Here is a 57,671-nt window from a genome sequence, read left to right on the forward strand (position 1 = left end):
GTGATGAGATATTGATAGTGACATAACTGGCATAAGGATAAACTTTATTAAGGCATATCAGGTAATCTTCTAGCGCTCTTGCCTCTTCGGTATCTTTGTTTTTACCTATATTTATTCCAATCGGCCCTTTGAATTGCGCTTGCTTAACTTGCTCAACAAGATGGTCGACGCCTTTATTATTAAAGCCCATGCGATTAATGATGGCGTGTTTTTCAGGAATTCTAAATAACCGAGGCTTTGGATTTCCTGGTTGAGGGCGCGGCGTTACCGTACCTATTTCAACAAAACCGAATCCCATGTTAGCAAACGCGTCAATGCAGTCTCCGTTTTTATCGAGACCTGCCGCAAGGCCAACTGGATTATCAAAGGTCATGCCGGCAACGGTTACGGGTTTTTGGATGGTGGGCGTGCTGTACATCCATTTCAGCGGAGTATGTTGGGTCTTGTTTAACCAGTTAATGGTGAAATCGTGACTTTTTTCAGGTTCACACTGAAGTAAGAGTTTTTGCACTAGAGATTGCATGGTCGTTGTAAACGCTCGCTGATTGCTAATATATAAAAAAGCCCTGATGAACAGGGCTTAAATAATTAAGGTGCGTATATTCTAATGGTTAGACTTCACGCTTAAAAGCATCAATTCACGTAAAGCGACAGAAAATTTCGCAAATTCGTGCGTTGTACTAGTCTTAAACTCAGACATCATGTGATACCAGCGCTTAAGTAAAAGCTGATTGCTTTCAATCCACTCGTCTAGAATTTGATCGGCATCATTCACATCGTCACGGGACGCTAATAAGTTTGCCGCAATTGAGCGCTGTTGCCAATCAAGCTCCTCACGATATGAAGCGCGAGCCAGCGCTTGCCAATGGTTACTCACAGCTTGATTGTTAATCTGATCTAAGAACCAGTGTAGCTCGAGTCTTGATCCTAGCTGGTAGTAGAGCTTAGCCACAACGTCTGTTTTGTGTTTGTCAGATTCTACAATTTGCGCTAGGTCGAAACTAGAGAACATGTTAGAGAAACTTGCAACTTGATAGGCGATATCCTGAGGTACGCCTTTGTCTATGTACTTCTGAGTGGCTGCTTCGAGCTGTGCATACTCACTTTCTACAAGGTAGTTTTGCAGATTCTTCGCCAAATCATCAAATGTGCCACGATAGCTCGCAATGGCTTCTTCAATAGTCTGTGCCTTGTTGCCGTGACGAATGTACCAACGAGATGCACGGCGCATGATTCTGCGTGCTTCCTCTAGCATTTTCAGCTGAAGCGTAGCCGGTATTACGTTGTCAAGCTCTTCAATTTTAGCCCAAAGCGTCTTCATGTTGAAGATACCGTGAACAATGGCATAAGCGTCAGCTATTTCACTCACACTAGCGCCAGTTTCTTCCTGCATTCTAAACACGAAGTTAAGCCCCATATCGTTAACCATGTTGTTGGTTAACTTAGTTGCGATAATTTCGCTTCTTAGCGGATGCTGCTGCATGTGTGTTGCAAACTTTTCGCGCAGTACTTGCGGGAACGCTTCTACCAATAACTTTCCGTGATACGGGTTGTCAGTAATTTCTGGAATATTTAGCGCGTCTTTAAGCACCATTTTGCCGTAGGCTATTAGAACGCTTAATTCAGGACGGGTTAAACCTTGGTCAGTAGCCACCCGATCTGAAATTTCGTCATCACTTGGAATGAACTCTAGCTCGCGATTAAGTTTGCCCTCTCGCTCAAGACCGTGAATGAAGCGAAGTTGTTCTTTTAACAGTTTCACACCAGACAGTTCTGTGATTGAAATGGACTGGGTTTGACGATAACAGTCTTTTAATACAATGCGACTTACATCGTCGGTCATGTCGTAAAGAAGCTTGTTGCGCTGCTTAAGGGTTAGTTCACCGTCGTTCACTAAGCTGTTAAGTAGAATCTTAATGTTCACTTCGTTATCTGAACAGTCAACACCACCTACGTTGTCAATGAAGTCAGTGTTAACACGGCCGCCGTGAGAGGCATATTCGATACGACCTAACTGAGTTAAACCTAAGTTACCACCCTCGCCCACAATTTTCGCTTGAACGTCGCGGCCATTAACACGCAAGTCGTCGTTAGCACGATCGCCAACGTCTGCGTGAGACTCTTTCTTACTCTTGATATAGGTACCGATACCGCCATTCCAAAGAAGGTCGACAGGCATTTTCAAAATGTTATGAATAAGCTCGTTTGGCGTCATGGTTAACTGACGCGTGCCTAACCACTTTTTCATTTCTGGCGTCAGCTTGATAGATTTAGACGCACGACTGAATATACCGCCGCCTTTTGAAATCAGCTTACTGTTGTAGTCTTCCCAGCTAAGGCTTGGGTTTTCAAACAAGCGCTTGCGCTCTTTATAGCTTTCAGCAGCATCTGGATTTGGGTCGAAGAAAATATGTAAATGGTTAAACGCTGCGATTAATCGCGTGTGCTCTGAAAGCAGCATGCCGTTACCAAATACGTCACCGGCCATATCACCTACACCAACGCACGAGAAATCAGTAGTCTGACAGTCAACGCCAATTTCTCTAAAGTGGCGTTTTACCGACTCCCATCCACCGCGAGCAGTAATCCCCATCTTCTTGTGGTCGTATCCAATACTGCCGCCAGAAGCAAATGCATCACCTAGCCAAAAGCCAAAATCTTCCGCAATACCATTAGCGATATCAGAGAACGTGGCGGTACCTTTATCTGCCGCAACAACTAAGTAAGGGTCGTCATCATCTAGGCGAACCACATCTTTTGGCGGTACGATTTCACCGTTAACGATGTTGTCGGTAATGTCTAACAAACTTGTGATGAACGTGCGATAACACGCCTGGCCTTCCGCTTGAATAGCTGCACGGCCTTCACCAACAGGCAGGTTTTTACAAACGAAACCACCTTTTGCCCCTACAGGCACTATCACGGTGTTTTTCACCTGCTGCGCTTTAACCAGGCCAAGCACTTCCGTTCTGAAGTCTTCTTGGCGGTCAGACCAACGAAGCCCACCACGTGCTACTTTGCCACCTCGAAGGTGTACACCTTCAACCCGCGGGCTGTAAACGAAGATCTCGAATTTAGGTAGTGGCAGCGGCATTTCTGGAATCAGTTCAGGCATCATCTTAAATGAAACATAAGACTTTTCGTTGCCTGCTTCGTCCGTTTGATAGAAGTTTGTACGCAATGTTGCCGACATCATGTCTAAATAACGACGAATAATACGGTCGTCATCAAGATTACTTACGTTATCTAATTGAGCCTTAATGGTCTCTAGTAACGTGTCTTCTTTCTTTTCGTTGCGTTTTTTCTTTGGATTAAAACGTTGGTCAAAGAAATCAACCAATAGACGAGCAATGTCAGGGTAATTGGCAAGGGTGTTAGCAATGTAGTTTATGCTAAACGAGCTTCCAGTTTGGCGCATGTATTTTGCATAAGCTCGCAGCACTGTAACTTTGCGGCCTGTCATGTTTGCACCAAGAATAAGGCGGTTAAACGCATCGTCTTCTAGTGTTTTGTACCACACTTTGGCAAACGCATCTTGGAAGAGTATTTGTGCATTTTCCATGTCAAAATGCTGGCCGCTTTTATGTAACATGGTGAAGTCCATCACCCAGTTACGTTCACCCTCTGAACACGTTATTCTATAAGGGCTTTCGTCGATTACGCGTAACCCAAAATTTTCTAGCATAGGTAACACGTCTGACAAGTGAATCGGCTCAGCGCGATGGAAAAGTTTTAGCTTAACTACTTGGCTGTCAGCGTCTTCTTCTTGAGGACGATAGAACAACATATCTAATGTATGGTTGTCATCTAGCATCTCTAATTTATCAATATCGACTAGCGCAGCTGAAGGAAGGTTGTGTTCCATATAGCTACGAGAGAATGCATTGTTATATTTACGTTCGAGTGCTTTACCTGATGCTTCACCGTGCGCAGCTGTGATTGCCGACGCCAGTCTGTCATTCCAAGTTTTAGTCAACTCAATAATATTTTGCTCTATTTCCTTCACATCGAATTCCGCGTTGTTTTCGTTGACTCTAGCAATGTAATGCGTTCGGGCATATACAGACTCAGAAAAGAAAGTAGTAAATTCCACTTCTTCTGCTGCGCCTAACGACGCTTTAAGAAGCGCTTGGGTTTCTTTACGTAACTGGGTGTTATAGCGCTCTCTTGGCACAAATACCATGCATGAGAAGAAACGACCAAATACATCTTTGCGAATAAACAAACGAGAGATGCCGCGTTCCTGCATTTGGAAAATACCCATAACAATTTGTGCAAGTTCCTCTGCAGGCGTTTGCAGCAATTCGTCACGCGGGTACGTTTCAATGATATTCGTAAATGCTTTAAAGGCATGAGTACCCGGCTCGAAACCAGACAACTCACAAATGCGCGTAATTTTTTCTCGTAAAAGAGGAAGCTGAGTTACGCTGTTGTTGTAGAACGACGCTGAGTACAAGCCCAAGAAGCGGTGTTCACCAACAACTTGACCTTCTTTATTGAAGACTTTTACGCCAACGTAGTCCATGTATGCAGGACGATGTACGCGTGCGCGTGAATTTGTTTTCGTTAAAATTAGTGGATTTTTGCTGAGTGCTTCTGCTCTTGCAGACGCTGGCAATCGTGACAATAAGCGCTCACGATCGTTAATCGAATTCTTTAATAAGCCAAGGCTAGTGTCATTTTGCGGAATCCATCTATGGTCGCCTTCTATAGCCTTCACATCGTAATAACGGTACCCCATCATGGTAAAGTTATGGTCACTCAACCATTCTAGGTAAGCTTTGGTCTGCTTTTCCGTTTCTTCATCTACAGGCCAGTTGTATTTAGCGTTGTTTTTGATGACGTCTTGCAAGGTGTTTGTCATACCCTGCCAATCTTGTACTGCCAGAGATACTTCATCTACGACAGAATGAAGTTCTTTAGTTAAGGCATCAATATCTTTTTTCGACGTTTGTCTGTCGATTTCAATAAAGATAACGGTCTCTTTTTTAGCGCCTTCAATCGTTTTTCCTGGTTCAGCAAACGCTTCAACTTTGTTTGCACTGTTGCGCTTAATGCCAATCGGACTGTGAAGAAAAAGATGAGCGGTAATGTTTAATCTGTTAAGTAACATGCGCACAGAGTCAACCAAAAATGGCATGTCAGACACAATGATTTCAACAATAGTGTGACTTGAGTTCCAACCGTGTTTAGCTATTTCTGGATTGAATACGCGAATGTAAGGCGTGGTATTTTCAAACTTCGCCAAACCATTCCATAAACTTAGTGTTGCACCATAAAGGTCGCTGTCGTTGCGATTTTCTAAATCATCGCTTGAAATGTTTTTATACAACAGACGTCCGAATTGCTGCACAAGAGACTTCTGCTTGGTATCTACTTTTTTGTCGATAAGTGCAAATACATTGTCTAGCAGTACTGAGTGTCGCTGTGAGGTGACTGTCATTTGTTAACCTTTTTTGAATGTCGTAATACCAAGGTGACTTGGTATAAGTGTCGAGTACCTAACTATTTTCTCTAATAAATGACGCTAATGAAAGCCCAATTTTAACCTTATATTAACAGCATAGATAAGTATGCAAAAAACACCCAAAAAAAAGGGCCTAAAGGCCCTTTTTTATGCGTAGCTATGCAAAAATATTTTATGCATCAGGGTCATTCTTGTTCCACCATAGGAACCTTGCTAATGCAGGCAGTACAATTATTGCCCCAAGCATGTTCACAACGAACATGAAGGTTAGCAATATACCCATGTCCATTTGGAACTTAAGTGAAGAGAACACCCAGGTACTTACGCCAATGGCAAGCGTTATACCCGTAAATAGCACAGCGCTTCCACGTTCTTTAAGGGCTGCAAAATAAGCCTCTTGAACAGTTGCACCTTTCTTCAACATTAAGCTCTTAGTAGAAAGAATATAAATACCATAATCCACACCTATACCCACACCTAGTGCGATAACTGGCAACGTAGAAACGGTGAGACCAATTTGCAGGTATGTCATTAGGGCTTGGGCTAGTACTGATACCACGTACAGCGGGATAACCACAACCAAAGTGGCACGTAGTGACCGGAAGCTAATAAGACAAAGTGCAATCACCGCGCCGAATACATAAAGCATCATTGGGTCTTGTGCAGCACTTACTGCTTCGTTTGTTGCAGCCATAACACCTACAGGGCCTGATGCAAGACTAAACTTCATATCGTCTGTTTGGTATTCATCACGGTAAGCCTTAACGGCATCTACAACACGAGAAATCGTTTCGGCTTTGTGATCTTCCATAAACAGGATGATAGGCATTACTGAGCAATCACCGTTTAGCAATCCAGACGATGTCGGTACGCGAGAAATGGCCTGTACCAGCGTTTGCTGATTACGTGGAAGTACTTGCCATTTTACATTGCCCTCGTTGTACCCAGCGTTAACGATTTTAGCTACCGACGCAAGTGACACTGCTGATTGAACACCTTGAACATTTTCCATTTTCCATTGGAAGTCATCCATAGCCTTCATCACGCTGTGTGACGTACAAGCTTCTGGTGTAGTTTCAACCAGAATAGAAATGTAATCGACCGTTACTTCGTACTTGTCGGTAATCAGAAAAGTATCTTGGTTGTAGCGTGACGTCTCATGAAGCGCTGGTGCACCGGCATGCAAGTCACCTATTTTCATATTCTGAGCTTGGTAATGACCAAACACGAACAAAATCGCAGTTATAACAAGAATAACTGCAGCAGGCTTTTTACGTGAGCAAGCCGCTATAACTTCCCAGAACTTAGAATTAGCATTTTCCTTACCTGCAAACTTCTCAACGTACTTTTTATCTAGTTTTAAGAAGCTCATAAGAACCGGAAGTAACAATAAGTTGGTAAGAATGATTACTGCAACACCCATACTTGCTGTAATAGCGAGTTCGCGGATTATGCCAATATCAATGACCAACAGGGTCATAAAACCAACAGTATCTGACAGTAACGCGATACCTCCAGGGACCAGTAGGTTTCTAAACGCAGCCATCGAAGCACGCTTTGCACCAATTCCTGTTACTGCTTGTTTTTCAACTGCGTTGATCATTTGTACGCCATGGCTAACACCAATGGCAAAAACAAGGAACGGCACCAAAATTGACATAGGGTCCATACCGAAGCCAATTGATGTTAGTAAACCTAGCTGCCAGATAACGGCAATGATAGAACAAACCAGCGGAAGAAACGTAAGCATGATACTTCTAGAGAAGAAGTACACCATGATTGCCGTAATGGCGATAGCAATGGCGAAAAAGATCAATACGTCTTTCGCACCGTCAGCCACGTCACCAATCATTTTCGCGAAACCGATGATATGAATTGATGTGTTTTCGTCTTCATACTGCCCGCGAAGCTGCTCCTCCAGTTCGGCAGCTAACGCTAACGTATTTAGCGGCTCACCAGTTTGAGGGTCAATATCGAGCAGTTGAGCCGTGACCATTGCACAGCTGTAGTCACTTGATACCTGTCTACCAACAATATTCGCTTTTTCAACATTGGCAGCCACTAATTCAAGTGCTTCAGGGCTAGCAGAGTTGAAATCTGCTGGGATCACCGGACCGCCAGCGAAACCACCTTCTACAATTTCGGTAAAACGGGTTGAAGGAGAGAAAAGCGAAATTACCAATGAACGGTTCACGCCGTTGATGAAAAACAACTGGTCGTGAACGTTTTTAAGTGTGTCGAAAAAGTTTTGATTATATATATTGTCGTTTTTGTCACATACTGAAACTAAAATATTGTTAGCGCCACCGAAGTCTTGACGATGCTCAATATAGGTTTTCATGTATTCGTGGTTTAACGGAATATTTTTTTCGAAACCTGCGTCTAGGCGCATTTGTGAGGCTTGGTAACCCAGAAACACAGTAGCAATAGCGAACAAAGCCACTACTATTTTTCGATTGCCAAACACTAATTTTTCAAGAAAATGGGTCATTGTTCTTATACTGCCCTATTTTAGATTCAACGTTTTAATGCCATTTGCTGTAACAGCAATACTTTGGCCATTAAACTGAGTTGCATTTAAAAGCGCTGCTTTGTCTTTAATTTGTGAAACGACTATTCCCTCGTCTGCCTCGCAATCTGATGGAGTGGCATAAGGGTCGCGCATACTGGTTGGCAATGGACGCATTGCACTAACCAACATACCGTTGTTACCCAATGCGTAAACTTTAGACTCAGAGCCAATAAGAATAGAGTTGAGTGTGCTGGTTGAACATGTTTGCACATACTCCCACTCACTTTCGTTTCTATTAACAAAAATGTTTCCACGCAGACCCACTGCTAACACCGTATTTTCGTCTAATGGTTTTATGTCAAAAAATGAACCCGTATAGTCAACATAGTAACGCTCCCAAGATTCACCTAAATTGGTACTCTTGGCTAACAGGCCAGCTTCACCCGCTAGGTAAAGCGTATCACCATCGAGTGTGACTCGATTTAAATGTGGCAAAATAGATTCAAGTTCTTGTTGATAGAAGTCTTCGTCTTCTTTGCGAATCTCTTCTAAATACTCTTGATCCATGGGATCTAATAGACTGGCGTGACGTTCGGCTGTCCAAGTCTTGCCACCATCTAACGTGCGATAAAAAAGACCGTAGGCGCCAGCAGCTATACCTTGCTGCTCATTAAAAAATAAAACATCTAAAAACGGACGCTCGAGCTCGGGTTGGTAATTTTGTATTTCCCAAGTCTCGCCTTTATCTGAAGAATGAAGAATGACAGCATCGTGACCCACTGCCCAAATATTGTCGCCCACAACCGTGGTTGCTGTAAGCGTTGATTGCGTAGGTACGCGTTTTTGATTAAACGCCTTACCATCTTCTGAAACTAACACGTGACCGCGTTCACCGACAATAACGACAAATGAATCAGCGTCTATGTCCAACAGAACAGATTGCTCAACCAATGGTGCCATGAATGCGTCTTCGGCAAGTGCAGTAGTAGAATAATTCACTGCGAATGTGGCGGCAATGCACGCTGCAATGGTTTTTTTCATAATTAACCATTCCCCCTATTTATAATTGTCTGCATACAAAAACGGTTGGCATTTGCCAACCGTTTGTTGTGTAAGGTGATTAGCGCATACCTTCTCGTCGTAACGCTTGAGGTGTGAATTCCACATCTCGAGGACGAACTGTGAAGTCGTACATCTCTTCTTCGTTGTCTAAACCAATGGCTAGATAACGACGTGAGTTTAGGTCGTGGTAAACATCAAGCGTTGACCACTGTGTAGGAACTTCATAGTAGTTAACGCCATAAGCTACACCAACGCGATAAAGTTCGCCACGATTATCATACATATCAGCAACTTGAATTTGCCAGCTATCCTCATCAATGAAGAAAACACGCTTTTGATAAATATGGCGGTAGCCATCTTTCAATGTTGCTTCAACTTCCCAAACACGGTGTTTTTCCCAACGTGTTAAATCTGGATTTATGTGGTTTGGCTGAAGAATATCGTCGTACTTCGCGTTATCTGAATGAAGCGCATAGTTGTTATACGCCACATACATTTCTTTCTTACCCACTAGCTTCCAGTCATAACGGTTAGGAGAGCCGTTAAACATATCGAAATCGTCGGTGGTACGAAGGCCGTCAGCTGCTGTTCCTGGTGTATCGTAAGCGATGTTAGGCGCTAGACGTACACGACGCTGTCCGGTGTTGTATGTCCATGCTTTACGTGGCTCTTTTACTTGGTCAACGGTTTCATGTACAAGTAGTGCAGTACCAGCCAAACGCGCAGGCTTTGTCACTTTTTGTTTAAACATGAACAGAACGTTTTCTTCGGTTAGCTTTTCAGGTGTAGCACCTTCTTCAGCGTACTTGATTAAGAGCTGCTCATCAAAGCCGATTACGTTGTAATCACCACCAGTGGTAACCGCAGCTTGACCGCCGTTACGCTGAACCGCTTCACCGCGATAGCGAAGAATGTGGTTCCAAATTGCCTCTAGGCCATCTTGTGGAATCGGGAATGGAATACCTAAAACCGCACCCTTAATTCCGTTACCGTCATCTAAAAGCTCTGCGCGCGTCGCGTTTACCTTCGTTGCATCATAAATTGCTTGCGGGTTAGACGCTGAACGACGTGTTTGGTATACCGGCATGCGGAACGTGTCAGGATACGCTTCAAAAAGCTTTTTCTGACCTTCAGATAAAAACTCTGCATATTCTTTATAGTTTTGAGCTGTGATCTCAAAAAGCATTTTGTCATCTGGGTACGGATCTGGGTGGTGGTCGCCTACCGTGTACCCTGCAGGTGCAGAAGTGATACCACCGGTCCATGCTGGAATGGAGCCATCAGCATTACCCGCTTTTTCAGCGCCCAGTGGCGTTAGCTCATTACCAAGTTTATTCGCATCTGCTTCAGATACTTTTGCCATCGCGCCTGCACCTGACAAAGCAAGTGACAAGGCTGCGGCGATAATTCCTACTTTTCTAATCATAAATACCACTCTTTAGATTGCATATCGGATGTTGAACGAGACGAAGTCACGGTCAGCTAGTGCATTGGTAGTACCGATACCCCCCCAGAAAGCACTATACGACGCAGTAGCTTCAAATTTACTTAAATAATCAAACGTAAATGAAAGCGCTGCCGACTTAACATCCTCTGTGAAAAGGAACAATGGATCAGGCGTTGTACCATCAACATCGTGTGAAAACGTTCCGCGAACACGTAAATTCATACCCGCAAAAATTGAATTGTAATCTGCTACGGCAAGTAAACGATAACCCCACGCGTCATCAGTTGCAAATGGGTTTGTTTCTGGACCGTCTGATAGCCCCTGATGTAGACCCGTGCGAGGGTTGCCATTAATAGGCTCTAGTGAAGGAGTACGCGCAGTACCTGGTGCATTAAGGCGAACAACATCAGGGTCTGGCATATCAACGATATTCACATAACCTACTTCACCTAGAAGAACGAAGTTGTCTGTACCAAATTTAGGACCGAAAACGTGTGACGCTGTAAACTGCATCTGCCATGTGTCTGTGAAAACGAAACCTTGAGCGGTCTCACCCGGTCCAACCGTACGGCCGATATTGTTCAGCTGTGAGATGCCCTGTAGGTCGGGACGTCTAAGATCAGGTATATCTGAGTTTGCTAGCTGCTCAGGCATGCCCATATAAAGAAGTTCTACATCATCTATTTGAAGAGGCTCGTCTACACGGTAAGCGAATTCACCAGCAAACGCTGTTGTACCTATATTGGTGTTGAAGCTCATACCATATAGCTTTATGTCTTCAGGGTAGAAAAACTGTGATTGAGTAAATACACCTAGTTCAGTGATATTGTCTCGCGTAATTTCGTTATTTTGAATATAAGCAAGGTCTTGTGAAATTCCTGCAAATGTGAAATCTGAAGTTACACCAGAGATCAGAGGACGTTGGCTGTGATAATTAATGTGATAGAAACTGAATTCAGTTTCGTTTAACTCTTCTGCAAACCAGGTCAAACGCAAACCGTATTGTCCTTGGTCATCCGCATAATTATGCGCAGCATCAGAAAAGCCTCGAACAGCGACCTTTGTACCATAAAGAGCATAAGCACCAATAAGGTCTGTAGCTGGCGTGCCAGCTTCCATTAGATCACCGTATTGATTTAACACACTTAGAAGATGATCTAGATCGATATCAGGGTTACCACTGAAACCTAATTGAACATTTTGACGTTGACCGCCCTCACCTGCAAAATCGTTCCCTGCAAAGTAACTACCAGAAACGGGCAACCAACTTTCTTGCCATTCATATTGGTAGTAACCAGAAACACTTACCGTGTCAGTTAAACCCAATGAAGCGTAAACCATACCAACAGGTAAGAAAACTTCACGTAACTCGGCGCCCGGTGCACGTGCACGGGTTACGTCAACAGGGTTAGTTGTATTGATACCGTGCTGGATAAATGTACTTTCACCCCAGCTTATTACTTGACGACCAATACGCACTGTTAGCGGCTTTTCGCCTAACCACCAATCGCCGTAGAAGAATGCATCGTATAAACGCACGTCAGTACATAGTAAGTCTTCTGCTTCTGGGTCTTGGCACAAATCGTATTGGTTGCCCGTTATTGGATTTGAGTATGGGCGATCACCGTCCATTTGTTCAAAATCATAAAACCAAAATCCGCGAGCGAAAAAGCCATAATCGCCAAAGTTTACATCGAGTTCGTGAGTACCAGATAATTGCGTAGCAAAAGCACTACCCGGGTCGTGAGCAAGGTTACCCAAGTCACCATTCGTCGAGTAGCCGCCATCGGCCAACGCCCAAACATCTGCACTTGGGTATAAAGGATTGAAAGCCGCGTGGTAGCCGCTCCAGTCAAATTGAGGGTGATTACTGTTACCAATGAGGTCGTAATCACGTGCTTCCGTTCTAATACTTGTGGCTAATGTAAATGTAGAATCTAAAGTAATACTTACATCACCAACTTGCCAATTTGCTGCGTGAGCAGGTACTGCAGCTGCACCGAGCAGTGATAATACCCCTGCTGCTATCGGTGAGATTTTAAAAGCGCTAGGCCCATTTTTCATATTTTTATACTCCCAAGTCGATGTGACTTAATGCGTGACATCATGACCAACCATAACGATTAACAAAATCATTACATCATTTTGCCATAACCGCAAGAACTAATCCTACCAGTTAACAAAATTTACAACGTTAATCGTATCAAATAGTTAAAGATTTATTGTGAGTATAAAAAGCATTTATAACGTTGCAGATAATTTGTGCAAAATAATCGCAATTTTAGGCTTGAAGAAGCTGGGTAGCTAATTTGACAAATGTAGGCAAGCTGAGATAGAAAATTCACAAGAGAACATTGTGAAAAATAAGGCGTAAAACCCGTTAATTCAAATGTAAACGTTACTTTGTGTGTTCACCCTACCTTTTCAAAAGATTTTATCTTTTTGTCAGCGTTAACAATCATTCTGAAACGCCCTTTAATACCATTTGAAGTGACAAACTGACGCAGCCTATTAGTGGGTACTTGTACACTAAGCCCTGACTCACTCACCATGACGACGTCAGGCTTTGAAGGAGCGTAAAGCACCTCACATTGACTGTAAGATGCATTAATTGAAAAGTAAAAGACCGAGTCTGATGGGCTAATGCTTGTCATAAGCAAGGCTTTTACTTACTTTCTCAAACACGTCTTTACTTAGCCCTTTATGATTCAACAAGCGTCCAAGCTGCTGTTTCATTAGTACCTGATGTTTACTCGCAAAGCCTTGCCATTGAGTTAATGGCGTGACAATACGTGCCGCTACTTGAGGGTTCACTGCATCGAGTTTAAGTAAATAATCAGTAACAAATTTATAGCCGCTACCATCAAGTGCGTGAAACCTTTCACTGTTATAAAAAGCAAAACTTCCAATTACAGAACGCACACGGTTAGGGTTACTCATTGCAAATTGTGGATGCTCACACAGCATAGTAATGGTTGCGAAAATATCATCACGATTTTGCGTGGCGTGTAAAGCAAACCATTTGTCTAACACCAGCGGGTCGTGATTCCACGTTTCTTCAAATCTAGCCATTAAACTATCAAAGGTAGATTGAGTGCTATACTGAGCGCTTCTCAGAGCGCCTAACGTGTCGGTCATGTTGTCTGCGTTATCGAACTGCGAAACGACGCGCTCTTCATATTGTGGAAGCCTTGCTAAGTGTGTTAGCACCACGTTTTTACATCGGCGTTGATTTACGGCGTTTTGCGTGTAGGTGTAAGCGTTTCTTTCAATGTTATCAAATACACCAAGCAATTCGAGTTCTAGCGCGTGTGCGAACTGATCGCAAAACGCTTTTCTCGCTTTTGAAAGGGCCGATACATCGATATTGTTTCGGTTTTGGCACAATGTTTCAAACGAAGGTATAACAAGACACTCACCTAAAAGTTCAAGGTTACTTTGTTCTTGTGCTATGGCTTGTTTAATACCTTGCCAAATCTCATTACTCACCCCTGAGCCAGGTGCCTCTTCAATTTGCTTAATGCAGCGGTCGTAAAGCGTTTGCATTGCGTCCCAACGATTAAATGGATCCTTGGCATATTTGAAGATAGTCAGTAAAGAAGCCGTATCTAATGGATTATCTACTTTTGCGGGCGCAGAGAAATTGCCTAAAACGACAGGTGTTAGCTTGGCGTCACCTGCACTAACAGTGAAGCTGACGCTGGTTTCTTTCAGTATAACCATACCATCGTTAATTACTGATTCGTTGTCGCTGTATACATTGCCTTTGTCATCAATAATTTCGATATTAACAGGTATGTACAAAGGTTGCTTTTCGCTTTGATCAGACGTTGCTGGTGTATGTTGTGAAAGGGTGAAAACGTTAAGTACCTCTCCGCTTTCTGAAGTCTTAGTGCTGTGATTCACTTTTATTACGGGGGTTCCAGATTGACTGTACCAGCGCGCAAACTGAGTCAAGTCTAAATCTGTTGCCGACTGCATTGCGGAAATAAAGTCATCGCACGTCACCGCTTGGCCGTCGTGACGTTTAAAGTATTCATCCATGCCGCGTCTGAAGCCTTGGGGCCCAAGAAGGGTATGGAACATACGGATCACTTCAGCACCTTTGTCGTAAACCGTTACCGTATAGAAGTTGTTCATTTCAATGACTTCTTCGGGACGTATCGGATGACTCATTGCGCTAGCATCTTCAGCAAACTGATGCTCACGCATTACACGAACATGTTTTATTCGATTGCTTAATGCTGAAGTCATGTCTGCGCTAAATTGCTGGTCTCTAAATACAGTTAATCCTTCTTTTAGGCTTAGCTGGAACCAGTCTCTACAAGTAACTCTGTTTCCCGTCCAGTTGTGAAAATACTCATGAGCAATTACAGACTCAACGTTAAAAAAGTCATCGTCCGTCGCGCTTTTCTGGTCGGCTAAAACAAATTTACTGTTAAAGACATTAAGGCCTTTATTCTCCATCGCTCCCATGTTGAAGAAGTCTACGGCAACTATCATGTAGATGTCTAAATCGTATTCAAGGCCAAATACATCCTCATCCCACTTCATTGCGCGTTTAAGTGACTCTAATGCAAAGATGCCCTGAGATTTTTTACCCTTATCAACGTAAAGTTCAAGCGCAACTTCTTTTCCGCTCGTTGTAGTATAAGTATCGGTGAGAAGGTCGAAGTCCCCTGCAACTAAAGCAAATAAATAGCACGGTTTTGGGTGGGGATCGTGCCATTTCACAAAGTGCATTTTTGCATCAATATCCCCTTTGTCTACCGGATTGCCATTGGCAAGTAGCATAGGAATTGACTTATCGGCAACGACGGTAACAGTGTATACAGACAGAACATCCGGCCTATCCATAAAATACGTAATTCGACGGAAGCCTTCGGCTTCACACTGGGTACAATATGCTCCTCCAGAAAGATAAAGCCCTTCAAGCGCTTTATTTTGCTCGGGTGCAGTTGTTGTGGAAATTTCCAACTCGAATTGTTCAAGTTCAGTATTTACGCTAAGCGTACTTTCATCTACTGAATATAAACTTGGAGGTAAAGGTTCGCCATTTATGGCAACGGCATCGAGAATTAAATTATCACCGTCTAGTATCAAAGCTTGTGTATGAACACCGTTTCGTTTTACGGCTAATTTGCTTACAACCTTTGTTTGTGTCGGGTGAAGCGTGATGTGTAGGTCAACTGTCGCTATCGAGAAAGCGGGCGGTTGATAGTCCGCCCGGCGCTTAGCTTTAACTGACATAGATCCTCCTAAAAGAAAGCCTACGTGAATTGAATTGAAACGTTTATTTAAACTTAGCCTTTGCTGCTTACTTCAACCGTTGGTGGCGTAATGCGCAATATCTTAATACCTAAGTACGCGTAGACAACGGCTAGGATCGGGTTAAGTACATTAAAGAATGCGTAAAACACATAATCGAATGGATTAACTAGCAACACACTATGCATGTAAGCGCCGCACGTGTTCCACGGAATTAGTGGCGAAGTAAGCGTACCGCCATCTTCGAGGCTGCGTGATAAGTTCAGCTGATCTAGACCTCGTTTTTTGTACTCTTCTTTGTACATACGACCAGGCATAACGATAGAGATGTATTGGTCTGCTGTTACTAAGTTAGTGCCCAAACACGTAAGAATGGTTCGACTAACCATGTCACCGGCAGATTTAGCGCCTATTAAGATAGCAGAAACAGCACGCTTCAATAGACCAACGCGCTCAAGCACCGCGCCAAACGACATTGCACAGATGATTAACCATATGGTGTTAAGCATTGAAGACATTCCGCCACGAGAGAGTAAGCTGTTTAGGTTTTCATCAGGAGTAGAGAAGCTAACGCCATCAAACAAGGCAGTCCACACTACTTTAAGTGCGCCAATATTAACGGAATCATCGCTACTCGCCATCGCAGTAACTACGTCCCACTGGAATACCACAGCCCAAACGCCGCCTAATAACGCACCAATGAATACAGCAGGAAATGCTGGCATTTTTTTAATAGCAAGCGTAAGCAGAATTACCAATGGAATAAGTAAGTGCCATCCCAAATCAAAAGACTCATTTAGAAGCATCTGCATTTGCTCAATGCGCTCAGCTTTGGCCTCACCAACTTCACTGAAACCAAGCACTGTGAAAAGAATTAAGGCTATAACAAAGCTTGGGATAGTGGTCCACAGCATGTAACGGATATGCTCAAACAGGTCTGTGCCCGCAACGGCTGGCGCTAGGTTAGTCGTTTCTGACAGGGGGGAAATTTTATCACCGAAATACGCGCCAGAGACCACTGCACCTGCGGTGATAGCAGCAGACATCTCCATGCCGGCCGACACGCCCATTAATGCCACACCGACAGTAGCTGCGGTAGTCCACGAACTACCTATGCTCATTGCTACCACGGCACAGATAAGACAAGCAGCTGCGTAGAAAAATGAAGGGTTTAGCAGTTCTAAACCAAAGTAGATTAGTGTGGGAACAGTACCTGCTAACATCCAGGTGCCTATTAAAGAACCTACCGCTAACAAAATTAAGCATGCACCAAGTGACATTGATATGCCATCAACAATACCCTTTTCGATAGTTTTCCAGCTGTAACCATTCTTCATACCAATGATTGCAGCTAAACTCATGGCTAAAAGTAGCGCTATTTGGTTAGGCCCGTAAGATGAGTTATCTGCAAACAGATAAACAGCGCTTCCCATCATTATGACAAGCGCAACAATAGGAAAAAGCGCATCGAGTAGTGACGGCGTTTTTGTTTCGTTATTCGTCATTGTCGTTTTTTTAAACCTTATTATTGTATTTATAACGCGTTATGCGAGCTGTTTTTGTAATTCTGTATATAAAGAAATGAAGTGTAATAACACTATGCGTTAAAACACCGAACGATAGAACATCAAAGCAATGATGACTGGGCAAACAAAACGGACGTACCAAGGCCAAATTTTCCAGAAGATACTGTGCTCAGCAAACTCATCACCTTGTTTTAGTTCTTCAAGAATTGCATCTCTTCGCCAAACCCAACCTGCAAAGATACACAAAGCAAACCCTAGTAATGGCTGGCTGTACTCTGTAGTTACCTTAATCACTAAACCAAACAGCGTTTCAAAGTTTAGAATAATCGTACAGCTTAAGATAAAGATTATTGAGGCCATTAACAGCACGGCTTTCTTGCGTTCAAGCCCTTTGCTTTCAACCATAAATGCAACGGGTACTTCTAACATTGAGATAGAAGATGTCACCGCTGCAATTGCCATGAGCGCGAAGAACGTGAATGCCACGAATAGCCCGACCGTCCCAATAGTATCGAACAGCGCTGGCAGTACTTTGAATATAAGAGTATCGCCCTGAATTAACGCGCCCTCTGGTGTGAAAATTTCAACACCGTTGTTAAGTGCAACATACATTGCAGGAATAATTAACATACCGGCTATAACCGCTACGCCAATATCGACTAAAGCGACCGAAGCGCCGATGCTTGGAAGGTTTTCTTTTTTGCTTAGGTACGAGCCGTAAACGAGCATAGTACCTACACCTAGCGACATAGAGAAAAATGCTTGGCCCATTGCATTAATCAGTAAGTCTGGATCTAAGACACGTGAGAAATCAGGTACCAAGTACGCTGACCAGCCTTCTACCGCACCTGGTTGTAGGCTTACATATACAATCAACGCAAGGATAAGAATAACTAACGTTGGCATAAGTCGTACCGACCACTTTTCAATTCCCGACTTCACACCACCAACAACGATGAACGCTGTTAAACCCATGAATAAAAAGCAAAAAATAACGTTACGCGTAACCGATGAAGTAAGTAACCAATCGCTAGCGGCCGTTAAGCCAACCAAGTTTACTGCTGCATCTGCGAAGTAAACCAGCATCCATCCGCCTACAATGGCATAGAAGGCAAGAATAAGAGACACTGTGATACAGCCCCAGATACCTGTAGCTTTGCCAATGAAATTACCTGATATCTTGCCTAAGGCATCGACCATATTGGAACGTGAACTGCGCCCTATTATTAGTTCAGCCATTAATACCGGGTAAGCAAGGACGAATGCAAGAAGTAAATAGACAAGTACAAAAGCGGCGCCACCGTTGCTAGCTACTTTTGTGGGAAAGCCCCAGATATTGCCAAGTCCGACTGCTGAGCCAGCGGCTGCTAGCACGAACCCTATTCGAGAGGAAAATTCGCCTCTGATAGCCATAAAGTTTCCCTTTATTATTGTTTTAATAATTTATAGACACAAAAAAAGGGCTGGCCCTAGACCAGCCCTTTCTTCTAATCACTTAATTTCTTGTGATAGCGTAACGGCCTGTTTCGATCATATCGAAAGTTATGTTGGCAGCCTCATCCAAGAATGGATCTAATTCTTCCATATCTTCAGGTAGGTCGTCCAATGTTGCGACTGTTTCCATTCCCATTCGCTGTAAACGTTCGTTAGCACGAGCAAGCGACTTTTCTTCCGCCTCTTTTTTCTCTGCTTCACGCACAGACTTCACCAATGAGATGTAGTTCTTATCTTTGTTCTCTTTATATTCTTTAATATCGTCGTAAATATAAGAAAACTCAGCATCTTGTAGAATTCGTTTATTGTGCTTCGCTGTAAGAACGTCTAATGCCGCCGTTCCGTCAGCAAATGTGGTGTAATTAGCACGATTAATGCTATCCCAAGGTAGAGCATTCTCCGCTTGGCTCTCGCCCCACTCTGCTGGCTCTATGGCTGATGGGTAAAGAATATCAGGTATAACACCTTTGTGCTGTGTACTTCCGCCATCGATACGATAAAACTTAGCAATGGTAAACTGAACGCTACCTAATGGATTATCGTAAAGATCATAAATTTTACCTAAGCCTCTGTGTTGTTGAACTGTACCTTTACCGAAAGTTTGTTCACCTACAATCAGAGCTCGGTTGTAGTCTTGCATAGCTGCTGCGAAAATTTCCGAAGCAGATGCGCTATAACGGTCTACAAGAACAGTTAACGGGCCATCGTAAGCGACTTCACCGTCAGTATCGCGGTTTACGCTAACCTTGCTTTGACCATAACGAATTTGTACAACCGGGCCTTTTTCAATGAACAAGCCCGTTAGCAACGTTGCTTCAGTAAGTGAACCACCACCGTTGCCACGTAAATCTACAATTACGCCTTTTACGTTTTGAGACTTTAGGCTCTCAATTTCTTTGGCCACATCCATGCTTAAATTGTTATAAAAGCTTGGAATCGTAATAACGCCTAGCGGCTGGCCTTCGTGAGGCCCTGCTTCTGGAACGTAGATTTCAGATTTAGCAGCGCGATCTTCAAGTTTAATCTTATCGCGAGTTAAACTCACCACTGATGTGGTTTTAGCGTCGGTTGCCCCTTTTTCAACTTGAAGGCGAACGGTGCTTCCTTTAGGGCCTTTAATAAGTTCAACTACTTCGTCTAATCGCCAACCAATGACATCAACGAATTCTTCATCGTCTTGCGCAACACCAACAATCTTATCTTCAGGCTTGATAGCGCCTGATTCATCTGCCGGGCCACCAGGTACTACACTTTTAATAATTGTGTAGTCATCTTCACTCTGTAGTACCGCGCCGATCCCTTCAAATGACAAATTCATGTCCATTTGAAAGCGCTCAGCGTTTCGCGGTGACAAATAACTGGTGTGTGCTTCGATGGTTCTTGCAAAAGCGTTCATCGCGGTTTGGAAAACATCTTCGCTTTTCGCTTGCTTCGTGCGTTTAATAGCACGAGTATACCGCTTGGTAAGAAGCTCTTTTGCTTCTTCCCACGTTTTGTCAGCAAGAATCAGATTTAGTGCGTCGTATTTAACGCGTTGACGCCAGATTTCGTCTAACTCGGCTTTGTTTGCAGGCCATTTGGCGTCTTCTCTATCATAAAAGAACTTATCTCCTTCTTTTTCAAAGTCGAACGGCCCTTTGTCTAACAGTTCCAACGCAAACTCATAGCGTTCAACGCGGCGTTTAGCACTTACGTTGTACATATCATAAGCAACAGACAAGTTACCTTTACTCAACGCGTCATCGAACAAGGTTCTATATTTCTCAAAACCTACCACATCAGATAGCAGCAATACTTGCTTATTATGATCTAATGATTCGATAAAGCGCTGGTAAACTCTGGCCGAAAGCACATCATCCAACGATATTTCCTTGTAATGTGCTCTTGTAAAGAGCGCACTTACTCGCTTTGCTGCCACACTGTGCTGAGATTCCTGCTGTAAAATTGGAAGCTCGTCTACTTCAGGTGTTGACGTAACTGCGCCTGCTCCTACCCCAACGGTAAGAAAAGCACTGGCGATGGAAATTCGAAGGATGTCTTTCATATTTACGACCTCTTGGAGCGTGCCAAACGTAAAGCGTCTGCGTTTACTTTAACTACCATGCCTGAGTCTAATTGAACGTGAACGCCATCTTTAGCAACTTCGGTAATTACTGCTGGCATAGGTGCTTTACCTAACTTAACGGTAACCAACGTACCTTGCTGTAAATCGCTGTCTGTCAATTTTGCAGGCGGTGTATTGTTTGGTCTGCTATTTTTCGGTTTAGTTCCGCGCTTTGTTTCAGCATGGTCCGAATTTGCAGATTTTTCACCTTTTGGACGATTAAATTGACGCTTATCTTTACGCTTTGGCTGTTGGGCGAGCTTAGCTTTGCGTTTTTCTGCCGCTTTTGCCTTGCTTTCCTCTAGCTGCTGCTGCGCATGATCAGCATGTTCTTTTTCGATGGCTTCGCCTTCAACGCCATCTAAATCAACGCGATTAGCACCTTCTTTGATGCTATAAAGATAGCGCCAACTGTTAGTGTAATGACGAAGCGTTGAGCGTAGCAGTGTTTTACTTACGCGTTCTTCTTCTTCTAATCGTTCGGCAAGATCTTGAAAAATGCCGATCTTAAGTGGGCGGGCCTCGCCTTCAATGCTAAAGCATTTCGGAAAGGTCTCTGCAAGGAAAGCTATTACTTCCTTACTGTTATTAAACTTCTCTGGTGATTCCATTAACTTTCTAAATTATTCAGGAGATTTCATCGTTACTTGCATCATCCCAAGTTGCCAGCGTGTGGTCAACCCAATCAAGCAATTCGTCGTCATCTATTTCTAATAAATGCTTATCTTGTTGCCAAGATTCCCATGCGTAGTGCAAAATTTGCTCTAATCGCTGTGTTTCTATATCTTCCTCAGCGTTGTCGTAAACAGCATGAAGAATAAAGTTTAAACGTTCAGACGCCTCATCTGGGTCATCGTGAAAGTCTTCCATATCTTCAAACGTAGATAAAACAACGTGAATATCAACACTGGATTTCATAATTATTTCTGTGAATCCATAAGAATTTGTGCAATTTCCACAAGCCCTTTTTCGTCATCTTCGGTGAAACGTTCAAACGCAGGACTGTCGATATCAAGTACACCAACAAGTTTATCATCAAGTACAAGAGGAATAACGATCTCAGAATTCGATGCAGCGTCACAAGCAATGTGACCTTCAAACTGATGAACATCTGCTATGCGCTGAACTGTTCTAGTGCTTGCACTGGTTCCACATACACCCTTTCCTAGTGGAATTCGGATGCATGCGGGTTGACCTTGAAAAGGACCAAGCACTAACTGGTCTTCTTTAAACAAATAAAAGCCTGCCCAGTTCACCTCTTCTAAATGGTTGAATAAAAGTGCACTGATATTTGCCATATTGGCAATAAGGTCATGTTCGCCAGAAACCAAGCTTTTGGCTTGGCTGATTAACTGAACGTACTGTTGTTCTTTCAAACGAATATCCTGCTATTGAACAATTTTAAATGAAACATTAATTCGCGCTTCTACACGCTCTTGTCCGGGAAGAGACATTGACATGTCTTTGGAAAAGGCCTCTGCGCGCATTACTGGAATCGGCATATTGCCACCAGTTTCAGATATTGCAACAACTTCCCCTACTTCTATCTGTAATTCTTTAGCTAATAACTGTGCACGTTGCTTTGCATCTTTAACCGCAGCAACTAACGCTTGTTGATAAGCGCTGCCTTCGCTAAGAGAAATAAAGTTAAACTGCTGTATTCGGTCGACGCCACGCTTTAAAACGCCATCGAGTACTTTGTCGAAACTATCTAGGTCGGTTGACGTAATGGAAATGTCACGCGAAAGCGTAAAGCCTTGTTGCTGACGGCCTTGCGGGGTATTAACGTAGCGCGGCTGTAATCGCACTTGCATACTTTGTATGTGCTTTTCTTCTAAACCTTGATTAAGCAAAAACTTAACAACAGAGCGTAAATCTGAATCAAGTTGTGTATTGAGTTTTCCGACAGTATCTCCCTCTTCCTCAACGACGAGCGTGACTGAATATGCATTGGGTGTTACTTCAACAGCGCCCACACCTTGCACATTTATCACTGCCTCTTGTGCTGCTTGCACAGATAACCATGGCGCGGACAAAGCAATACCGACTGAAACTAAAAGGCTGCTTCTGGATAAAGCTTTTTTAGTACGTGTAAACCAATTCATAGGGTTTCCTTATTAATGGCATTCTTAAATAACGTTATATCAAGAATAGACGTATATAACTGAATAATTTATGAATATACACAATGCTTTTACTCTAACATTGAACGCACGGCGCTACTGTCGTAGTGTCGGTGAAATCCAGTAATTTTGAGGCAAGCTCGATGTGGAAATGTGCTTTGAGGCAGCGATGAAAATGAAAAAGAGTCAAAGTGCTCCCCCTCATCGTTGCTGTATGAGGGAGAGTTGAGAACTGGCTAACACATGAATAAACCAATTCACTCAAATGAGCTTTAGCTACTTCCTATTTTAACACTGCACGCAGCGCTGCAAGGCAGTGATCAATGTTACGTGGTTTACACGCATAGCCCATTAAACCTATACGCCACACTTTGCCAGCGTGCTCTCCCAATCCAGCGCCAATCTCCAGATTGAAATCTTCAAGTAGCTGTTTTCGTACTGCCGCGTCATCTACGCCTTGGGGAATTTTCACGACATTAAGCTGCGGCAAGCGATATGAGCCGTCTACGGTGAGTTCTAGCCCAAGTTCTTGTAAACCTTGTGCAAGTTTCTCATGGCCTTGAGCATGACGTGCCCACGCATTTTCCAAGCCCTCTTCTTTTAAAATAAGAAGCGCTTCGTACATCGCATACATGCTGTTAACTGGTGCGGTATGATGATAAGCGCGTTTGGCTCCCTGGCCCCAATAGCCAACAATTAAATTCATGTCTAAAAACCAGCTTTGTACTTTTGTTTTTCGATTTTGAATAACGCTTACTGCTTTGTCGCTAAATGAAACGGGCGAAATGCCAGGTACACAACTTAAGCATTTTTGCGAACCTGAATAGATAGCATCAATTCCCCAACCATCAACATCCAACTCAATGCCACCTAGCGACGTAACTGCATCAACAATGCTCAAACAATCGTATTTCTTGGCCAATTCGCAAAGGGCTTTGGCTTCATTACGAACGCCCGTTGACGTTTCTGCATGCACAAAGGCAAGTATCTTAATCTCTGGGTTGGCCTTAAGGGCATCTTCCACTGCATTAAGGTCGGTCTGCTCCCCCCATGTATTATTGATGGTTACTGCTTCACCGCCGCAACGTTCTACATTTTCAACCATGCGCATACCAAATACACCGTTTATGCAAACAAGTACTTTGTCACCCGGTTCTACAAGATTTACAAAGCAAGCTTCCATGCCCGCTGAGCCTGGCGCCGAAATCGGCATGGTGAGCGCGTTCTCGGTTCTAAACGCGTATTGTAAAAGTTGCTTCGTATTGTCCATCAAGTCAATGAACAGAGGGTCAAGGTGGCCCAGCGTAGGCCTCGCCATGGCGTTTAGTATTCTTGGGTTAACATCGGATGGTCCTGGACCCATTAAGGTGCGTTCAGGGGGAATAAAAGTAGAAAACGATTGCATAATCCATCCTCGTATCAATGTAAGGGCTATTGTTATAATCATCATCACGCGTATTAGGCATGATATGCATCGACATACTACAAGGATACGAAAAAGGCACAACAGTCTGTTTTCAACATAAATAATATGAATGAAAGCGTCTTTGAATATTATTGAAATTGTATATTTGGTGAAATGTAGTGCGGTGGATAAAATGTGATCAAATGGTGGATATGCTCTGCACAAATATGCCCTTAAAAGTTATCACATCCGACCAGTTCTTAGTTTATTGATAACTAACGAATTAGTTCTACAATTTAATTAGAATTTTGAGTGTAAGATAAAATTCACACAGAAACTGTTTATAAATTGTACAAATGTATTCTATAATCATTGTCCGTTTGATAGATTTTACTTAAACTCTCCCTGTAAAAGTTAGCGCACGGCTCAGCAATGAGCCATTCCCCTAGGCCCGGAACGCATGTTCTGGGCATTTTTTATGGGCAGTCGAAAATCATGGCTTAATGAGTGCGCCCTACTCACGAATCACTTGAAGCGACGACTTATACGCTTTGCCATTTTCTACGTAGTGGTTTGCTGATGCTTTCAGTTTTGGCTCAACATTTTTATCGAGGGTTCTAATCACCTTCCCTGGCGAGCCAACAACCATACTGTAATCGGGTATTTCCATATTTTCCGTGACAAGTGCGTTAGCACCAATGATGCAGTATTTTCCAATTTTGGCGCCATTGAGAACTACTGCATTAATACCTACCAACGAGTAGTCACCTATTTCACAGCCGTGCAGCATAACTTTGTGCCCAACAGTCACACCGGTTCCAAGCGTTAAAGGAATACCAGCATCGGTGTGCAATACACTGCCATCTTGGATATTAGAGTTCTCTCCTATGGTTATTTTGTCCATATCGCCGCGAATAACGGCGTTAAACCAAACACTGGCACCAGCTTTAAGTTCTGTGTTGCCAATAACGTGTGCGCCTGGCGCAATAAAAACACTATCGTGAATATGTGGCACTTTAGCGCCTAAACTGTAGCGCATACTCCTCTCCTTATTCTTCTACTTTTCTCATTAAGCCTTCTTGCATTGTCGATGCGACAAGTTCGCCGTTTTGATTGAAAATTTGACCTCGAACTAGGCCTCTCGAACCACCACTAAAAGGGCTTTCCATAGCATACAGCAACCATTCATTCATGTTTATTGGGCGGTGGAACCACATTGCGTGATCGATGGTTGCTATTCGCAGCGACTTATCGGTCACAGCAACGCCGTGTGGTTGTAGAGACGTACTAAGAAAATGATAATCTGACGCATAGGCAAGCGCAGCCTGTTGCACAGAAAGCGATGCATCTAACGTATCACGCGCTTTCATCCATATATATCGAGTAGGTTCACGCTTGTAAGGTTGATAAGAGTTGGCCGCATCAACGGTGCGAATATCTACAGGCTTGTGGTAGCTCAATGCTTCTCGCATTGGTTTTGCTATTTTATCAAAATGTTCCTGATAGAAATCTATGTCAGATTGCACGTCTTCTGGTGGGGGCACATCGGGCATAGTTGGGTTCTGATGTTCCATGCCATCCTGTGGTACTTGGAAAGACGCTGTCATATAAAAAATGTTTCTGCCGTCTTGAATAGCTTTTACCCGACGCGCAGAGAAACTTCTGCCGTCTCGAACTATTTCAACGTCGTACACCACAGGCTTTTTTGCATCGCCCGGTAGCAAAAAGTAAGTGTGAAATGAATGCGCTACTCTATCTTTGTCTACTGTTTCATAAGCGGCGGCTAAAGCTTGGCCTAAAACTTGACCGCCGAATAGAGCTCGAAAGCCTAAGTCCCAGCTTTGTCCTCGATAAATGCCAGCTTCCACTGTTTCAAGTTCAAATAGTGATGATAATTTAATCTCAGACATACTGTTCTTTCTCTTCAATAACTGCTTTTGGGTTACGCGGGTAGTACTTCTCTGGCAATTTTGCTTTATGCTCAAAAAAACGCGTGTCTTTATAGGGTAACTTCATAAAGCCTGAAATGCCTAGCCCTTTTATCTTAGGTATTTGTTCAACTAGTCTTGCTAATAACGCTTTAAAGCGCTCTTCTAGACTGTGATCGAGCAAGGTATAGTAATTGTGAATTTTTAAGTGTGTGGGGAGCGCTTCAAAAATAATACAGCCGGTATGATGTATTGAATTAAGTTGAATAATTGTGTCAATAATTTCTTGCGGCAATTTTAATAGCTCGTCTGGGTCATCTCCATCTTCAAAATAAGAGTGTGTGCGACTCTCATCTTTTTGCGCAGATACACGCGAAAGCTCATAAGGAATAAACACACCATCGGTCGCGACAAATTCCATCTCTTCATTTTCACGTTCAATATGAAGCGTATTCTTAGCATTGAACATACAGCATTTGAATACTGCGGGTTTATGTATTGCTCTTGCCAAGTTAATTACGTTATTCACGGCTAGTTCAAATGCGACTTTAAGCGTTTCATCATACAGGTTTAAACTAGAGTCAACATAAATACCCTCCGGCTCCCAACGGACCGCCATTCCCCCAACAACCGGGTATCTTCCAAGCCTACTAATAGCAGAAACGAAAGCTTTTTCAGTATCGCCCATACCTTGTAAATAATTTTTATAGTAGCGGTCAAATTGCGCATCATCGATATAGCGTAATTCTTCTGCCACATCTTTTTCATCTAACGTGTCAGATAATCTAGCCTGTTGTCGTAAATAAGATTTCCGTGAACTGTAAACAACAGTCTCAATATCTGCATGAGTGTGGGTAAGCCATGTTGGGATGAGTGGTGTATATTGAATGGGAGTATCGTGAGTGAACACCATATTTCTCAAAACGTGAAGGTGATTAAAGAGATAGTCTCCTCCTTGCCTTCTTTTAACCGGGTCTTCACTCAGCATATACTCTAAAATATTAGCGAGCATCTTTGGTAGTCCGAGTGACGATGGTGTAATTACCTTACTTCCGTAACGGCACGACTGCCCAGATGCCAAGGCGTAAAGTGTGCTTGCCAAGCCTTGTTCATCAAAGCGCGGGCTTGATAATGCGCCGTTTAATTGCTCTTCACCAATAAAATAAACATCACCAAGACGAGCGTTTGTCTGATGTAACTCACCTGACATCAAGTCCATAACATTGTTACCGACATATTGTCCCGATATGTCAGTTTGGGCAAATACTGAAGAGCCCCAGTCTATTAACCCGACTGTTTCATTAGCTTCATCCCACACTAAGTTGGAAGGTTTTATATCTCCATGCACAATTGGCTTTATTTCGCCGTTTTCACTGTACTGACGAAAGCTTGATAATAGCTCTCCAACCTGAACAGCTATTTTCACAATTGCTCTCGGCGATAAAGGGCCTGTTTTAAGACTAACTTTTTCTAAATCTTCACCCGGCGCGCGGCCCATAACCAAAATCGACTGTTTGCGTATTTGTTGATATTCAATGAACCGAGGAACAAACTCGTGATTGACGTGAGAAAGCATGAACGCTTCTTCTTCTAACCTGTCCTGAACATGCTGTGGTAACGTTATGCGAGAAAATTTAAACACTCTTGACTCACCATTAGGTGCATTTCCAGCAAACGCAAATCCGAATGCCCCTTTACCTAGCAGTTCTATTTCGTTGTAGCCTAAACTTTCTAACTGAGATATACACAAATTCACCCAGTCTTTTAGCTTCTTTGCGTCCGCATGAGACAGCAGATATATCGACTGCTCATCGGGTATATAGAAATGTCTGAGGCCTTTGAGTTGAGTCATTATGTTTTTTCAAGCTTCTGAGGTTGCATTGTCACAATTAACTGCAGCAGTGCTTTAACGATTATCGGCACGCACGACCATTAATTGTCTTCGTTAACCCATGTTAGGTTCGCTTTTGCGTTATACCCCATTTCATTTTTGCCTAGCTGTGACACAACATTTATTAACGCAACGTCTAGCTGGGTATCTAATTGCCATGGTGGGTTTAAAACAAAAACACCAGAGCCGTACATTCCAGCATCAGGGGTGTTTTCTGCGATGCAAATTTGTGCATTAAAACAAGGCTTACCTAATTCGGCCAGTTTATCGCACATAGCTTCACTTGCACCGTGTTTAGCGCCTGCACGTTCTGACAACAGTGGATACCACACAACAATTTGTGCTTGCTGCCAGCGTTTCAAAACCTGCTCAACCCCTTTTACAACATCGCTATACTCATTCACGCGCTCATAAGGTGGGTCAATCAGAATAGCGCCACGATTAGGTTTTGGGGGAGTAAGCGCGCGAAGCCCTTCATAGCCATCTCTTTTGTGTACATGAGTATTTTGTTCGCGCAACCGTGCAACGTTTGTTTCTAACTTATCAAACTCGGCTGGATGAAGCTCCATTAAGTGCAAGTTATCATAGTCGCGTTTTGCTTTAACACTTATTGCGGGCGAACCTGGGTATTGCTTTTGAGCTAAAAAGGGTTCACACAAAGACAAGTATTCATCTAACAAGCTAGGTAGCGGTGGCGCATTATTTTTTGATGCTTCGGTGTCTTTAGTTGCGAGGCGGGAGATGCCAGTCTCGTATTCTTTGTTTTTAGCTGACATAGCGTCAGTCAAATCGTAGGAGCCTGCCCCTGCATGCGTGTCAAAAAGCGTAAAGGGTTTATCTTTTTTCTTAAGTGAGTTGATTACACCAATCCAGCACAAATGTTTAATAACATCAGCATGGTTACCCGCATGAAAAGCGTGTTGATAACTAAGCACAAAACCTCAGTAAAATTCTTGTTCGTTTATTGAGGTATATGATAACGCCAACGCGCAACGAGGTACACTAAACAAAAAAAGGGCCAATATCTTAATATATTGGCCCTTTGCCGTTTTAATATAAGTGTTTGCCTAACGGAACATTTGGTAATTTCTAAACGCAACAAACGCGGGCTACCTATAGATAACCCACGAACGCGACGCTATTTCAAATGCATCAACATTTTTTCTGGCTGTGTTAAATAACTCATCCATAGGTTATTAAAGCGAACCATGGTTGCTCCATCAATAATGCGGTGATCACCAGACCAATTGACCGCCATGATGTGTTGAGCGCTAACATTACCTTGGTCATCGAAGCGAGGAAGTTTTTGCGTTTTACCTAATGCAACAATAGCCGCTTCCGGTTTGTTAATCACTGGCGTTGCAGTTATTCCACCAATTGCTCCTATATTAGATATGCTTATTGTCCCACCTTTTAGGTGTTCGCCAGCAACGCGCCCCGCTCTTGCCTGCTCAATAATATCTTGCATTTGTTTAGCTATGTCTAAAAGCGAAAGGTCTTGTACCCGTTTGATGTTTGGTACAAGCAGACCAATTTTAGAATCAACCGCAAAACCGATATTGTGATCAGAGAAATAGCTAATCTCGCTTGCATCGTCATTAAGTTGGCTATTAATAACGGGGAATTCATTAAGCGCCAATGACATTGCTTTTACGAAAAATGGCATAAAGCTGAGCTTGATTTCTTGCGCTTCAAATTCTGGTTTTAGCAGTTTTCGCAGTGACATCAAGTTGTCCATCACCAGCTCATCGGTAACGGTAAAGTGAGGGATAGTATAAACCGACGCCGACATTTGCTTGGCCATAGCAGCCTGAATACCGCGAACTTTTTCCGTACGGACGCTGCCTTTGGCAACCTGACTGCTTGTGTTAACAGCATTTTGTTGCATGTTATTGCTAGAGCCAGACGTGCCTGCTGATTTTGATTCAACGTGTGTCGCTAAATTACGTGTTTTAGACTTCTCAAGGCTTAGTACATCAGACTTAAGAATTCGTCCTTTCTTTCCAGAGCCTTGAACTGATGAAAGGTCGATGTTCTTTTCTCTAGCTATGCGCCTAACCGCTGGGCTAGCTAACACTTTACCCTCAATAGCGATGGGTGGTTCAAATTCACCATCATGAAACTTTGAAGCTTCGGAAGTTTGCGAGCGTTGCTTATCAGTCTGTGGGTTAGTTTCTTGAGAAACATTTGCGTTTACAGATTGTGATTTTGAATTTAAATCATCTGTATTGGTGTCGCCGTCGACTTCAAGTGCGAACAAGGCGCTGTGTACTTTAGCGATATCTCCTTGTGCGTAATAAAGTCGATGTACCGTTCCAGCATTTTTAGCGGGTATCTCTACCACTGCTTTATCGGTCATAACTTCTACGACGGCTTGATCTTCTTCAATTTCATCGCCCTCAGCAACATTCCACTTAACGATTTCACACTCTACAATACCTTCACCTATATCTGGTAAAATAAAGTCTTCAATATGTTTACCACTGTTGTCCTGTGAAGCAGTTGACGATGAAACTGAAGTTTTTTCAGTAGATGTATTATTCTCTTCTTGTGCTTGATGAGTAACACTTTCTAATGCGCTGTCATTCTGAGCGCCTTGATTTGCTTCCCCATCATCTGGGGTCATAGAAAAAAGCGGTGCATGCACTTTTGCAATATCGCCAACAGCATAGTGCAACTTGTTCACTACGCCCGCATGCATAGCGGGTATTTGCACTGTGGCTTTGTCTGTCATTACTTCTGCGACAGGCTGATCTTCTTCAATGTGCTCGCCTTCAGCAACTAACCATTCCAAAAGCTCACATTCAACAATACCTTCACCAATATCCGGTAAGATAAATTCAATTGTCATATTATCGTCTCCCGGGCTTAATAATGAAGCGTGCGTTTAATGGCTTCGTAGGTTTTTGTTTCATCTGGCATGTATTCTTTTTCATGAGCCAAAGGATAAGGCGTATCTAGACCGCACACTCGCGCTATGGGAGCCTCCAAATACAGGAAACAACGCTCTTGAATAGACGCCGCTATTTCACTGGCAAACCCGCCAGTTAACGGTGCTTCATGGTTAATTAAGAGTCGTCCAGTCTTCATTACAGACTGCATTACAGTTTCAACGTCCCATGGCAAAATGCTGCGTAAATCGATGATTTCACACGACACGCCATCTTCAAGGGCCATTTCCGCTGCTTTTTGTAGAATCTCAATCTGTGCACCCCAGCCAAGTAATGTAATATCGCTGCCCTCTTGAACGATATCCGCCTTGCCTAGCGGTAATTCGTAATCTTCCTCGGGGACTTCTGAAACTGAAGCGCGATATAAGCGCTTTGGCTCCATAAATAACACGGGGTTTTTGTCGCGAATTGAAGCAAGCAATAAGCCCTTAGCCTGGTACGGATCGCGAGGGATAACAATCTTCATACCTGGGCAATGTGCAAAAAATGCTTCTGGTGATTGGCTGTGGTAGTGGCCGCCGGCAATACCACCGCCATATGGTGTACGAATTGTCAGTGTACCAACGTCAAATTGACCACCTGAACGGTATCGCCATTTCGCCGTTTCATTTACAATTTGGTCGAACGCAGGAAAGATGTAATCACCAAACTGAATTTCAGCGACAGGAACCGAGCCTTGCGAGGCTAATCCGTTTGCAAAGCCAATGATGCCTTGTTCGGTCAGCGGCGTATTAAAGCAACGTGCTTTACCAAATTTATCTTGAAGATGACTAGTTGCACGGAATACGCCACCAAAATGACCAACATCTTCACCGAAGACCATCACCTTTTCGTCTTCGGTCATGGCTGTGATGAGTGCATTATTGATTGCTTGTAGTAAGTTCATCTTAGCCATTATTTTACTCTCCCTGCTGTTTTAGGGTACATCTTCGGGTATTTTTTGATGTGCGCTTTAAGTTCACTGAGCTGTTCTTTTAAATGCCATGGTGGCGTGTCGTAAACGTCTTCAACAATATCTTCAATGGCGCATACTTCTGTTTTCTCACAGCTCTTCATTGCTGCAAGTACATCTTGTCGAGCTTTATCAACACGTTTTTGGTTTTCAGCTTCATCAAACCAACCTTTACTTTCCAACCATTTCGCCATACGTGCGATGGGGTCTTTTGCGCGCCATTTATCTTCTTCTTCTCTAGAACGATAACCCGTTGGGTCGTCTGATGTAGAGTGCGCGGCTAAACGATAGGTCATTGCCTCAATTAGCACTGGACATTTTTCTTCTATGGCAATACTTCGCGCTTCCTTTGTCGCAGCATAAATCGCCAGAACATCGTTGCCATCTACACGTATTGTTTTTATGCCATAACCCAGACCACGGGAGGCTATACCGTCACCCGCAAATTGTTCCTCTGCAGGAGTAGAGATAGCGTAACCATTATTTCGACAAAAGAAGATGACTGGGCAGTTCAATACGGCTGCCATGTTTAAACCTGCGTGGAAGTCACCTTCTGATGCGGCGCCTTCACCAAAATAACAGATAGTAACAACATCTTTGCCTGACATTTTCTGACCATAAGCGTAACCAGACGCTTGTGGAATTTGCGTGCCAAGAGGCGATGATATCGTCATGAAGTTCAGCGGTTTATCACCATAATGAATTGGCATTTGGCGGCCTTTATTGGGGTCGTCCTTATTGCTGAACATTTGGTTCATGAACTGCTCTGTTGTGTAGCCGCGATATGCAAGTGCACCTTGCTCACGATATTGCGACATAATCATATCATCGCTTGATAATGCTGCGGCGCTAGCGACTGAAGCCGCTTCTTCACCTGTACTTGCAAGATAGAAACTTATGCGTCCTTGACGTTGTGCCCCCACCATACGTTCGTCTAACACTCGAATGAAATGCATAGTGTTAAAAATTTTTAATGCATCGTCTTTACTGATATCTGGCTCTGCAGACTTGTCAATTAACTCTCCTTCTGCAGAGAGAACTTGCAACATTGGGATATCGACAACCCCTTTTGAGATTATTTCGACCTTATTTGTTGTTTTTACTTCGGCCAAATGGTTTCTGTCTTTCACGTTTGATCCCCTTAAATATGAGGGTTAATAGCGACTTGTAGAGATTACAATATGCTAGTTGAGAAAATGCAGGAGCGTCCTTTTTATTCGAGGGGGTTTTTCAAAACGGTTGAAATAGACATACTCAATTAGGCAAAGATTAAAGGATATTCGTCCTAAATAAGTAAAGGCAATGTAAATATTATGATAACGCGATAGGATAAATATTTCGTAAAAGTCTGGCATTGCAAAAAACACGCGAAGCTCAGTATGAATAAGTATGTAATTAAATTTCAATAAATTGCAAAAGGCACTCATTGAACAATCGTTTTGTCTAGTTTTATTTCATAAATCTAACGCATTACAAATGTAACAAAATGTGTAAGTTGTGTATTTCTGAAATACACATTACATATCAAATTTATTTGTGCTAACAATAGATGGGTCACAGCGATAAGTTGCATTTAAATAAAGGCGAATGACCTTTAAAAGCAAACAGAATAAATCGTTGGGCTCCAGGGAACTATTCACACGAGAATAATTATGAAAAAAACCATTATAAGTACGGTAGTGGCGACAGCACTAGCAGGCTCAGCCTTTGGTGCCTTCGCATCACCTAATCAAATTTCCGGTTACAGCGTTGAGCAACGCAATGCTATTGAAGCGTCATTTGATAAGAAGAATATTCTTGCAAATGCCGTTCAAGTAAATAGCGATAGCGTACGAGTTATCGTTCAGCTAAACGATGTACCAATGGCACAATTCAGTGCTGTAAACCCAAGTGTTAGTAGCATGGCCGCTCACAAAGGCCAAAAGGTTAACTTTAATTCAAATGCTGCAAAAGAATATAAATCATTCTTAGAAACACAGCAGAAGTCTGTTATTCAATCAATTAAGTCATTCGACAAGTCTTTCAAAGCCGACTTGTCATATACCGCTGCATTTAATGGTTTCGCGGGTATTATTTCAAAAGACGCATTGGATAAGCTTTCAAGCCTTTCTTCAGTGAAAGCGGTATACCCAGACTTAATTCACCACGCACAAATGGACGCGAGTTTGGATCTTATCGGTGCAATTGAAACGTGGGAACAGTTTGGTGGTAAGGAAACTGCAGGTGCTGGCGTGAAAGTAGCTATCATCGATAGTGGTATTCGCCCTGAAAACCCATTGTTCAGCGGCGAGAACTTTACTGCGCCTGCAGCAGAGACCCTACCTACTGACGACTATTGCTCAGAAGTAGAAGACTTCTGTAATAACAAGCTTATTGTTGCTCGTGCGGCTGAAATTGTTGAGGGTTTTAATGTTGTTGAGGAAGAGTACGAAAGCCCGCTTGGATTCAATGGTCACGGTACTCACGTCGCCGGTACTGCGGTAGGTAACTACGGCGTAATGGCAGAGCGTGATGGCGCAGAAGCAGAAATTTCTGGCGTCGCTCCTGCTGCATACCTAATGGTGTATAAGGGCCTTTATGCAACACCTTCAGACCCGACTTCTTCTAGCGGTATGTCCTCAATGTTGCTTTCTATGCTTGAAGCTGCACTTACTGACGGCGCGGACGTTGTAAATAACTCTTGGGGTGGCGGCGCTGGCGGTAATCCGAATGGTTCAGTCTATGAAGATGTTCTCGCGGCAATGCACGATGCGGGCGTAGTTACTGTTTTCGCTGCAGGAAATAGCGGTCCTGGCGAAAAAACGATCGGCTGCCCTGGCTGTTCAGATGACGTTATTACTGTAGCCAATACGACAACAAATCGACTGTTTGCGAATGAGGTAACGGTTGAGGGTGACTCGACGTTAGGCGCTATTCCTGCCCTTTACACCGTTGGAAATCCTGATATTGTTTTCGACAGTCCAATTACTGCACCTGTCATTTATGCTGGTGAGCTTAGTGAGACTAACGTTGAAGGTTGTGACCCATTTACTGAAGGCGCATTTGACGGAGCGATTGCTCTTATCAGCCGTGGGACTTGTGGCTTTGTAACTAAAATCGAAAATGCCGAGGCAGCTGGTGCAGAAGCGGTTCTTATTCACAACGTAGACGGCCGTGGTGAAGCGCCAATTCAAATGGGCGGTTTGAGTGAAGAGCAAACAATTCCTTCACTAATGCTTCCTGCAACATCAGGTCAGGCGTTAGCAACTTTAGTGGTAGATACCGAATCAGAGTTAAATATAACCATTGGTAGCGATATCGTTCGCACAGTATCAGACAGCCTTGCTGATATCATGAACGAAAGCAGTTCACGCGGGCCAAATGGTGACCCAACGTTCCTTAAGCCAAATATTGCAGCTCCTGGTACGCGTATTTTCTCAGGTGAGTCTCCAGACGCCCCTGGACATGTTGGTGAGAACTTCTCATTCAAAGGTGGCACATCAATGGCGTCGCCACATGTGGCAGGTGCGGCTGCGTTGCTTAAGCAGATGCACCCAGACTGGACGGCTCAACAAATAAAGAGCGCGCTTGTTACGTCCTCCATTCGTGACATACTCAAAGAAGACGCAGCAACTCCGGCAGACAACTTCGACATGGGTGCTGGACGTTTAGACCTTCCACGTGCAACTTCAGTTGAGCTTACCTATAGCGACTTAAGCCTAGTTGACGGTAGCTGCTACCTTAATTGCGAAATGTCTATCACAGTTACAAACACCAGCGACGCGGAAGTCACAGTTGACGCAAATGTAATGTTCAACGACCCTGCGATTGTTGCTACCGTAACGCCAGCAATGGCAACGCTTGAAGCAGGTGCTTCTGCTGAAATTATGTTAACGCTTGATGTCACGACAGCGTCAACAGGTGAATGGTCATTCGGTGGTATTAATTGGGCGGATACCGACGATACAACCACAGACTACTTCATTCCGGTCGCAATCTATCCAATCAGCAGTGATGAGCCTTCACTCTTTAACAGTGATGTAAGTAGCCAAGTTGCTGAAGAAGGTGAAATTGTAGTTACCGAGGCGTTTGCTACAAACACTGAAGTTACTGGCATGATAAGCATTACAGGTGAAATTGATCCTAAATACGCGATCAACCCTTCAACTATTTCAGCCGTCAAGGACGGAAACCAAGAGCCCGTTTCTTACGATGCAGAGAGCAGAACCGTGTACTGGGAAGGTGCGTTAAACACAGCATCTTTCTCAATGACTCAAGATACGTCTATTGCCGATATACTTGAAGGCTTTGGTATTACTGGTTACCTTTCTATGCAGTTCGTAGGTGGCACTTCCCCACTAGAATGCTCTACAGAGTGTGACGATACGTCTATTGAAGTTGCTCTACCGCGCGCTATTACGTATCTTGGAAGTGAATACACTACGATGCAAATATCATCAAATGGTTTTGTTTCATTGGGTACGAGTTCGGGTAACATTTCTTCTCGCGATCCTGAAGTGCTTCCTAATCTGAACGAACCTAATAATGTGATTGCGCCTTTCTGGACTGACCTTGATCTAGAGGGTGGAGCAACTGGTACTGGACGTATCTGGACAGCTAACCTTGCAGGCGCAACAGGTCACTTTGTTGTTGAGTGGGAAAATGCACAGATTTGGAATAACCCAGATTCAAGCGTAAACTTCCAGTTGTGGTTTGAGTATGCTACCGGAAATGTGAGTTTCGTGTATGGTTCGATGGACGCACCAGTTCACGACACAGTTGTTGGAGCTGAAAATATCTCGGGAACCGTGGGTACTACTCTAGCTTCTTACATGAATAGAGAAGAGCAAGGAGTATTTCCTGTAGAGGGCGAAGAGTACTTGCTCACTACAAGCGCTGGTGGTGAAGTGACTATTAGTTACGGCGGAACGGTCATCCCTTCTAGTGAATACATGGATGACACGTTGAATGTAAACGAAGATGCTTCAATTACCGCTAACATTCTTGCTAACGAAATGGATGAAGTTATTCTAAACACGTTCACAATGGAATCTCTTTCTGGGGACTTCCGTACTTTCTCACCAATCACAATTGACAAGGCACCGCTTGACCCGTCAACCGTTGAAGTAACTACTGAGCCTGCAAACGGTACAGTAACTGTAAATGACGACGGTACGGTGACTTATGCGCCAAACGCGGACTTCTTCGGTGAAGACTCATTCACGTACACTGTACGCGAAGAGGGCACAACGAACGACGATGAAGAACCAGTTGAAGGTGAAATTGTTGGTGAAGGTACAGTAACTGTAGCTGTTGCTGGCATGCAAGATGCGCCAGTAATTAATGTAACTGCTCCGTCAAGTGTTACCGAAGGAGAAACGTTCACTATATCTGCAACTGCTACTGATGCCGACGGTGATGACGTAACCATATCTATTAACGGTATGGAAACCACTTCAATTACTGTTAAAGCACCTAGCCATGAACAGTCAAGTAGTGTAACTGTTGAAGTAACTGCTACTGATGGCATTGATACTACGACTGAAAACGTAACTATTCAGGTTAACGATAAGTCAGGTGGTTCAATGGGTTGGATTGCGTTACTACTAGCACCAGCAGTCTACCTACGTAGACGCATGAAACGTTCATAACGTTTTATTACTTAATAAAAAGGCCGCTTTATAAAGCGGCCTTTTTTAATCGTCTTGAGAAAGTTGTTGTAAATGCTGTGACATCCGTTTACTTGGCTGAACGCCAAGTTCTCTAAACTTCTCTATCTGCCTAACTATGTTGCCTCTTCCACTGGTTAATTTATTCATTGCTTGTTCGTAACTGCTGTGGGCGGTGTCCATTGATTTGCCGACTTTTTCCATGTCAGCGACAAAACCTACAAATTTGTCATAAAGCTTGGCGGCTTGGTCTGCAATAAGCTGTGCGTTTTGATTTTGATATTCATACTGCCAAATGTTGTTAATGGTACGCAGCGCTACGAGCAAATTGGTTGGGCTTACTAACATGATGTTATGGTTAAGTGCCATGGTTACCAGTTCTGGTTCTTGTTCGACGGCAATCAAAAATGCGGGTTCTATGGGAATGAATAACAGCACGTAGTCTAACGTTTTAATCCCCTTCAATGCTTGATAATCTTTAGCGCCAAGACCTTTGATATGCCCTTTAATTGAAGCTACGTGCTGACTTAAAAATTGCGCTTTTTCCGCTTCATCATTACAGTTGTAATATCGCTCATACGCCGCCAAACTTACTTTTGAATCAATAATGACGTCTTTGTCATTTGGTAAGTGAACTACCACGTCAGGCTGAAATCGCTTGCCTGTTTCTGATGTTGCTGACATTTGTGTTTCGAATTCATGTCCTTCTCTTAAGCCAGACTCTTTAAGAATTCGCTCTAAAACCACTTCTCCCCAATTACCCTGCTTTTTATTGTCGCCTTTCAACGCATTTGTAAGCGCTGCAGCTTCTTCGGTTATTTTTTGATTGAGGGCTTTTAGGCCTAAGATTTCAGTTTTAAGTGAAGCTCTCTCTTGCCCTTCCCTTATATGTTGCTCTGAAATTTGACGCTTAAAACCGTCTAATTCATTTTTAAATGGCGCAAGAACGGCCTCGATATTGTGTTTAGTTTGTTGGGAATAACGCTGCTGTTTTTCCTCAAATATACGATTTGCTAAATTCTCAAACTGCGTTTGCAAGCGCTGTTCCGACGCATTCATAGAAGCCAGTTTGTCTTCATGCGCTGCATGTAAAGCGTGAATTCTATTTTGATGCGCTTCATTTTGAGTTTGTAGCTTTGCGTTGGCAATGCGCTCGCTATTCAATTCATTTTGAAGTTGTTCACATTGAATTGTGACTTGCTCAATGCGCGCAAAATTCGATCTGCTTCTAAGAAGCGAGAAAAGTGCCAAGATAAAGACACTGATAAAAGCGGATAAAAAGGCAATGGGTTCGTTAGAAATGAGGTTGATTAACATAGTGCACTTTCATACTGTTATTTTGTACAGCACTATAAACAAAAATGACAAATTATACCAATGCGTGAAGTATTTATAGCAACGCACTTTTTGTTAGCTATGTAGACGGAATGATATTTGAGCAGTTTAGATTGGCTTATAAAACGGGCGCAAATGCGCCCGATTACTTATTTAAATTTGAAATCGTTACTTATTTAGAAAGCGATGAGTCTAGCTCTTCAATTTTTGCTTTCCAAATAGCAGGGCCATTTTTATGCGCATTTGCACCGCTGCTGTCTACCGCAACGGTAACTGGCATATCTTCCACATCAAATTCATATATGGCTTCCATACCCAAGTCTTCAAATGCAACTACGCGTGATTTTTTGATAGCTTTAGATACAAGGTATGCTGCACCGCCCACTGCCATAAGGTATACCGCTTTATGCTTGGCAATTGAGTCTACGGTTGCTGGACCACGTTCTGCTTTACCAATCATGCCAATCAGGCCAGTTTTTTCAAGCATCATGTCGGTGAATTTGTCCATGCGCGTTGCCGTTGTAGGGCCTGCCGGGCCAACAACTTCATCACCCACGGCGTCAACCGGGCCTACGTAATAGATAAAACGGTTGGTAAGGTCAACGCCATCTGGCAAGCCTTCGCCATTTTCCATCATAGTCTGAATACGCTTGTGCGCGGCATCACGGCCAGTAAGCATTTTACCTGACAGTAGTACCGTTTCGCCTACTTTCCACTCTTGAATGTCTTCTTTCGTTACTTCATCAAGATTAACGCGACGCGTGTTTTCACTGACTTCCCACGTTACTTCAGGCCAGTCTTCTAATTTAGGTGGTGTTAATTCAGCCGGACCTGAACCATCAAGATAGAAGTGCGCGTGGCGGGTCGCCGCGCAGTTAGGGATCATTGCCACTGGCTTAGACGCTGCGTGCGTTGGTAATGATTTAATTTTTACATCAACAACTGTCGTTAAACCGCCTAACCCTTGTGCACCAATACCAAGTTTGTTAACACGGTCGAAAATTTCCAAACGAAGCTTTTCGTCAGTAGTTTGCGGGCCACGTTCAATCAATTCTTGAATGTCAACTGGGTCCATCAGGCTTTCTTTTGCCAATACCGCTGCTTTTTCTGCGGTTCCGCCAATACCTATACCCAGCATACCAGGCGGGCACCAGCCAGCGCCCATCGCTGGCAACGTTTTCACCACCCAATCTGCAATATCGTCGCTTGGGTTTAGCATTACCATTTTAGATTTGTTTTCAGAACCGCCACCTTTGGCTGCGATCATCACTTCAATTTTTTCGCCAGCAACCATGTCAATGTGTACTACTGATGGCGTGTTATCTTTGGTATTTTTACGTGCGCCAGCAGGGTCTGCAACAATTGACGCTCGAAGCGGGTTATCTGGGTTTAAATAAGCGCGACGTGTCCCTTCATCAACCATTTCTTGAACGGTCATGTCGGTTTTGTCCCACGTGACACCCATTCCAACCTTAACGAAACAAGTTACAATACCTGTGTCCTGACACAGAGGGCGCTTGCCTTCCGCTGACATACGTGAATTGATAAGAATTTGTGCCATCGCGTCTTTAGCAGCTTGGCTCTTCTCTTTGTTATAGGCCTCTTCTACCGCTTTGACGTAATCAATTGGGTGATAGTAGGAAATAAATTGCAGGGCATCTTCAATGCTGTCAATGAAGTCTTGTTGACGGATAACGGTCATGACATCCTCTTTTTATTTGGCTTTCGTGGTCTTAGCTAGCTAAAAAAGCGTATACTAGCGCATCTGAAGACAACGCACCATGTAAAACCATAAGCATGGTGCGAATTCCAGTCATTTTTAAAACCTATGTTAGGGAAACAGGTTTGAACTCATTTTTTAACTAGGTTGATAATGCTTCAATCACATAGCCACAGTGAGAGTAATAAACTATTTCGTTGCGCATTTATGTGTTTGCACAGCATGATTTATCAATCGATAATAAGTCGTTTTATTATATGTAGGATCAGACAGGAGCCTTTCGTTTAACTTTAAATGACTGTTTCTGCAATAAAAAGAAGTACCGAAAAACCTATGTCACATGAAGATACTATTCACGTTTACGTGTCCCGCTTTACCTCAAAAGAGATAATTGATGCGTTATCCATAGCCAGTGCAGAGCAACAATCAGTCTTCAATTCGCTATTCAAAAGAGTATCCTCGTTGCCCTACTCTATTTTGCTTGATACCTCAGGCTCATCAAAAAGCGAAGGCCGATTCAATATTATGGCCTTTTCGCCAGCTGCTGTCGTTGAAGCTAAGGGCGAAAACGTAGAACTTTTAGATGTTGACAGCGCTACACGCAAACCTCTCACCTCAAAGCCTTTTGAAGCGGTGGAAGAACACTTACATGCTCGGGTCAAGTTTGTAGAAGTGCATGCCGATTTCGACACTGAACACCTACCCTTTATCGTTGGCGTGGCAGGAATGGCAGGTTACGACACCGGGCGTTTTTACGAAACGTTGCCTAGCCTCGCAAAAGACGACTACATTACTCCTGATTTCACTGTAGGTCTTTATATGCGCTCGTTAATTGAAGACACACAATCGGGATACATCTACTATTGCTCAGTTGACAATGCTCCGTTATCTGAAATTTTCTTCGATAGCGAAGATACTGGAACTTCTCCAGACTTCAGGCTTACCTCTCGTTTTGAATCAAACTTGTCGCAGCAAGATTATGAAAAGTGTCTCGATAAAATTCTCCACTACTTGCGAGCGGGCGATTGCTATCAAGTAAATATGGCACAACGTTTTAGCGCTTCGTTTGAAGGAAGTATATGGCAAGCCTATTGTGAGCTACGCCATCAAAATCAGGCGCCGTTTTCTGCGTACTTTAACCTAGCCCAAGGTTGTATTGCTTCCATTTCTCCAGAACGCTTTCTACGTGTGAGAAACGGCTTGGTAGAAACCAAACCAATTAAAGGAACACGTCCTCGCTTTAAAGACACAGAAAAAGATTTGGCAAGTGCAACGAGCTTGCTTAACGCTGAGAAAGACCGCGCTGAAAACCTCATGATTGTTGATCTTCTTCGCAATGATATCTCTAAACACTGTAAGCCTCACTCAGTCAAAGTGCCGGCCCTTTTTGCTCTTGAAAGCTATGAAGCCGTTCATCATTTGGTGAGTACAGTAACGGGGGAACTGAATGATGGAGCGTCTCCTTTAGAATTATTAGCGTCTGCGTTCCCAGGAGGTTCGATTACAGGCGCGCCCAAAATACGCGCAATGGAAGTTATTGATGAACTTGAGCCACACCGTCGAAATATTTATTGCGGCAGCGTGTTTTATATGGGTTTTCGCGAAGACATGGATTCGAGTATATGTATTAGAACTGTATTGGCCGAGAATAACCGATTACATTGTTGGGCTGGCGGTGGTATTGTCTTAGATTCGGTCCCATGCGAAGAGTATCAAGAAACCCTTGATAAGGTGTCTAAAATTTTGCCGGTGCTTGCATTGTTAAACTAATAAAAGGTGTTTTGGCTCGCTTCGCGAGTCCTTTGAGTAGCGAGAGTAAGTGCGTTGTAGACATATATTATGACAAAAAACGAATTTCTATCACAATTTCACCACTTAAGGCAGACACATTCAGAGCCTGATTTTCCACTTAGTAAAACAGGTCGACCTGCAGCAGTGCTGATTCCTTTGATAGATTACAAAGACTCGCTTCAATTGTTACTTACCGAGCGTGCTCATCACCTTAAGCATCACCCAGGCCAGATTAGTTTTCCCGGTGGGGCCGTGGAAGATAATGACAAAACCTTATTTCACGCCGCACTTCGCGAAGCGGAAGAAGAAGTAGGCCTGCCTTCTACTCACGTAGAGGTGGTGGGTATGCTGCCTAGATACCGCACGATAAGTGGCTATGAAATTGCTCCCGTTGTAGGCTTTGTCAATCCAGACTTTACGCCTGTCATCGACAAAAACGAGGTTGAGAGTGCTTTTGAAGTTCCTCTGGCACATGTGCTGGATAGAAAAAATCACCTTGTCCACACCACTCACCGAGGTAATAAAGCATTTCCGATATACTTCATTCCTTGGAAAAACCGCATGATCTGGGGGGCAACAGCGGCCATGTTAAGAAACCTCTCTCATCATATTCATCCTTAATGATACAAGTTTAACCTGTACTATAAATTTAACTTTACAGGTTATTAGCAAAACTAATCTCTTTATTAGCTTTTCTGTATTGTGGTTTTTACGTGGCGGATGCATGATCTAAGTATTACTTCGTTTTAATTTTGAATGTTTATGATCAGTGTATTTGATATGTTCAGCGTGGGTATAGGCCCATCAAGTTCACATACGGTCGGCCCTATGAAGGCAGGCGCAGAATTTGTTAGTGAGCTTGCGCAAGATTCCTCACTTTTTGAGTCTGTAGACAGCGTAAAAGTGGAACTGTTTGGTTCACTCGGCCAAACCGGTATCGGACACGGTACTGGTAAAGCAGTTATCTTAGGACTTTTAGGCGAACTGCCAGATGTGGTTGATGTTGACAGCATAGAAGCGAAGCTTGAAGAGATAAGAAACAGTGAAAAGCTTTGTCTTAACGGCCAAAGGTTAGTGCGATTCCCCAATAAAAACGCCATTGTTTTTCATCGTCGAAAAACATTACCCAAACATGCAAATGCGTTGACGTTTTATGCTTACGCAAAAGACGAACTGGTGAAGGAGCAAACGTATTATAGCATTGGTGGCGGCTTTATTATTAAAGACGAAGACTTTGACGCTACAAAAGCGCACGCGGCAAGTCTTCAGGAATCAGTGCCCTTTCCTTTCAAAACCGCTGGCGATTTGCTTGCCCTTTGTAAAACTAATGGTTTAAGCATTAGTTCTTTAATGTTGCGTAATGAATCGACTTTTAGGCCAAAGCACGAAGTTAAACAACAGCTTCACAATATTTGGCTGGTAATGAAAGCGTGTATTCAGCGCGGTATCGAGAGCGAAGGTATTCTTCCAGGCGGCCTTAAGGTGGTACGCCGTGCTCCGGGTCTTTATCGCCGTCTTCAAACAGAGCATACCAACGACCCTATGCAAACTATGGACTGGGTCAATTTGTTTGCCCTGGCGGTGAATGAAGAAAATGCCGCTGGAGGGCGAGTAGTGACTGCTCCTACCAACGGTGCTGCAGGCATTATTCCAGCTGTACTTCAATACGTTGATAAGTTCATTAGACCTGTCGATGAAGAGGTTGCAAGCCGGTTCTTATTGACTGCCGGCGCGATTGGTATTCTGTATAAAGAAAACGCTTCAATTTCTGGTGCAGAAGTGGGTTGCCAAGGCGAAGTTGGCGTGGCGTGTTCAATGGCAGCTGGCGCCCTTGCTGAGATTATGGGTGGAACTGCTGCATCAGTAGAAAACGCCGCAGAAATTGGTATGGAACATAATTTAGGCTTAACTTGTGACCCTGTGGGTGGTTTAGTTCAAGTACCTTGTATTGAACGAAACGCGATGGGCGCGATTAAAGCGATTAACGCTTCACGCCTCGCATTACGAGGTACGGGCGACCAAAAAGTATCGTTAGATAAGGTGATTAAAACCATGCGCGATACAGGTAATGACATGAAAACAAAATACAAAGAAACCGCTAGGGGCGGGCTTGCTGTAAATATTATTGAGTGTTAATTACCGACAAGTCATTGAGGTTTCATCGCTGAAGAGTACTCCAAGAAATACTCTTCAGCGTGAAAGTCTAAAAGATTTAATTTTGGGCTGCGAGTATCGACAACTTTGTCTTTACACTTTAATTGCTTGCTTTACTGTTAAATCGAAGACGATAGCGGCAATCGCTAAAAAAGCCGACTTGCCTTACTTAACTGGAAGCGTTACACCCTTAAACATCTTCTCCACTTCTTCGTTGTTTTTAAGCATCATCGCCTTTTCTACTTTGTCTTTAGTTAGGTGAGGAGCAAAGCGCTCTATAAAGTCGTACATATAACTTCTTAAGAACGAGCCCTTTCTAAAGCCAATTTTTGTGGTGCTGTAATCGAACAAATGGCTAGCGTCAATTTTTACCAAGTCGTCGTCTAATTCTTCACTAACCGCCATCGAAGCAATAACCCCAATACCTACACCCAATCTAACATAGGTTTTAATGACGTCTGCATCGGTTGCAGTAAACACAATTTTAGGTGTTAGCCCTGCTCTTTCGAATGCTTGGTCTAATTCAGACCGCCCAGTAAAACCAAATACATAAGTTACCAGTGGGTATTTCGCAATATCCGAAATATCTATTGTGCCTTTTTTCGACAGCGGATGATCTTTGTTCACTATGACGCTACGGTTCCAGTGATAGCATGGCAGCATTACTAAATCGTTGTATAAATGAAGTGCCTCGGTGGCAATGGCAAAGTCAGCCTCCCCTTTTGCCGCTAAATCACTAATTTGAGACGGCGTGCCTTGATGCATATGAAGCGACACTTTCGGGTATTTAGTCATGAACCCTTGGATTACATCGGGCAGTGCATAGCGGGCTTGTGTATGCGTGGTAGCAATGTTGAGTTTTCCTTGGTCTGGTAACGTGTGTTCTCTGGCTACGGCTTTAATGCTTTCTACTTTCGCCAAGATTTCGCGGGCAATGTTTATAACGTCGTTACCAGCGTCTGTGACATGAGTAAGGTGCTTTCCACTTCGGCCAAAAATTTGAACGCCTAACTCATCCTCTAGCATGCGTACCTGCTTACTGATACCAGGTTGTGAGGTGTACAAACTTTCAGCAGTTGCTGATACATTCAAATTGTTGTTTAAGACTTCTACGATATACCGTAGTTGCTGTAGCTTCATTTTTTACACCATTTCATGCGATAGACTAACACTGTACTTTCTCCGTTATAACCAAAACTACCTTTTTTTACTAGTTGCTATTACAAAATTGGCATTATAAAGTTGAAAATAATCCAATTTTTTCATTTTCGAGTGGGATTTATTCGCCTTTACCCATTTTCTTCTACATTATGGATAGGTGATTAAAAAGCACGGTGTTAAATAGATAATGAATAGCAGTAAACAAGTAACCTCCACAATAGACTTTTCTTCTGTACTGGCAGCGGCTGTACACGATATGAAGAACTCCCTTTTTCTACTAATTCAGTCTATTGAAACGTTGAGCGATTCCTTGTCACCTCAAGACGAAGAAGCGAGAGAGCAAGTTGCGAGCGTTCACTATGAAGCTTCTCGTTTGAACACTAACCTCGTTCAAATTCTTTCTTTGTATCGAGCTGAGTTAGAACGCCTCCCCATCACTGTCGATGAATGCTTTATTAGAGATTTGGTTGAAGACGTCGTCGGCTCCAATGCTTTGTATGTTTCTCAGAAAAATATTGATATTTCTATCTCCATTGAAGATGACCTAAATTGGTACTTAGACAGCGAACTAATTTACTTACTGCTAAATGATGTAATCATCAATGCTATGCGTTATGGCACTTCAAAAATACAAGTCAGCGCTCGCATAGATGACACAGAATCTTTGATCATCAAAATAGAGGACGATGGCCACGGCTACCCTCAGTCAATGCTAACAAAGAGCCATGAAGCCTTGTGCGATTTTGAGTTGAGTCAAGGGCGAACAGGGCTAGGGTTATTTTTTGCAAAACTTATTGCAAACGCACATTCACAGGGAGAAAAAGTAGGGTCAATAACACTTTCTAACGGTGGGAGTTTCGGTGGAAGTGTATTTGAAGTAAAAATACCGTAGTATGGGCCGATAACTTTAGGTAATTCAGAAATTAACGCTCGTACGTAGTAATACGTTGACGCTTTAAAAAATAAAAACAGACGGAAGCACACGCATGTACGTGATTATTATAATATCAATTGTTATTTTGCTCATCGCCGCCATTTTCATTAATGCGGTACAACAGCATCGTGAAAAGCAGGAAGCTGAGCGTAGAACCGAGCTTGCAAAGCAACGAACAATTGTAGACGAAACAGAAAACGTTATTGCTGCAAGCGTAAACATGCCAGTCTCGTCCCGCATAATAGGCATTTTACATAATAGAATTTTAAACGCGTTAAAAACAATGAACGAGCTGTCTGGCACAGCAGAGCTAAAACAAAGAATTTCAAGCACAGAGCAAGCTACAGCGGCAGCATTGTCAGATAATAGTGGCGCGGCCACTGAGTTTTCGCTACCTGATAACGATAAAATGATTATTCAGTATATTCAGGCCGTTAAAAAGCTTCGCATCATCTTGCGTTCAGAACACAGTAAAGGACAAATAGACTCAAAAGTTTTTATGGATGAAGATAAGCAGCTTGAACGTCTGCAGGTTAAAGTTAACGTCGAAACTTTGATAAAACGAGGCCGTGCTGCACTTCAATCAAATATGCTTGGTTCAGCGAGGCAGTATTTTGAAAAGGCCAAAAACGCGCTAGAAAACCAAACCCCACAAGATGAATATTCAACGACTAAACTAGCAACACTCAATGAATGGCTTCACGAAATTCAAAGTAACCTCAAAAGTGTTAACGAAAAAGACCGCGCAAAAAAACAAGAAGAAGAGCGTGACGAGTTGGATGAGTTATTTGCGCCTAAGAAGAAATGGTAACGCAAGTTTTATTTAGCATTAAGCCATAAACGATGAGTAGCGCATTAACGCTAACCGTAATGCGCTACGGTTAATTCCCATAATGATTGAGCAGGTAAAGAGAGCTCTTTTCTCGCATTTTTTATTAATCCTATATTCTTCACCAATGGTTCACCGTAAATTTCTCGAACAACTAGACCTAACCCTTCCATTTGCGATCGGCAAATAGCCGGCATTATTGAAATGCCAAGTCCGTTTTGGATAAGTTTGCCAAGTGTTGAAAGCTGACCAGTTTCCGCAATAATGTTCAAATCACCATACTGTTCAAGCTTAGTCTGAGTCCAATGCCTAACTGCTGAGCCCCTGTTCATCATAACAAGAGGGAAATCTAAGCAATCTTTCCAGCTTAGTTTGCAGTTAAAGTTTCTCGCTGCGTTTTTATTTGCAACAACAACAAACTGGTCGGCAAATAAACTTGTAAACACTAAACCATCTTTTCTTTCTGGCTCAAACGAGAAGCCTACTTCGCATCGGCCTTTAGCAACCTCATGTATTACTTGCTCCATTACAACGTCGACTATACGCAGGTTTACATTGGGTATACGTTGATGGAAAACCGAAAGAATGTTGGGTAGATGTGATTCGGCAAAAGAAGGCATCGCACAAATAGTAAGTTGTCCTTTAGCCATTGCAAACAAGTTTTGAATATCTGAAAACGTATTATCCCAGTCGTGGATTAGCCGCACAGCATTCGGGAACAGCACTTCTCCTTCAGGCGTTAAGCTTACATTTCTTGTGTTACGCTGAAACAATCTGCCACCCAACTGCTCTTCCATTTTTTTTATAGCCGAAGACAAAGCTGGCTGTGTAACATGTAAATTTACTGCCGCTTCTGCAAACGTCGAAGACTTTGCCACTTCCACGAAGGCTTTTATTTGGCGATATGACACATCCATAGACGAACTCAACACCCCTCAATTAATAAATATTATTTATTAATTGAAAGATTAATTCGATTTTACAAATCACGCAACAATGTTGATACTTATTTTTAACAAATCGCATTGGAGATAGTGAATGGCAGGATTTAACAAGGTTGTTTCGTCGTATGAAGAGGCAATGGCAGGGCTTGAAGATGGTATGACAGTTATTGCCGGAGGTTTTGGCTTATGCGGAATACCAGAGGGCCTTATTGCACAAATAAAAAAATTAGGCGTTAAAGGCCTTACCGTAGTTTCAAATAACTGTGGCGTAGATGGCTTTGGGCTTGGTCTCTTGTTAGAAGACAAACAAATAGCCAAGATGGTGTCTTCTTATGTGGGCGAAAATGCGTTATTTGAAAAGCAACTTCTAAATGGTGAACTTGAGGTAGAGTTAACCCCTCAAGGTACGCTTGCAGAAAAAATGCGTGCTGGTGGTGCGGGTATCCCGGCATTTTACACCGCAACAGGCTACGGTACGCCGGTGGGCGAAGGAAAAGAAGTCAAAGAATTCAACGGTCGCCCCTATATCCTTGAACACGCCATTACTGGTGACTTTGCCATAGTGAAAGCGTGGAAAGCAGATACTTATGGTAACTGTATTTATCGCCATACTGCACAAAACTTCAACCCAATGGCAGCGACGGCAGGCAAAATTACCGTTGTAGAAGCTGAAGAAATTGTGGAACCGGGTGAGCTTAATCCGAGTGAGATTCATACGCCAGGAATCTACGTAAACCGTGTAATTCAAGGGGCATTTGAAAAACGTATTGAGCGTCGTGTAGTTAGTAAGGAGACAGTGTAATGCTTAGTAGAGAACAAATTGCAATGCGCGTCGCCCAAGAATTTAAAGATGGTGATTACGTTAACTTGGGAATTGGCATCCCTACCCTAGCCGCAAACTATGTACCCGATGACATTAGTGTAATGCTGCAGTCAGAAAACGGCCTTTTAGGAATGGGTCGTTACCCTACCGAAGATGAGGTGGACGCTGATATGATTAATGCTGGCAAGGAGACAGTTACCGCCATAACGGGGGCATCTATATTTAGCAGTGCTGAAAGCTTTGCCATGATCCGTGGAGGTCATGTCGACTTTACCGTACTTGGTGCGTTTGAAGTTGACGTATCGGGTAACATTGCGTCGTGGATGATCCCAGGCAAGTTAGTTAAAGGCATGGGCGGAGCTATGGACCTTGTGGCTGGTGCAAAGAACATAATTGTTACCATGACCCATACCGATAAACACGGTAATCCGAAGCTACTAGGCGAGTGCACGTTACCTTTAACAGGCGTGAACTGCATTACACGCATTATTACTGACTTAGCTGTATTAAGTGTTGAGGATGGCGCATTTGTATTACAAGAGCGTGCGCCAGGTGTGAGCGTTGATGAAATCAAAGAGAAAACGGGTGGCAAGCTAATAGCCCCTGAAGACGTTCCTGAAATGAAGTTCTAAAACGGCTAGGGTCAGTTGATCTTTGTGGTTTTCGCTCACACAAAAGACACCTGGCCCACTATCTTGTGTTAAATTTTTCTCTAATTTAGCGTAAGGTGTAATGTGAAAGTTATCGCCTACGCAAAGCCCAATAAGCCTTTCAATACATCAAGCATTAAGGGATAATACGCGCGAATGTTATCTTAAAAAGGCTGTATCTTCTTGCTAGTTACTGATTTACCTGTACACCACAAAATTATTTCAAAGCTTGAAACTAAGAATATTTCGACGCTAACCGAAATTCAAGAACGCACTATGCTTCCTGCTATCCAGGGCAAGGACATTATCGCGTCATCTAAAACGGGGTCAGGTAAAACCTTCGCCTTTTTGGTACCAGCAATAAATAGGCTGATGTCGCAAAAAGCATTAAGCCGACAAGACCCGCGAGCACTTATCCTTGCACCCACACGAGAACTCGCTAAGCAAGTTTTCATTGAAGCAAAATCGATGTGTACTGGTTTAAACCTTACCTGCTCATTAGTTGTTGGTGGTGAAAACTACAACGATCAGGTTAAAGCGCTTCGTCGTAATCCACATATAATTGTAGGAACGGCAGGCCGCATAGCTGACCACCTCTTAGATAAAAGCGTTTATCTAAATGGCTTAGAACTGCTTATCTTTGATGAGGCAGACCGTATGCTTGATTTAGGTTTTTCTGCACAGCTTAAAATGATAAACGACTATGCAGATCACAGAAAGCGCCAAACCATGCTGTTTTCTGCCACGCTTGATAACATTGAGCTAAAGCACATGACTACGCAGTTAACCAAAGGTGCAGTGCGCGTAGCGGTCGGTGACTCAACAGCGCAACACGGTGACATAGTTCAGCAGTGTTTCTTCGCAGATAACGTTGAAAATAAAGATCAGATATTACAATTCGAGCTGGCTAACCGCTCCTATAATCAAGCGATTGTGTTTACCGCTACCCGCGAAGATACCGACAGAATTGCCGCGCTTCTTAATGAGCAAAATCTAGAGGCCATCGCCCTACGCGGTGACATGCCGCAGAATCAGCGCGCTGCCGTCATGAGCGCATTTGCTCGAGGTCAACACAGTATTCTAGTAACAACTGACTTAGCCTCTCGTGGTCTCGACCTTTCAAAAGTTGGATTGGTAATTAACTTTGACCTGCCCAAAAATGCTGATGAATACATTCACCGTATTGGCCGAACAGGACGTGCCGGGCAAAAAGGCGAAGCCTTCTCGCTGATTGGCCCTCGCGATTGGAACAGTTTCGAAGGATTGAAAAATCACCTTCAGTACGCCCTTGAGTGTTCAGCACACGATGAATTTTCAGCGTCGTTCAAAGGTTTTACACCTAAGAAAAAGGTGTCTAAAAAACCAAATTCTCAAAACGGTAAGAAGCGCGTTGCAAAGCCAGTTAAATCAGGTACTAAAAAGCGCGTTGATACCATGTCTGGTGAAGATATTGGTATGGTTCCCGTTAAGCGTAAGCCAAGAAAAGCATTGTCTGATGACGATGAGGGTTAGCATGATTGAATTAGGTGAAATGCCTTATTACGGTTAAGCGTAACATTACACTGAAAATGTACTAGGTTAAAAGTTTCACAACGTCATGTTTAAACACAGAATTTGATGACTTGATTAAACTTAAGACACAAAAAAACGAGTGACTTAAAAGCACTCGTTTCTACATTAGTATTTCGTTTTATTTTGGTTTGTTTGGGCTCGTTTTGATTAACTTTGGCGCCCACCTGTGTCACTAACACTGTGGTTTGAAAACCGAAGTTTGAAGGGTTTAGTACTGAGCAGTGGCTCAGTACTCCCACCAACATTCTTGCCACCACTCTAGAAACTCTTCAAAGTCGATGTAACCGTCGTCGTTACTGTCGATAAGTTTGAAGCCCTCTTGCACATGGCTGGCTTTAGTTTTTGGAGAAATAATAGTTAGAAGCTCTATGAACTCAGGTAAATCGATTTGGCCATTGCCATCACGATCGAAAAAGCTGAAGTCCTTCCTAATTTCTTCAATTTTTGTTTCTGAAAGTTGAGTACTCACTCGCTTTCCTTATTTCAACTGCAATAAGCACGAGTGTAACGCCCTTCTATCTAGCTGTCTACGCCTGATTTTCTTTTGCTTTAAGTGCGCGTAAACGTTGAGCTTCTGCTTTTTCCTGACGCTTTTGTTCCATGGTTAAACGCGCCTCAGTGCCAACGTGTTCTTGTTGACGTTCTTTCGCTAACTGCACTTGCTTTTCACGTTCTCTAAAACGCGCAATTTGGTCTTCAGTATGTGTACCAAAACAGTGAGGACAGCTTACACCCGGCTCATATTTATCGCTCTGTTTGTCTTCATCGGTAATGGGAAGACGGCAAGCATAGCACTGCTCGTAGTGGCTTTTTTCTAAGTCGTGGTTTACTGCAACGCGATTGTCAAAAACAAAGCAGTCACCTTCCCACATTGACTCTTCTTTCGGAACGTCTTCTAAATACTGAAGAATACCGCCTTCAAGGTGAAAAACCTCTTCAAACCCCTGCTCTTTCAAATAGGCCGTAGACTTTTCGCAGCGAATGCCCCCAGTACAAAACATAGCAACTTTCTTATTTTTAGATGGACTGAGCTCTTTCGCTACGTACTCTGGAAATTCGCGGAAGGTTTCGGTTTTAGGGTCGATAGCATTCTTGAATGTACCAATCTCAATCTCATAACCGTTTCTAGTGTCGATAACCGTTACATCTGGGTCGCTAATTAGCGCGTTCCAGTCTTTCGGTTTCACATAAGTACCAACGGTTTTGCGTGGGTCAATACCTTCTACACCCATAGTTACGATTTCTTTCTTAAGTTTTACCTTCGTACGATAAAACGGCTGGTCGTCATGCAGCGACTCTTTGTAAGAAATAGGATTAATGCGCGCATCGCTGTTTAAGTAAGCTAATAAAGCGTCGATGCCTTCACGTGTACCAGAAACTGTACCGTTAATGCCTTCGTGGGCAAGTAGAAGTGTACCTTTGATACCATTTGCTTCCATCGTTTCAAGAAGCGGCTGGCGAATTTCTTTAAAGTTTTCAAGCGCAACAAACTTATACATTGCGCATACAATATATTTAGACATATTTTAACCTTTGCTGATTGGAGCGTAAGACCAGTGCAAAAATGCGGCGCGCAATATATCAAAACTAACAAGGAAAAACTAGCGCTGATAATTTAAAGTGTGAATGCGCCACGCGCTAACATGGCCTTAGACATAGTCAGGCCGTTTGCTCAAATTGCGATTCGAACGCGGGGTTAAATTGTGCGAGGTCTATTTCAGGCTCTTGAGTTGACAAAATATCGTAGAGCAGCGTGTTGTCTTCTTTCAGCGTATTAGCGTATAACTTTTTGAGTCTTTTTTGCGTTGCTAAACTACAGTTTTCTACTACATCATCAGGAAGACGTGCGGCGTCGTTCGTTTGAGCAAGCGGTGCTGGCTTTAAATTCAAATACAAACGGGCCGAAGCAAAGTCTTGTGCAACTAGTGAGGACATTACATGCATGGCGTGCCACTCGCTTTCGTTTGCAGAAAGTGCAGGACGCCTGTAAAAGTTTAACTCATTGAGCGCTTCATCAATACGCCCTTCAGTGTCTACGTCGGAATTCGCTGATTCCAATTCAAACGGCTCAGCAACACTATGTTGTTGCATAGCTAGGTACAATGAGAATAATGCACCCTGTGACGACGCACGAGACAATACGCCACTGCGCTCCCAGAAAATACTGGGATCGATAGGCGTTTGTTCATTTATGGATTTTGCGTCCAACGACATACTCTTGTTATCACTTCATTTGTATACTTATGTTTTCGGCAAGATAATGTTTTTCTTAAGCTTATTTTTTTAAAGTTAGATATACTTTTAGCAAGTTATTATGCGCTCATTCACGGATTCGAAATGCAATTTAGCAACAAACAAGTACTGATTGTTGAAGACCAACGCCCGTTTCTTCTACTTTTAAAAGGGCTAATGCATTCAATGGGCACATCCGATGTAGTCACGAAATCCTCAGCTGAACAAGCTGCATCACTGTGTAAAAAGCACAAATTCGATATTGTTATCTGCGACCTGCATTTAGGAGCTGACAATAAAAATGGCTATGAGTTAATTGAAGAGCTACGTACTCGCAACCTCATTAGTCAAACCGCTGTTTTTATATTGATAAGCGCAGACAGCGCAAGACCTGTTGTACTTGGCAGCATTGAGCGTCGTCCAGATGACTTTCTCATTAAACCTTTTTCTCAAGCTCAATTGAAATCCAGAATTGTACGCGCGTGGCAAAAGCGTCAGTTCTTACAACAAGCATACACACTGATTGAGCGAGGAGAAATTAACAGTGCCATAGACCATATTGAATCGCTACTCGAATCACCGTCTCACTACAAAGGTCACTGTGAACAATTATTAGTAGAGTTGTACTGGCGCATTAACCAACCAGACAAAGCATTAGATGTTCTTAGCGACTATATTGAAGGTAAGCCAGTGCTTTGGGCTCAAACGGCTATTGGCAAGACATACCTTTATTTAAAGGAATACGAAAAGGCAATTTCGATCGCAAAGAGAGCGCTAAAGCGAAATCGATTTAATGCTGACGCCCACGATATTCTTGCACAAGCATATCAATCTTTAGATTCTGGCGATAAAGCACTTGAAGCAATTAAAGAGGCGATAAAACTCTCACCTTATTCGCTTCCTAGGCACTTTAAAGCCTGTGAAATAGGAAGGATAAATGAAGACTTAGTGCTTGCTGCCAGTTCAAGTCAAGCTATCTGGGACTTATCAAAACGTACGGTTCATAAAACCAGTTTGCACTGGTGCGGTATTATTCGCAGTCTGCTAGATGTAGCCGAATTGGCCGACGATAAAAAACAGCGCAACAAGTATCAACAAGAGGCATTGCTTACACTTCAGCGAGGAAAATTTGATGAACATCTACAAAAGATGGACCGTGATTTTGATGTAGACATTTTCGGTACCATAGTCAATGCGCGAATAAGCGCGATTGACGGAAAACTGATAGATGCAAAACGACATTTAAGCAACTCACAATCGCTTTTAGACGACAAATATGCTGAAGTTCCTACCGCTTTTATTCCAGATAGCATAAACGTTATGTACAAGCTAGGTGAGTTCGACGATGCATTGCAGCTTAAATCTGAACTTGAGACCAGACAGGGTGAATTAGACGAAAACAGTACGTCCATGCTGAACATTCAAGCTAACAACGCAGCGAAAAACTTGGCAAGTTATCAGCAATTCAATCGAGAAGGTATTCAACATTATCAACAAAAGGACTATGAACGAGCGAAAGCATCCTTCTCCCTAGCACAAGGGTTTGCCCCAGTTAACACGGGTGTTGCACTTAACCTTCTTCAATGCCTTCTTCAAATAGCAGTTAAAGCAGGTAAAGCTGACGCAACGTTAATTGCTGAATGTAAGCGTTTATTTAAGTTAATAGACGACATGTCGTTAAAAGAGCCATACAAAGAAAAGTACACCAATTTGCGCGAAGAACTTTCTAAGTACATTGGCTTTTAAGTCTAATTTGCTTGGTATTAACATTGGTTGTAATAGTGGCTCAGGGCATTATGCGGACACTCAAAGTCTTAAGTTTGAGGTGCCGTTTCTTGGCAATTTTTGAAGATATCAATTTGGGATAAGTTAAATCAAGCTTATCAACACGATTTTTGTAAACTCAGGTAAACCTTTCTATCAGAGTAACCAACACCAAAAGTCAAAACATCTCTGATGTTATAGTGTGTTATGACGTCTCAGAGCCTATTAGTAATTACTACTACTGGAATAGCATAAATCTAACCTCGCAAGTTGGCAGATAAAATAATTGTCGTAGTTCCAGGTTGACCTCAAGTTAACTTTAAGGTGTATCATTCTGAACTCATCTAGAACATGAGGAAATGCTGGTATGTCAAACAACCTAGATACAATCATAAGAGAGATTAAAGCTTGTTGGGAGGGACTGCACTCCGATACAACAACAGAAGTAAGAAGGTTACTCACTGAGCTTGCAAAAACTTCGACTGACGAAGAATGGCTACAAAGGATAATGCTTGAAAAGCCCAGTTCAAAAGAGCTTTACCGTGATCCCGAACATGGGTTTATTTTACTCGCTCACACAGAAAAGAATGGAACGTACCGACCACCTCATAATCACGGGGCTGGCTGGGTTTTCTATGCAGTCCAGTCTGGCGAAATGGAAATGACGACGTATAAAAATGTTACAACAGCGGAGGGTATTTCGCATTTAGTTTCGCGAGGTACTGATAGGTTGCAGGTTGGCGACTGTAGGGTTTTCTTACCCGGTGATATACATGACACCCATTGTATAACTGAGAACTTTGTTCAGTACCGATTGACGAGTAGTGACTTTTCGGACGAAATTAAATCAAAGCGTATGGTTCGGTTCCTCAATGAAAAGAGCGTTGCCTTGTAGCCTATTGATTGCTGGATTTATTCTTTTTTCTCGCTTGGTCTTTTCCAGCGACACGCAGTAACTTCTGAAACTTTGGACATTCCGAATGCCTTTCTGCTGAACATTTGGCCGCATGTTCTAAGCAACGTTGGATCGCAGTAAGTTGCTTTACATGCTGGCCAATCTCTTGTGCCTTTTCTTGGAGTTTATCCCGGTTAACTTCATACTCACCTTTTGTTGTAAGCATCGCTTGGATATCTTCCAATGAGAAGCCTGCTCTTTGCCCCAAAGCAATGAAATCTAGCTGTTCAAAAACATAAGTATCAAATAGGCGTTTTAGGCCACTTCGGCCAATCGACTTAATTAATTTCTTTTCTTCGTAGTATCTCAATGTCGAAGCAGGTACGCCTGATCGCTTTGAGAGATTAGAGATATCAATTGCTCCCATAATTATGTTGACCTCAAGTTAACTTTAAGTAGTACGATGACAATAAGAGTTTAACACACGCTAGTCAAGTAACGTGTCAATGAGTAGTGAAGTACCATGAATGAAGGCATGTTGAAGCCAAAAAATATAAAACCAAACGAGAGACTTTCGCTATATAGAACCTTGTTTTGTCTAGGTATGACCATCTTTATTCCTTCATTAGGAATGAGCATTGTCCATGTAGTTCTGCCGACGCTTGTCAGTAAATTCGATACAACGTTATCGAACGCGAATTGGGTCGTAATCTCTTATTTGCTTTCGATAACTTCACTAGTTCTTGTAGGGGGAGTGCTAGGCGACAGGTTTGGCAGAAAAAGACTGATACTAATGGGTTTAGGAGTTTTCATTTTTGCTTCAGTTTTTGCAGCCCTCAGCTTAAATATTTGGACTTTGATTGGAGCGCGAATGGTACAGGGGATAGGAGCAGCGTTTTTACTATCTCAATCATTCGCGCTAGCAGGGACTGCACTACCAAAGAACAAAACGGGTGAAGCAATGGGCCTGCTTGGGACGATGGCGGCAACTGGAACCGCACTAGGTCCTTTAATCGGAGGCTTGATTGTAGAATGGTTAAACTGGCCCTTCATCTTTTGGGCAATGCTCCCACTGAGTGTTGTGTCATA

General features: G+C 43.0%; 43 protein-coding genes (2 of these 43 only partly in view). 12 read left to right on the forward strand and 31 right to left on the reverse strand.

Annotated features, from left to right (window positions below; genetic code table 11):
- The 23 genes from pyrD to ACHUFN_RS00405 form a co-directional block, all read right to left on the reverse strand.
- Positions 1-523 carry the 5' portion of a quinone-dependent dihydroorotate dehydrogenase gene (gene pyrD, locus ACHUFN_RS00295; RefSeq protein ID WP_394220260.1) on the reverse strand. 485 nt of this gene lie to the left of the window's left edge, so the window shows 523 of its 1,008 coding nt (coding positions 1-523); its start codon is at positions 521-523; its stop codon lies off the left edge, out of view.
- Between the two features lie 81 nt (positions 524-604).
- Positions 605-5,443, reverse strand: a complete 4,839-nt coding sequence (locus ACHUFN_RS00300) for an NAD-glutamate dehydrogenase (protein WP_394220261.1) — start codon at positions 5,441-5,443, stop codon at positions 605-607.
- 196 nt (positions 5,444-5,639) lie between these two features.
- A complete protein-coding gene (locus ACHUFN_RS00305; protein WP_394220263.1) occupies positions 5,640-7,958 on the reverse strand; it encodes an efflux RND transporter permease subunit in 2,319 nt (772 codons plus the stop codon).
- A gap of 15 nt (positions 7,959-7,973) precedes the next feature.
- On the reverse strand, positions 7,974-9,020 hold the full coding sequence (locus tag ACHUFN_RS00310; RefSeq protein WP_394220264.1) for a WD40/YVTN/BNR-like repeat-containing protein: 1,047 nt from the start codon (positions 9,018-9,020) through the stop codon (positions 7,974-7,976).
- A 79-nt stretch (positions 9,021-9,099) separates the two neighbouring features.
- Positions 9,100-10,467, reverse strand: coding sequence for a DUF1329 domain-containing protein (locus ACHUFN_RS00315; RefSeq protein ID WP_394220265.1), 1,368 nt, complete (start codon positions 10,465-10,467; stop codon positions 9,100-9,102).
- A 12-nt stretch (positions 10,468-10,479) separates the two neighbouring features.
- Positions 10,480-12,552, reverse strand: coding sequence for a DUF1302 domain-containing protein (locus ACHUFN_RS00320; protein WP_394220266.1), 2,073 nt, complete (start codon positions 12,550-12,552; stop codon positions 10,480-10,482).
- Positions 12,553-12,899: 347 nt separating this feature from the next.
- The gene (locus ACHUFN_RS00325; protein ID WP_394220267.1) at positions 12,900-13,142 is read right to left on the reverse strand and encodes a DUF2835 family protein; all 243 of its coding nucleotides are present in this window, start codon (positions 13,140-13,142) and stop codon (positions 12,900-12,902) included.
- Entirely contained in the window at positions 13,129-15,738 is a 2,610-nt protein-coding gene (gene pepN, locus ACHUFN_RS00330) for an aminopeptidase N (protein WP_394220268.1), read from the reverse strand. The genes ACHUFN_RS00325 and pepN overlap by 14 nt, the downstream gene beginning before the upstream one ends.
- Positions 15,739-15,791: 53 nt before the next feature.
- Positions 15,792-17,261, reverse strand: a complete 1,470-nt coding sequence (gene nhaC / locus ACHUFN_RS00335) for a Na+/H+ antiporter NhaC (RefSeq protein WP_394220269.1) — start codon at positions 17,259-17,261, stop codon at positions 15,792-15,794.
- A gap of 99 nt (positions 17,262-17,360) precedes the next feature.
- Complete coding sequence (locus ACHUFN_RS00340) at positions 17,361-18,695, reverse strand: sodium-dependent transporter (RefSeq protein ID WP_394220270.1); 1,335 nt, start codon at positions 18,693-18,695, stop codon at positions 17,361-17,363.
- 82 nt (positions 18,696-18,777) lie between these two features.
- Positions 18,778-20,820, reverse strand: coding sequence for a carboxy terminal-processing peptidase (gene prc, locus ACHUFN_RS00345; protein WP_394220272.1), 2,043 nt, complete (start codon positions 20,818-20,820; stop codon positions 18,778-18,780).
- A gap of 2 nt (positions 20,821-20,822) precedes the next feature.
- Positions 20,823-21,491: an RNA chaperone ProQ gene (proQ, locus tag ACHUFN_RS00350; protein WP_394220273.1), complete on the reverse strand. Its 669-nt coding sequence runs from the start codon at positions 21,489-21,491 to the stop codon at positions 20,823-20,825.
- Positions 21,492-21,507: 16 nt separating this feature from the next.
- On the reverse strand, positions 21,508-21,798 hold the full coding sequence (locus tag ACHUFN_RS00355; RefSeq protein WP_118494789.1) for a hypothetical protein: 291 nt from the start codon (positions 21,796-21,798) through the stop codon (positions 21,508-21,510).
- Positions 21,799-21,800: 2 nt separating this feature from the next.
- On the reverse strand, positions 21,801-22,256 hold the full coding sequence (locus ACHUFN_RS00360) for a GAF domain-containing protein (RefSeq protein ID WP_394220274.1): 456 nt from the start codon (positions 22,254-22,256) through the stop codon (positions 21,801-21,803).
- Between the two features lie 12 nt (positions 22,257-22,268).
- On the reverse strand, positions 22,269-22,985 hold the full coding sequence (locus tag ACHUFN_RS00365; RefSeq protein ID WP_394220275.1) for an SIMPL domain-containing protein: 717 nt from the start codon (positions 22,983-22,985) through the stop codon (positions 22,269-22,271).
- 301 nt (positions 22,986-23,286) lie between these two features.
- The gene (locus ACHUFN_RS00370) at positions 23,287-24,408 is read right to left on the reverse strand and encodes a pyridoxal-phosphate-dependent aminotransferase family protein (protein ID WP_394220276.1); all 1,122 of its coding nucleotides are present in this window, start codon (positions 24,406-24,408) and stop codon (positions 23,287-23,289) included.
- 514 nt (positions 24,409-24,922) lie between these two features.
- Positions 24,923-25,447, reverse strand: a complete 525-nt coding sequence (locus ACHUFN_RS00375) for a gamma carbonic anhydrase family protein (protein WP_394220277.1) — start codon at positions 25,445-25,447, stop codon at positions 24,923-24,925.
- 10 nt (positions 25,448-25,457) lie between these two features.
- Positions 25,458-26,318: an acyl-CoA thioesterase II gene (tesB, locus tag ACHUFN_RS00380; protein ID WP_394220278.1), complete on the reverse strand. Its 861-nt coding sequence runs from the start codon at positions 26,316-26,318 to the stop codon at positions 25,458-25,460.
- Positions 26,311-28,188 (reverse strand): protein kinase domain-containing protein, encoded by a 1,878-nt coding sequence (locus ACHUFN_RS00385; RefSeq protein ID WP_394220280.1) that lies wholly within the window; start codon positions 28,186-28,188, stop codon positions 26,311-26,313. Before ACHUFN_RS00385 ends, tesB begins: the two co-directional genes overlap by 8 nt.
- Positions 28,189-28,268: 80 nt before the next feature.
- On the reverse strand, positions 28,269-29,162 hold the full coding sequence (locus tag ACHUFN_RS00390) for a 23S rRNA (adenine(2030)-N(6))-methyltransferase RlmJ (RefSeq protein WP_394220281.1): 894 nt from the start codon (positions 29,160-29,162) through the stop codon (positions 28,269-28,271).
- Positions 29,163-29,365: 203 nt separating this feature from the next.
- The gene (locus tag ACHUFN_RS00395) at positions 29,366-31,078 is read right to left on the reverse strand and encodes a dihydrolipoyllysine-residue acetyltransferase (RefSeq protein WP_394220282.1); all 1,713 of its coding nucleotides are present in this window, start codon (positions 31,076-31,078) and stop codon (positions 29,366-29,368) included.
- A gap of 17 nt (positions 31,079-31,095) precedes the next feature.
- Complete coding sequence (locus tag ACHUFN_RS00400) at positions 31,096-32,073, reverse strand: alpha-ketoacid dehydrogenase subunit beta (RefSeq protein WP_394220283.1); 978 nt, start codon at positions 32,071-32,073, stop codon at positions 31,096-31,098.
- Positions 32,073-33,260: a thiamine pyrophosphate-dependent dehydrogenase E1 component subunit alpha gene (locus ACHUFN_RS00405; RefSeq protein WP_394220284.1), complete on the reverse strand. Its 1,188-nt coding sequence runs from the start codon at positions 33,258-33,260 to the stop codon at positions 32,073-32,075. Before ACHUFN_RS00405 ends, ACHUFN_RS00400 begins: the two co-directional genes overlap by 1 nt.
- A 522-nt stretch (positions 33,261-33,782) precedes the next feature.
- Between ACHUFN_RS00405 and ACHUFN_RS00410 the strand changes: the two genes are divergently transcribed.
- A complete protein-coding gene (locus tag ACHUFN_RS00410; RefSeq protein WP_394220285.1) occupies positions 33,783-37,760 on the forward strand; it encodes a S8 family serine peptidase in 3,978 nt (1,325 codons plus the stop codon).
- Positions 37,761-37,805: 45 nt separating this feature from the next.
- Here the strand turns inward: ACHUFN_RS00410 and rmuC are convergent, their stop codons facing one another.
- Together rmuC and ACHUFN_RS00420 are read right to left on the reverse strand one after the other, a co-directional pair.
- Entirely contained in the window at positions 37,806-39,095 is a 1,290-nt protein-coding gene (gene rmuC / locus ACHUFN_RS00415) for a DNA recombination protein RmuC (protein ID WP_394220286.1), read from the reverse strand.
- Positions 39,096-39,285: 190 nt separating this feature from the next.
- Positions 39,286-40,815, reverse strand: a complete 1,530-nt coding sequence (locus ACHUFN_RS00420; RefSeq protein ID WP_394220287.1) for a fumarate hydratase — start codon at positions 40,813-40,815, stop codon at positions 39,286-39,288.
- Positions 40,816-41,166: 351 nt separating this feature from the next.
- On the opposite strand from ACHUFN_RS00420, the gene pabB reads away from it, so the two are divergent.
- The 3 genes from pabB (at position 41,167) to ACHUFN_RS00435 (ending at position 44,760) form a co-directional block, all read left to right on the forward strand.
- Positions 41,167-42,603 (forward strand): aminodeoxychorismate synthase component I, encoded by a 1,437-nt coding sequence (pabB, locus tag ACHUFN_RS00425; protein WP_394220288.1) that lies wholly within the window; start codon positions 41,167-41,169, stop codon positions 42,601-42,603.
- Positions 42,604-42,672: 69 nt separating this feature from the next.
- Positions 42,673-43,245, forward strand: a complete 573-nt coding sequence (locus ACHUFN_RS00430; protein ID WP_394220289.1) for a CoA pyrophosphatase — start codon at positions 42,673-42,675, stop codon at positions 43,243-43,245.
- Between the two features lie 141 nt (positions 43,246-43,386).
- Positions 43,387-44,760 carry an L-serine ammonia-lyase gene (locus ACHUFN_RS00435; protein ID WP_394220290.1) on the forward strand — a complete coding sequence of 458 codons (1,374 nt, stop codon included), beginning with the start codon at positions 43,387-43,389 and terminating at the stop codon, positions 44,758-44,760.
- Between the two features lie 183 nt (positions 44,761-44,943).
- Here the strand turns inward: ACHUFN_RS00435 and cysB are convergent, their stop codons facing one another.
- Entirely contained in the window at positions 44,944-45,918 is a 975-nt protein-coding gene (gene cysB / locus ACHUFN_RS00440; protein WP_118494818.1) for an HTH-type transcriptional regulator CysB, read from the reverse strand.
- 208 nt (positions 45,919-46,126) lie between these two features.
- On the opposite strand from cysB, the gene ACHUFN_RS00445 reads away from it, so the two are divergent.
- The gene (locus ACHUFN_RS00445) at positions 46,127-46,831 is read left to right on the forward strand and encodes a sensor histidine kinase (RefSeq protein ID WP_394220292.1); all 705 of its coding nucleotides are present in this window, start codon (positions 46,127-46,129) and stop codon (positions 46,829-46,831) included.
- A gap of 94 nt (positions 46,832-46,925) precedes the next feature.
- Complete coding sequence (locus ACHUFN_RS00450; RefSeq protein WP_394220293.1) at positions 46,926-47,684, forward strand: hypothetical protein; 759 nt, start codon at positions 46,926-46,928, stop codon at positions 47,682-47,684.
- 50 nt (positions 47,685-47,734) lie between these two features.
- Here the strand turns inward: ACHUFN_RS00450 and ACHUFN_RS00455 are convergent, their stop codons facing one another.
- Positions 47,735-48,619: a LysR family transcriptional regulator gene (locus ACHUFN_RS00455; RefSeq protein ID WP_394220294.1), complete on the reverse strand. Its 885-nt coding sequence runs from the start codon at positions 48,617-48,619 to the stop codon at positions 47,735-47,737.
- Positions 48,620-48,740: 121 nt separating this feature from the next.
- Here ACHUFN_RS00455 and ACHUFN_RS00460 point away from each other — a divergent pair, with 121 nt between their 5' ends.
- From ACHUFN_RS00460 to ACHUFN_RS00470, 3 genes are all read left to right on the forward strand, one after another.
- Positions 48,741-49,448, forward strand: a complete 708-nt coding sequence (locus tag ACHUFN_RS00460) for a CoA transferase subunit A (protein ID WP_394220295.1) — start codon at positions 48,741-48,743, stop codon at positions 49,446-49,448.
- Positions 49,448-50,101 (forward strand): CoA transferase subunit B, encoded by a 654-nt coding sequence (locus tag ACHUFN_RS00465; protein WP_394220296.1) that lies wholly within the window; start codon positions 49,448-49,450, stop codon positions 50,099-50,101. The genes ACHUFN_RS00460 and ACHUFN_RS00465 overlap by 1 nt, the downstream gene beginning before the upstream one ends.
- A gap of 201 nt (positions 50,102-50,302) precedes the next feature.
- On the forward strand, positions 50,303-51,631 hold the full coding sequence (locus ACHUFN_RS00470) for a DEAD/DEAH box helicase (protein WP_394220297.1): 1,329 nt from the start codon (positions 50,303-50,305) through the stop codon (positions 51,629-51,631).
- 286 nt (positions 51,632-51,917) lie between these two features.
- Here ACHUFN_RS00470 and ACHUFN_RS00475 read toward each other — a convergent pair whose 3' ends face one another.
- The 3 genes from ACHUFN_RS00475 to ACHUFN_RS00485 form a co-directional block, all read right to left on the reverse strand.
- Entirely contained in the window at positions 51,918-52,160 is a 243-nt protein-coding gene (locus ACHUFN_RS00475) for an EF-hand domain-containing protein (protein WP_394220298.1), read from the reverse strand.
- A gap of 58 nt (positions 52,161-52,218) precedes the next feature.
- A complete protein-coding gene (gene trhO / locus ACHUFN_RS00480) occupies positions 52,219-53,214 on the reverse strand; it encodes an oxygen-dependent tRNA uridine(34) hydroxylase TrhO (protein ID WP_394220299.1) in 996 nt (331 codons plus the stop codon).
- Between the two features lie 136 nt (positions 53,215-53,350).
- A complete protein-coding gene (locus tag ACHUFN_RS00485; RefSeq protein ID WP_394220300.1) occupies positions 53,351-53,905 on the reverse strand; it encodes a VC2046/SO_2500 family protein in 555 nt (184 codons plus the stop codon).
- A 123-nt stretch (positions 53,906-54,028) separates the two neighbouring features.
- On the opposite strand from ACHUFN_RS00485, the gene ACHUFN_RS00490 reads away from it, so the two are divergent.
- The gene (locus ACHUFN_RS00490) at positions 54,029-55,669 is read left to right on the forward strand and encodes a response regulator (protein ID WP_394220302.1); all 1,641 of its coding nucleotides are present in this window, start codon (positions 54,029-54,031) and stop codon (positions 55,667-55,669) included.
- 385 nt (positions 55,670-56,054) lie between these two features.
- On the forward strand, positions 56,055-56,582 hold the full coding sequence (locus ACHUFN_RS00495) for a hypothetical protein (protein WP_394220303.1): 528 nt from the start codon (positions 56,055-56,057) through the stop codon (positions 56,580-56,582).
- Position 56,583: 1 nt separating this feature from the next.
- Here ACHUFN_RS00495 and ACHUFN_RS00500 read toward each other — a convergent pair whose 3' ends face one another.
- On the reverse strand, positions 56,584-57,009 hold the full coding sequence (locus ACHUFN_RS00500; RefSeq protein ID WP_394220304.1) for a helix-turn-helix domain-containing protein: 426 nt from the start codon (positions 57,007-57,009) through the stop codon (positions 56,584-56,586).
- A 96-nt stretch (positions 57,010-57,105) separates the two neighbouring features.
- Between ACHUFN_RS00500 and ACHUFN_RS00505 the strand changes: the two genes are divergently transcribed.
- Positions 57,106-57,671, forward strand: the beginning of a protein-coding gene (locus tag ACHUFN_RS00505; RefSeq protein ID WP_394220305.1) for an MFS transporter. It continues 862 nt past the right edge of the window; 566 of the gene's 1,428 nt are visible here — the first part of the coding sequence; it begins with the start codon at positions 57,106-57,108; the stop codon falls past the right edge of the window.

The sequence above is a fragment of the Alteromonas gracilis genome, assembly GCF_043642145.1.
Taxonomy (GTDB): Bacteria; Pseudomonadota; Gammaproteobacteria; order Enterobacterales; family Alteromonadaceae; genus Alteromonas; species Alteromonas gracilis_B.

Excerpts from the sequence above, each read along its gene's own strand:
- tesB (WP_394220278.1), bottom strand. The coding sequence starts at position 26,318 with ATGTCTGAGATTAAATTATCATCACTATTTGAACTTGAAACAGTGGAA.
- ACHUFN_RS00375 (WP_394220277.1), bottom strand. The coding sequence starts at position 25,447 with ATGCGCTACAGTTTAGGCGCTAAAGTGCCACATATTCACGATAGTGTT.
- ACHUFN_RS00325 (WP_394220267.1), bottom strand. The coding sequence starts at position 13,142 with ATGACAAGCATTAGCCCATCAGACTCGGTCTTTTACTTTTCAATTAAT.
- ACHUFN_RS00300 (WP_394220261.1), bottom strand. The coding sequence starts at position 5,443 with ATGACAGTCACCTCACAGCGACACTCAGTACTGCTAGACAATGTATTT.
- ACHUFN_RS00365 (WP_394220275.1), bottom strand. The coding sequence starts at position 22,985 with ATGAATTGGTTTACACGTACTAAAAAAGCTTTATCCAGAAGCAGCCTT.
- ACHUFN_RS00490 (WP_394220302.1), top strand. The coding sequence starts at position 54,029 with ATGCAATTTAGCAACAAACAAGTACTGATTGTTGAAGACCAACGCCCG.
- ACHUFN_RS00310 (WP_394220264.1), bottom strand. The coding sequence starts at position 9,020 with ATGAAAAAAACCATTGCAGCGTGCATTGCCGCCACATTCGCAGTGAAT.
- ACHUFN_RS00400 (WP_394220283.1), bottom strand. The coding sequence starts at position 32,073 with ATGGCTAAGATGAACTTACTACAAGCAATCAATAATGCACTCATCACA.
- ACHUFN_RS00320 (WP_394220266.1), bottom strand. The coding sequence starts at position 12,552 with ATGAAAAATGGGCCTAGCGCTTTTAAAATCTCACCGATAGCAGCAGGG.
- proQ (WP_394220273.1), bottom strand. The coding sequence starts at position 21,491 with ATGGAATCACCAGAGAAGTTTAATAACAGTAAGGAAGTAATAGCTTTC.
- ACHUFN_RS00445 (WP_394220292.1), top strand. The coding sequence starts at position 46,127 with ATGAATAGCAGTAAACAAGTAACCTCCACAATAGACTTTTCTTCTGTA.
- ACHUFN_RS00305 (WP_394220263.1), bottom strand. The coding sequence starts at position 7,958 with ATGACCCATTTTCTTGAAAAATTAGTGTTTGGCAATCGAAAAATAGTA.
- ACHUFN_RS00495 (WP_394220303.1), top strand. The coding sequence starts at position 56,055 with ATGTCAAACAACCTAGATACAATCATAAGAGAGATTAAAGCTTGTTGG.
- ACHUFN_RS00355 (WP_118494789.1), bottom strand. The coding sequence starts at position 21,798 with ATGAAATCCAGTGTTGATATTCACGTTGTTTTATCTACGTTTGAAGAT.
- rmuC (WP_394220286.1), bottom strand. The coding sequence starts at position 39,095 with ATGTTAATCAACCTCATTTCTAACGAACCCATTGCCTTTTTATCCGCT.
- ACHUFN_RS00465 (WP_394220296.1), top strand. The coding sequence starts at position 49,448 with ATGCTTAGTAGAGAACAAATTGCAATGCGCGTCGCCCAAGAATTTAAA.
- ACHUFN_RS00395 (WP_394220282.1), bottom strand. The coding sequence starts at position 31,078 with ATGACAATTGAATTTATCTTACCGGATATTGGTGAAGGTATTGTTGAA.
- ACHUFN_RS00460 (WP_394220295.1), top strand. The coding sequence starts at position 48,741 with ATGGCAGGATTTAACAAGGTTGTTTCGTCGTATGAAGAGGCAATGGCA.
- nhaC (WP_394220269.1), bottom strand. The coding sequence starts at position 17,261 with ATGACGAATAACGAAACAAAAACGCCGTCACTACTCGATGCGCTTTTT.
- cysB (WP_118494818.1), bottom strand. The coding sequence starts at position 45,918 with ATGAAGCTACAGCAACTACGGTATATCGTAGAAGTCTTAAACAACAAT.
- pabB (WP_394220288.1), top strand. The coding sequence starts at position 41,167 with ATGTCACATGAAGATACTATTCACGTTTACGTGTCCCGCTTTACCTCA.
- ACHUFN_RS00450 (WP_394220293.1), top strand. The coding sequence starts at position 46,926 with ATGTACGTGATTATTATAATATCAATTGTTATTTTGCTCATCGCCGCC.
- ACHUFN_RS00315 (WP_394220265.1), bottom strand. The coding sequence starts at position 10,467 with ATGATTAGAAAAGTAGGAATTATCGCCGCAGCCTTGTCACTTGCTTTG.
- ACHUFN_RS00455 (WP_394220294.1), bottom strand. The coding sequence starts at position 48,619 with ATGGATGTGTCATATCGCCAAATAAAAGCCTTCGTGGAAGTGGCAAAG.
- ACHUFN_RS00485 (WP_394220300.1), bottom strand. The coding sequence starts at position 53,905 with ATGTCGTTGGACGCAAAATCCATAAATGAACAAACGCCTATCGATCCC.
- prc (WP_394220272.1), bottom strand. The coding sequence starts at position 20,820 with ATGAAAGACATCCTTCGAATTTCCATCGCCAGTGCTTTTCTTACCGTT.
- ACHUFN_RS00385 (WP_394220280.1), bottom strand. The coding sequence starts at position 28,188 with ATGACTCAACTCAAAGGCCTCAGACATTTCTATATACCCGATGAGCAG.
- ACHUFN_RS00370 (WP_394220276.1), bottom strand. The coding sequence starts at position 24,408 with ATGCAATCGTTTTCTACTTTTATTCCCCCTGAACGCACCTTAATGGGT.
- ACHUFN_RS00430 (WP_394220289.1), top strand. The coding sequence starts at position 42,673 with ATGACAAAAAACGAATTTCTATCACAATTTCACCACTTAAGGCAGACA.
- ACHUFN_RS00340 (WP_394220270.1), bottom strand. The coding sequence starts at position 18,695 with ATGGCTATCAGAGGCGAATTTTCCTCTCGAATAGGGTTCGTGCTAGCA.
- ACHUFN_RS00410 (WP_394220285.1), top strand. The coding sequence starts at position 33,783 with ATGAAAAAAACCATTATAAGTACGGTAGTGGCGACAGCACTAGCAGGC.
- pepN (WP_394220268.1), bottom strand. The coding sequence starts at position 15,738 with ATGTCAGTTAAAGCTAAGCGCCGGGCGGACTATCAACCGCCCGCTTTC.
- ACHUFN_RS00420 (WP_394220287.1), bottom strand. The coding sequence starts at position 40,815 with ATGACCGTTATCCGTCAACAAGACTTCATTGACAGCATTGAAGATGCC.
- ACHUFN_RS00500 (WP_394220304.1), bottom strand. The coding sequence starts at position 57,009 with ATGGGAGCAATTGATATCTCTAATCTCTCAAAGCGATCAGGCGTACCT.
- trhO (WP_394220299.1), bottom strand. The coding sequence starts at position 53,214 with ATGTCTAAATATATTGTATGCGCAATGTATAAGTTTGTTGCGCTTGAA.
- ACHUFN_RS00435 (WP_394220290.1), top strand. The coding sequence starts at position 43,387 with ATGATCAGTGTATTTGATATGTTCAGCGTGGGTATAGGCCCATCAAGT.